The organism is Pseudonocardia lutea (genome assembly GCF_042658055.1).
In the GTDB taxonomy this organism is placed as follows: Bacteria; Actinomycetota; Actinomycetes; order Mycobacteriales; family Pseudonocardiaceae; genus Pseudonocardia; species Pseudonocardia lutea.
This window is the reverse complement of the sequence record NZ_JBHSQK010000011.1, coordinates 1-56602: the sequence shown is the minus strand read 5'-3', so window position 1 is coordinate 56602 and position 56602 is coordinate 1. Positions and strand designations below refer to the sequence as shown.

Sequence of the window (56602 nt, the reverse complement as noted above, 5' to 3'; positions counted from 1 at the left end):
GGCTGGCGACTCACGGACGTCCTCCACGTCGGGCTTGTACGCAGTGCCGAGCACGAGGATCCGCGCTCCGGCAAGGCTGATCCCCCTGCCGGCGAGCACCTCGAGGCAGCGGTCTGCCACCCGGCCGGGCCGACCGGCGATGCCGTTCATCGCCTGCTCGATCACGGGGCTCGTCACACGCTGACGGCGGAGCTGCCACAGCAGGTAGTGCGGGTCGCAGGGGATGCAGTGCCCGCCGACGCCGGGGCCGGGATAGAACGGCATGAACCCGTAGGGCTTCGTGGAGGCCGCCTCGATGACCTCCATGACGTCGAGCTCGAGCGAGCCGCTGATCTCGGCGATCTCGTTGGCGAGCGCGATGTTCACAGCGCGGAAGGTGTTCTCGAGCAGCTTGGTCATCTCGGCCGCACCCGTCGACGAGACGAGGTGGACCTTCTCGGCGTACGCCCCGAGCACCTCCGCGGCACGGGCTGCGCACGAGGGCGTGGTCCCGCCGACGACACGCGGCACCTCCTCGTGTGCATGGCGGCTGTTGCCCGGGTCGATGCGCTCGGGACTGAAGGCGATCGACAGGTCCTCGCCGGCGCGCAGACCGCGCGCGAGCAGCGGCCGGACCAGCAGGTCCTCCGTGGTGCCGACGTAGGTCGTCGAGGTCAGGATGAGGATCTGACCCGGCACGGCGTTCGCGACGACGGCGGCGCAGGCGCTGCGCAGGATGGCCAGGTCCGGGACCAGGTGGACGTCGACTGGGGTGGGCACGCACACGATGACGGCGCGTGCCTCGGCGAGCCGGCCCGAGTCGCCGGTGAGCGCGAACTCGTCCACCGGGCCGGAGAGCGCATCCCGCAGGCGGACGTGGTCGCTGTCCAGGAGGTCGACGCGACCGGCGGTGATGGCGGCGAGCCGGTCCATGGACACGTCGACCCCGAGAATCCGCTGGCCTGCTGTGTGCAGGGCGAGCGCGGTCGGCAGACCGACGTATCCGAGACCGACGATCGCCACGTCGTAGGCGAAGCTCGGCGCGGAGCCGGCGGACCGCATCAACCGGTTGCCGACGAGGTCGAGGCGGTGGTCCTCGACCGGTTCGACGGGCTGCGGGATGAGCTCGGTGAGCTTGCGTGCGGTCAGCGGTGAGCTGGTCATGTTCGGGATCCCCCCGGATTCACGTGATCCGTCAATTCAGTGCGTTCGACAGCACCGTGCGTGTGCAGCGATGACGAATGCTCCGGCGACTCCCCGACAGGGTCGCGCAGATTTCCGGAAGAACACGATGCCACTGCGACGAAGCGTGAGCAACTGTTTCCACTCCGGAAACCCGGGCCGTGTCGGGTGTTCGCCGGACGGCTGTCCACGAAAGACTTCACCGGCGGCCGACCCCTCGGCCCACAGCATCAAGAGCAACACGGGGTAACAGTCGTCCGAAGCCCGCGGAGCGCTACCTCTGCGGCAGAACTTCTACGTTACGTGATCACTCTTACACGATCAGGCGTATCATGCCGCCATCCGTGCACGTCATAGCACTCCAGACAGCACGTTGTCGAGACAGGACGTAGCGACGACGATCTCGGGCGTGTCACAGCCGACACGTCGCGTCTCAATCGGACCGATTAGCCCGAGAGAGTGAAAGTAGCCGAAGATCGACAACTGTGTGTAACAGGATGCGGGAGTGCGACGACTCCATCGGTGCCCCCGCGGAAGCGTTCCCCTCACCGGCGCCGACTCTGCTCTCCGAGCGCCACAGGTACTGCTTCGCGCGCTATTCGTTCTGCTTTGAAGAGGGTGGGATTCTTGCGCACGCTCGTCACCGGAGGAGCCGGATTCATCGGCAGCGCGCTCTGCGAGCACCTGCTCGATTCGGGCGACGAGGTCGTCGTCCTCGACGACCTTTCCACGGGATCGCTCGACAACCTCTCGGGCGTCATCGAGGATCCCCGCCTGTCCTTCGTGCACGGATCCGTCCTCGAACGGGACGTGCTCGACTCCGTCATGGCCCGGGCGGGCCGCGTGTTCCACCTCGCCGCCGTCGTCGGCGTCCGCCTCATCGTGGACCACCCGCTGCACGGCCTGCGCGTGAACATCCACGGCACGGAGAACGTCCTCGAAGCCGCTCGCACGCACGGCGTCCGGGTGCTGCTGGCCTCGACGAGCGAGGTCTACGGCAAGAACACCGCGGACAGGCTGTCCGAGGACTCGGACCGGATCCTCGGGTCGGCCCTGCTCTCCCGCTGGACCTACGCAGGCGCTAAGGGCATTGACGAGGCCTTCGCGCACGCCTACGCCACCGAGTACGGCGTGCCCCTCGTGATCGTCCGGCTGTTCAACACCGTCGGTCCGCGCCAGACGGGCCGCTACGGCATGGTCGTGCCGAACCTGATCGGTCAGGCCCTGGCGGGCGAGCCGCTGACCGTCTTCGGCGACGGGCAGCAGACCAGGTGCTTCTCCTACGTGGCCGACGTGGTGCCCGCCATGGTCGCCCTGGCCGAGTGCCCCGCTGCGGACAAGCTCGCCGTGAACCTCGGCGGGCTCACCGAGATCTCCATCATGGACCTCGCCCGGCGTATCGTGTCCCGCCTGGACAGCCCGAGCGAGATCCGGCTGATCCCGTACTCCGAGGCCTACGGCCCGGGCTACGAGGACATGCGCCGCCGGGTGCCGGACAACACGCTCGCCGGCCGGCTGGTCGGCTTCCACCCGCGGACGACGATCGAGGAGATCATCGACCGCGTGGCCGCCTCGATGGCCGCCCCGGTCACGAGCGGCTCGGCCGGCACCCATCGCTGAGCCCACGGCTCGCCCGGTCCGGCACGCGGTCCCCCCTCCGGCGCCCGGACCGGGCCTCCCCTCGTCCAGGCCGGTACCGTCGACCGTCGTGTGGGAGACAGGGCGCCACCGCGGTCGTCATGTCCAGCGGCAGCGCACCACGCGGCCCTGGCCGCTCGTGCTGGGACTGGTCCTGGTCCTGGTCGCGGTCGGTGCGATCTGGCTCCCCCGGGCCCTGGCCTGGCGGCCGACCGTGATCGCCGCGGTCCCCTACTGGGACCTCGAGCGTGGTCTGGTCAGCGTCGCGCAGCACGGCAGCTTCCTCGACGAGGTGACGCCCTGGTGGTACGGCCTGGCACCGGACGGCTCGATCGTGTCCGACCTGCCGGGGGGCGCCGACGCCGAGAACACCGCGCTGATCCGGGCCGGGGGCGGCGGGATGCGCCTCGTGCCCACGGTCGCGAGCACCAACAAAGGTGTCTGGGCCCCGCACGTCGTCCATGACATCCTGCAGGACACGCAGCGGATGAACGCGCACACGGACGCGCTCGTGTCGCTGGCCGTCTCGCACGGCTTCGCGGGACTGCAGATCGACTACGAGGACCTCGAGGCGGGCGATCGCGACCTGTTCACCAGCTTCGTCACCATCTTGGCTGCACGGATGCACGAGCGCGACAAGGTGCTGTACGTGACGGTGCACCCGAAGACCACCGACGCGGGCTACGACGCCCGCAACATGGCCCAGGACTACGCGGCGCTCGGGCGGACGGCCGACCGGCTGGTGATCATGGCCTACGACTGGCACTGGCAGGCGAGCGAGCCGGGGCCGATCGCGCCGGCCTCATGGGTCGAGGAGGTCGTGCGCTACACCCTGTCGCAGGTTCCGGCGGATCGCGTGGTACTCGGCCTCGGCCTGTACGGGTACGACTGGGTCGGCGCGCGAGGCGAACCAGTGGTCTGGCGGCAGGTCGAGGACCTCGTCGCGCGAACGGGGGCGACGCCCGCGTGGGACGAGGCGAGCGCATCGCCGCACCTCGAGTACACGCTGGACGGCGCGGTCCACGAGGTCTGGTACGAGGACGCCCGCAGCTTCGACATCAAGCTCGCTCTGGCCGAGAAATACGGACTCGCCGGTGTCGAGCTGTGGCGGCTCGGCGACGAGGACCCGGGCACCTGGACCGTCATCCGCGACCGGGCCACCTGACCCGTGCAGTCAGCTCGCCACGACGAGGACCCAACCGGCACCCTTCGGGGCCACCACCAGTACGGCTCCGGCACCGATGGCCGCGGTCACGTCGGCTGTGGTGGCCGACGGCACGACGCGTACTGCCGTGACCGTCCTGGTGGCGCCGACCTCGGTGATCGTGATCGCGGTGCCGGCGGCGATCCCGTCGAGCAGGCCCGGGGCGCCCAGGCGCGCAACGGTTCCGCCCCCGCTGCGGCTCCAGCCCGTCCCCGTCGGCAGGCCACCGGGGCCTGCGGTCGCCTGGCGCAGGGTCACTGCTCCCTTGGGCAGCGCGACACGCAGAGCGGCCGGGGCCACGGTCGTCGTCGGCGGCGTGGTGGCCGTCGGGCGGGTGGTCACCGCGGTGGACGCGGGCAGGGTCGTCGTCGGAAACGTGGTCGTCGGTGCGCTGGTCGCCGGTGGCTTCGTGGTGGTGCTCGCCGATGGAGGCGTGGTCGGGACCGTCGTCCTCGGCGTGCTCGATGTCAGCGGGGGCGGCGCGGACGCAGACGACCGAGTCGGGGCGGGAGTCGTGCCGGGTGGTGCGGCGGCCGCGCCGGTCGACGGGGACGACGGGGACGACGGGGACGACGGGGACGCCGCCTGCGCTGTCTGCGATCCGTCCGGCGACGTCACGACCAGCCCGCTGCCCCCCTCCGGCCCGGTGCCCGCCGGGGCGACCGGATCGCCGGCCGGCGGAGCGGTGGCGGCGAGCGCGGCAGCGGCGGTGTCCGCCTCCGGCGGCTGGGGTTCGAGCGGGTCGGGCAGGACCTCGGGCAGCGGGGCGCGTGGTGCTTCGAACACCTGCGGACCGGGCTCCTGGGGCTCGGGTTGGACGATGACGGGCGGTTCGGGCTCGACCGGTGCCGCATCGACCGCTGCGGGCCGCGTGGCCCCCACGTAGTCGTCGCCGGGCCAGCGGTACCAGGCGGTCTGCACCGGTTCGCCGAAGGTCGGTGCGTTGACCATGCGGCCGGCCCCGATGTACATGCCGACGTGGTGCACCCGCCCGCCCGGCGCACCGTAGAACACGAGGTCACCGGGCTGTAGCGCGGCTCCGGGCGCCACACGCGGCCCGGTGTGGAACTGGGTGTGGGCGGTTCGGGGAAGGTCGACCTCGGCGGCGGCGTACGAGAAGTGCGTCAGACCCGAGCAATCGAAGCCCGCATCGCCGTTCTCGGGCCCGTCCCCGCCCCAGACGTAGGGCAGGCCGATCTGGGCGAGCGCGGTACGGACCGCGATGCGGGCCCGCTCGTCCGGGAGCGCGCCCGTTTCGGTCGGCTCGGACAGCGTGTCCCGCCCGGCGGGCGTGTCCGTGGTGAACGCCTCGCCGGTGAAGTTGGTGGGGATGTCGACGAGTCCCGGCCAGGCAAGGCCGAACGCCGCTCCCTCCTGGCTGGACGGTTCGGAGCCGTGTGGTCCCGGCCCCTGCGCCACGCCGGCTCCGGCCACGAGGCCGAGGGTGACCACTCCGAGAGCTCCACTGACGACACACCGGCGCTTCCTGATCGGGCGCACGATCTGCTCCACTCGATGGCGCCCTGTCACGCCGCGATCACCTCGGTCATGCGGTGTGGCTCGTCCGGGGGCGAAGCGCCGTTAGCCGATGATCCGGCCTCGTCCGGCGCTGATCCGCATCCACCGGTCGACCGGGCCGAGCAGCCCTTCCGCGGCTCGGGCCGGTCGGTGGCGCTGCATCGCCCTTGCTCAACTCGCGGCGTTCCAGATCTCGGCGAGGAGGTCGCCCTCCGGGGACCGCTCCAGGAGGATCGCCTGGATGCGGTACGGCAGGTCCTGGATGTACGGGATGACGCCGGGGTCCCAGCAGGCGAGTTCGTGGACGATGGCGTCGGCGGAAGCGCCGCGATGCCCCTCGACGAACGACTGCGCGCCGGCCGGGTCCTGGCCGAAGATGAACTGGTGGCCCTGCTCCAGGACCATGTCCCGCACGTGGCCCGCCACGGCTCCCATGTTGCCCGGGGTCGCGGGGACGCCGGCCTCGTCGACGATCGAGTACAGGAGGTCCTCGGTGATCTGCGGCGGCGCGAGTTCGACGACACCGGCCTGGAAGGTCCCGAGGGAGCTCAGTGAGCCGAAGGTCGCCGCGTAGTGACCGATGAGCGGGATCGCGAGGCGATCGGGACCTGAGGTGAGCGGGAACAGCCCGATCTCGGTTCGGCCGTCCTCCGCCCACAGGGTCGCGACCACGAACCTGCCCTCGTCGTCGACGAACGTCACCGTCGCGTCCGGCGCCCGCCCGGCGCCCCGCCAGTACGCCCGCGCGGGGAGGAGCTTCGGCACCCCGGGCTGCCGGTCCGGGATCAGCCGCCGCAGGTTGTCGAGGCAGTCCGGCAGCGCGACCCCGGCGCGTAGTCGGAGCCCGGAGTCGAACACCGCGACCGGGCGTCGCCCTGGTTTTCCCGTTCGCCGGTTGAAGGGAGTCTTCATCGTTCTTCCGAGCGACCAGCAGCGTCGTCGACGGATGGGGTCATTCGTGTTCCTCCTGGTCGGGGCGTGCGGCGCAGGCCGCCGTCGCCGGCGCGGACCTCGCCCGCGGGCGCCGGTGGTGAGCGACCACCGTCCCGCGGCGGGGGCAGCTGCAGCGTGCAGGACCACAGGGGAGATCGGCAGCGGGGTCAGGGCCGCCGGCTCCCCACTGTAGACGAGGTTTGTGGTGAACGTCACGACCGTCCTTCTCGGTCCGTGGGCGACGACATCGACGTCCCTTGATCAGGATTAGCCGAAGATCCTCGACCACGCAGTACGCACATCTGCGTACTTGGCGTCACTGGGCACCGCGTCCGAGTGGTACAGGCTTCTTCTCCTGCGGGCAGGGAGCTGTCGCGGCGTTGTTCAGTCGAGCAGCGCGAGCGCCGGCTCCGCGCGCAGGGGCAGCGCGGAGCCGTCCACCCGCCCGATGAGGTCGGCGGTGCAACAGCTCCGGCTGGGTCTGCCTCCTGCCCACCAGGGCGGGTGGAAGACCGGGAGCCCGTTCTCCGTCGTGATCGTCCACTCGCCCTTCGGATCAGGCGGTGGTGCCCGGCCTCCGCTCGCCCGGCAGGTGCTCGCAGCCGGTCTGCTCGCACTCTCCCGGCCCGTGCTCGGGCACCGGCTCCGACAGCGGGGACAGCGCCGTGCGCACGATCGCCGCGGACTCCCGGTCGAACCAGCCGCGCGCCTTGAACCCCTCCCCGCGCGGCGTGAACCGCACCGCGTCCGCGTTGGCGCACCGTCCCACGGGCGCGGCCCGTCCGGGTCCAGCAGCGCCAACGCGTGCTTCCCCGCCCGGCGCAACGCCTCGGAATCGAGCTGCGCGCCAGCTCGGCGAGGTCCCGCTCCAGCGGCTCCCGGTGATCGGCCTCGAGATGCACGGGCGCACGTCCAGCGTCTGCTGGATCACCCGCACGTGCTCGAACGAGATCTCCGCAGCGGACAGCCCCAGCGCCGTCGACGGCAGCTGAGCCGGGAGCTCCTCCCCCAGCAACGACCGCTCCGGCACCACCGCCCGCACAGCGCGCACCCGAGCCTTCGCCACAGCCGCGGGCACCCGCTGCGTCGACTGCAACAGGTCCGCCGTGTCCCGGAACCCGTGCTCCGCAGCCAACCCCCGCGACTCCACCTCGCCGGTCACCGCGAGCATCCGCGCATCGATCGCCTTCCGCGCCGCCTGGACATCGGCGACGACAGCGAGGAGCTCCTCGTGCGCCATCTCCGCCCACCTGGTCACGTCCGAAACAGATGACGAACAGTGCGGGTGAGTCGCGACAGGCAGATCGCGTTCTCGTGCCGCCGGGGACGCCGCAAGCCTGCCCTGTGTCGATACTCGTTCAGATTCTCGCAACTCAGCAAAAACATCAACCTCTTCACGTATCACGGAAAGGGGTAGATCCACAAGTATCTTCGACCGGATACCCGGCCAGTCCGCTCGCCAGAACCGTCAACGCCGTTCGTCACCGCAGCACACGTCGAAGCAAGAGCCGTGTAACGGAGTGCGTACAGTCCGCGAGCACCTTCGGTCGAGATCACCGCATCCGCGATGAGCTCGAACCAGTTCCAGCACTTTCGGTGATCGGTGGCCGTGCAGGTCTTCCGACCATCCGGCCGCCCCAACGACATCGTCACGGCGGCCCACGACAGGAGGAACGATGAAGGTACTGCGGGCGCTGTTGACCAGCGCCGTCTTCGCTACTGCCGGCCTGCTCGCCGTGGCTGGTTCAGCGCAAGCCGCTCCACCACAGGCTGTGGTGGTCGAGGACAGGATCTTGCCTCAGGGCGACTACTGCACGAACTTCGCTGTGCATGTCGTGGTCTACAGCGCGTCGAGCGATGAACACCATCCCGGTTTCGCCACTGGCCCAGGCTACGCCGTGGTGACGAATACGACTTCGAACAAGTCGATCAGGTATAACGTCAGCGGCCCCGGAACGTTCACGGTGAACCCGGACGGGGGATTCAGCGTCAGCGCAAGGGGCACCAACCTGTTCTGGACCACCAAGGCGAACAGCTACCCGGGTGTGCCGCAGATTTCCTACACAAGCGGCCCCGTGAGCTTCACGGTCGCCGGGTCGGGGAAGACAACGGCATACAGCCACAGCGGAGCCACCACGGACGTCTGCGCCGCTCTGAGCTGACGACGAACCGCGCCAGCGCCCGACTTCATTCCTTGGGCTGGCAAGACCGGACCGACATGGCGGTCCGCGCCCATTTCGGTGAGGCCGGCCCGCGCGGTGCCCCTGGCTACCTTCCGAAATCAGGGGCACCGCGCCGGATCGTGATCGATCCCGACCGTGTGCTCCCTGTCCAGGTCCTCGTGCGGGGGCACTTCCTCCCCACCCCACCTCTTGACGAGCGGGTGTGCCGGGTCGACCCCCCGCACCCGTCCCGCACCAGAGCGAGCTGGTGGGCAGCCGCGGAAGGAAGACCGCGGGGCATCAGCACGCCGACCAGGTGCATCCTCGCGACGAGGGTGTCGAGGTGCTCCTCCCCCAGCTCCCGGATCCGCCGCTCGAGGACGTCCCGGGAGATCGTCTCGGCAGCGGGAAGCCGCCCCTGAAAGGGGTAGACCAGCCCCAGGGCGTCGAGGCTCCGCATGGTCTCCACCTCGTGCGGACCGAGGACCTCGGTGTGCAGATCGAGCGCGGCAGCCGAAGCACGCGCAGCCGAGTCGAGCCGGCCGCCGAGTCGCAGCAGCCAGGCGGTCAGCGCCGCGCACCGGAGCTCGTCGGCGCCGACCTCCCCGGGTCAGCGCCTCGAACCGCGGCAGCAGATCGAACGCCTCCATCCACCGACTGGCGAGCCCGAGCACCCAGATCCGCCGGTGAATCGGGGCGAGGGAGTGTGGGTGGTGCTCCCCCAGCACCAGGGCGGTGTCCTGCAGAACCCGTGAACTTTCCGCGAGTGCGGTGGACACGCGCCCCGCCGTTCCCACGACCCACACCAGGTGCTCCCGCGTCGCGAGGGTGTCCGGGTCACCAGGTCCGTACACCCGTTCCCGCACAGCGTGGATCTCCTCCAACGCCGCCTGCGCCGCCGCCAGGCGTCCGGACAGCGCCTCGACGACCGCAGCGCCGTGCCGAATCTCCAGCACCAGCCGGTCCTCGTCGCCAAGCAGCAGGGCGGCGTGCGGGCCAAGCGCGAGAACCGGGCCCGGGCGTCGGCGAGCCGCCCCCGTCGGGTCACGACCCGGGCCAGGTAGTGCCGCGTGGTCAGAGTGGCCAGGTGATCGTCTCCCAGCCCTCGCCGACGATCGGCCAGCAACGTCACCACGCACACCTCTCGTCTCCATCCCGACGGCGGTGCACCCACGCGTCGAGCGATCAGTAGTCCTTGCCGTGCACGGGGCAGAGCCAGCCGTGCTGGTTGCAGTTCTTGCGGCACTGGTCGAAGCGCCCGCCGCCGGTTCCCCGGCAGACCTCGCATCGCGTCATCCGCACCGACTTACGGCAGCGGCCGCAGTACCTGTCCTGGGTCATCACGCAGTCCTCTCCGGAGGTTCAGTTCCAGATCGACGCGAGGAGCTCGCCGTCCGGCGAGCGCTCGAGGAGGATGGCGCGGATCCGGTACAGGAGGTCCTGGACGTACGGGAGCACGTCGGGGTTCCATGTCGCGAGGTCGGTGAGGACGGTGCCGAGATCCGCCTCTCGGTGCTGCTCGATGAAGTGCGGCGCGTAGCCCGGGTCCTGGCTGGTGATGAACTCGCTGCTCTTGAGGAGGACCATGGTCTGCATCTGGTCCGCGAGGACCTGGAGGTTCTCCGGCTGGACCGGATACCCAGCCTCCTCCAGGGTCGAGTTCAGCAGGTGTTCGGTGAGCCGGGGCGGCCCGAGCTCGACTGATCCGGCCTCGAAGGTGCCGATGGAGCTGAGGGAGCCGAAGGTCCCGGCGTAGTGGCCGATCAACGGCAGCATGAGCCGATCCGGGCCCGAGTCGAGGGGGAAGAGCCCGAACTGCGTCGTGTCTCCCTCCGCCCAGAAGGGTGCGACGACGAACCGGCCCTCGTCGTCGAAGAAGGACCCGAAGGCGTCCGGCGGACGCTCGGCCCCGAGCCAGGCCGCGTCGGCCGGCAGGAGCTTCGGAATTCCCTGCCGCGGCTCCGGGAGCAACCGGCACAGGTTGTCCAGGCACTGGTCGAGGTCGACTCCGGCCCGCATCCGCCGCCCGGAGTCGAGGACCAGGACGGGACGGCGGACCGGGATGTCCGCGGCACCCGCCCGTCTGCTGAAGAAGCCCATGGGTCAGCCTTCCGGGATGAGGAGGGAACGATCGAGCCAGATCCGGCCTTCTGCCGCCACGCGGTTGAGATCGGCGAGGTCGGCTCGGATGCCGGTGACAGCGGCCATGCCGGGGACCCGCTTGAGCAGGCCCCCGCCCTTGCGGTGTGCGCGGCTCTCCCGGACCCGCCCGCCGAGGCCGTGGAGGATCTGCCCCAAGCGGAGCGCTTCGGCGGCGAGGTCGGTCACGGATCTTTCCCCGGTGAGGCTCGCACGATCGGTGGTCGCGGTCGTCGACGGGACCCGCGCGTCGAACAGGACCTCCGCGAGGAGCTGTGCCTGTCGGCCGGGACCGACGAGGCCGTACTCACGCGCGATCCCGCAGAGGACCAGTCCCTCGCCTGCCGCGGCGAGAGACTCCTCGACGGGGAGCTTCGAGGCCAACGGGCTCGCGGCCGCGGGTTTGGCGAGCAGGATCGCGGCCCCGCCGATCGTGCGGACCCACCAGTTCGTCCGTTCCTTGAGCGTCCCGTCGGCGGGCCGGGTCACGGACATGACGATCCGGCCGGCCACCCCGGATTCTGGCGCGACGAGAGGTCGTTTCTCCATCGCGTTGAGGACGGGACCCGCGACGACGGCGAACCGGTGGAGGGCGTGGGCGATCGTCGCGTCGTTGGCTGTCCAGGTCACTGGTGGTCCTCTCGGGGGATCTCGTCGGGCAATGGCTCGGTGGTCAGCGACCAGTGGCCCGCTCGGGCGACCGCGGACTCGAGTGCCCGGAGGAAGGGCTCGCCCGCGGAGGCCGGGATGTGGGACCGCGTGCGGTCCGAGAACGCCCCGCGGTCGGCGAGGCCGACGGTAAAGGGCGACGCCTCGCGCACCCGTACCACGAACGACCCGTCGAGGCATCGGGCCAGCTCGGCCGCGCGCACGTGACCGCCGGTGGCCCAGCGGTAGAGCAGGTAGCGGTCCTCGATGGTCATGTCCTTCACCTGTCCTCGAGTCGGCTGAAGCGTCCGGGCCAGGCCCGCCCGGTGATGAACCCGCTTGCGGCCTCGTCGAGGCGGGCGAGCGCGCCGTCCACGGCGGCGACCGAGCACCCGTGCCGCCGCATGATCGTGGCCAGGGTGTCGGGTGAGAGCCTGCGGACGGCATCGACGACGTGGTCGTCGAGGGGTGCGTCGAACACCGCCGGGAGGAACTCCGACCGGAGTCCGTCGCCGGGCCCGTCAGGGAAGGCGAGGCCGTTGTCGATCGCCGCGGGCCGCCCGTCGGACTGGGTCATCACGTTGAGCTCGTGGCGGTCCGTCTGCCCCGTGATGTAGTCCAGGGTGCCGAGCATCTGGCGGTCGAGCGTCGTGTAGTCGTCCGCGAACCGGCCGGGCTCGGGCACGTGGTCCTGGAGGGACCCCGGGCCGTCGGGCCCGTCGATCATGACGGTCGTCGGGACGAGCCCGAATCCGAGCTCCCGGTCCACCTCGTACACCGCGGTGCGCGCTCTCCGTAGGTCCCCGACGGGACATCGGTGCGGACCGGCTCACCGAACAGCTGCTCGCTGCGAAACTCACCCGCGGACGGCTTGTAGATCGCCTGCCTTCCGTTGGCACAGGTGATCTCGGACGACTGGGTCGCACCGCTCTCCACGGTCGGCCGGATGTCGGCGCCGTCCAGGTCGAGGGCCCGCAGTTCGGCCTGTCGCGGGTCGATCTCGGGCGGCTCACGGAAGTCGGTGGCCGCCGGAGGTGCGGCTCCGTCGTCGGCGTGGTCCAGCGCCAGGCCGCCGAGTGTGCGCCGCACTCCCTCGTCCGCCTGTGCTCCGTCGTGGACCGCGGGTGCCTGCAGCTCGGAGTCGACGGCGAGCCGGCCCAGCTCCTGCACCGGGTCCGGGACGTCCCATCCCGGCCCGGTGTCCCGCAGCCCGGCGGGGTATCGCTCGATGTCCGGCCCCTCGGGCCACTCGGCGAACTCATGGCGCATCGGTGCTTGACCTCTCCGTCCTCTCCCGGACAGCCGCGGCGAGCCGGCTGCGGATGTCCTGGCCCCGCACGGTCAGCGCGACCTTGCTCGCCTCGAGATGGGTGCAGGCGCAGTACGCCTCCTGCGGGTCGGGACCGGACCGCAAGGTCAGGTCGACGACCGGGCGCAGCGCGGAGGCCCCGTGGCCGTGCTCGATCCAGGCCCTTCGGGCGGCCTCCTCGACGTCCTGAGCGACCCGTGCCGCACGGCCCCGGACGCCGGGTACACAGCCCCCGGGGCACATCTCCGTTGTGCACAGGGGAAACGGCAGGTGCGTCGCGATCTGCTCCCGGTACGCCCGCATGTGGTCGACGAGCTCCGCGGTGTCGACCGCGCGGCCACTGTCCACCCCCGGGGCCGGCCGCACCCCGAGGAGCTCCACCTCGTCGACCCCCGGCCAGCGCGCGAGCGCCTCACCGGTGCGCAGGCGGGCGGCGAGCCCCCGGTCGAGCTCGGAGGCGTCGACGTCGTCGAGCGCGTGAGCGCGGTCGGCCGCGGACTCCAGACGGTGCGCGATGCGGATCCCGGTGTTCGCGACGGCCGTCGGAGCGAGTGCCGTGGGTAGCTGGCTGCTCAGCACGATCCCCTCCCCCGAGCTGCGGAGCTCGGCGATGGCCTCGCAGAACGCGCGGACCGCCTCGGCGCGCAGGACGTCTCCGCTGCCGTCGGTCCCGCGGGCGGCGTCGCCCGCGGAGAGGAGTCGGTGCGCCTCCTCCACCACGGTGACGTGCCGCAGGGCACCGCCGGACGACCCGCGTCGCCGCGCCGACGCGCGGAGCCGCTGCAGGAGCAGGGCCGACAGGAGCGCCTTGTCCTCCGGGTCCGGGATCTCGTCGAGCTCGACGACGGTCGGCACGGCCAGCAACGCCTCGAGGTCGCTGCTTCGGGCACAGTCGAGCATCCGGCCGCGACCGCCGCGGAGCAGGCGCTGAAGCCGGACGCGGAACGCGACGCCGACGTTCTGCGCCTCGCCGCGGTACCCGTGGCGGTCGAAGATCTCGGCGAAGCTCCCGAGCAGGGCGCGCAAGGTGGGCGGCTCGATCCCGTCCTCGGAGGTTGTGTCGTGCTCCCAGCCGGCATGCAGGTAGGAGAGCCCCAGCGCTTCCTCCAGCAGCCCGGGCAGTGGCGGCGGCAGCGGGAGGGCGAGGGTCAGCGCGGTCATGACCGCCCCGGCGTGCACCTCGCACCTGACGCCCGGTGGCGGCTCGAGCGGGTTGAGCCGCAGGCCGGCGACGTCGTCCCGCCCGAGGGTCAGCACCTGCAGATCGTCGAGTCCGGGCACTGCCAACAGGCCCCGGTACTCCGTCTTCACCGGTTCGATGACCAGGAAGGGAACCCGGTGCTCGGTCCAGAGCCTGCTCAGCAGGGACAACACCGTCGTGGTCTTCCCCGAGCCCGATGAGCCGACGACGAGTGTGTGCCGGGTCAGAGCGGGCAGCGGGAGCCGGACGACACCGCCCTCACGTCCCCGGTCAAGGGCCACGCCCAGTTCGACGCCGTCGTCCTCGGCGCCGTCGCGGACGGCGGCCCGCCGGACGTCCGCCCGTCGGCTCAGCGGGAAGCCCGGGACACCCTGCTCGTCCGGCACCGGAAGGATCGCGAGGCTGCTCAGCTCGTCGGGCCCGTAGAGGTACTGGAACCGGCGCAGCCGGAGCGGCGCGGAGCCGTGGTCCCACATCGCGAGGTCGTCGGTCGGCCAGATCTCCATCGCGGCGACCGCGTTCCGCGCGTACGCCGCCTCGGCCGGGGGCCGGTGCTCCGCCGACACGACCGCCATCGGCGTGGTAGGCCCGGTGCGCGTCCGGGCCAGGGCGGCGGCCAGGTGGGACGCGTACACCGAGACGACAGTCTCCTCCCCCACGAGCGCGACGCGCCCGAGGACCGGTGCGGCACCGAGGCGCTGTTCGCGCGTCTCCCATGCCTCCAGGGCAATGCGGGCGTTGGCGTCCGCCGGGTAGGTGTCCTGCTGACCGAGGAGGTTGTAGTCGGTGCGCTCCCGCGCGTAGAGACCCAGGACCGTCATGGTGTGGCCGAGGGCGTCGCGTTCCTTGGGCTCCAGCACCGTCGGCTTGACCAGGATGCTGAGGGTGAGCGGGGCCGGACTCTGCGCCAAGGTCTCCCAGAAGGACGACCATCCCGACCCGTCGCCGGTCACCTCGTTGAGGTGGTAGTAGTACTCGCTCGCCACGAAGGACCACTGCGGGAAGGTCACCTGCTCGCCGCGCTGGAGCTCGAGGACCCGGTGGTGGGCCGGGATCGCCAGCGGCTCGGCCACGTCGGCCACCACAGCGACCCCGAAGTCCGGCGGGAGGCTTATCGCCGCGGCGGTCAGGGCGGAGTCGACGGCGTGGGCCGCAGCCGGGCCGCGCCCGTACGCCTTGGCCAGCAGGTACATCCGGACGCGGGTCCCGCCCGGTCCCGGCACCGCTCGGTAGCGCAGCTCGAAGGCTCCCAAGCCTGCCGTGGCGACGGCGGCAGCCATCACCTGGCCCGAGACCGCGTGCATGCGGGGGCCCGCCTCGTCGCCGCTGCAGTCGTTCGCGGGCAGGGTGGCGACCTCGAGGCAGCCGATCGTCTGCGCGGACGGCTCGAGGATCCGCGGGTAGCCGGATCCCCAGACGGTGTGGGGCATCCACCGCAGGGACAGCGCCGGTGGCGCTGCCTGTGCAGAGGGCTGGAGGGTCATCTGGTCCTCGTCAGGCCGGGGGGCGGAGGAAGGAGGCGCCGGGGAGGTTCCGCACTACCGCGAAGGCCAGAAGGACCGCGCAGAGCGCCAGAGTCGGCCATTCACGAGTGGTGAAGACGATGTGGATCCGGGTGCGCGGCGGCGGTACCAGGGCGATCGCGGAGCAGGCCGCGAGCATCAGCAGGAGCGCGTTGTCCCGCCCGGCGGCCAGGACATCGCCCCTGGCCAGGGCGAGCACCGCTCTGGTCGCGCCACACGCCGGGCAGAACAGACCGGTCACCTCGTGGAAAGGACACTGCAACCCTAGCCCCACCATGGCGGCCCAGGCCATTCCGCCTCCGGCGATCATGGCGAACGGCGCCATCCTCGCCCGGAGGGCGGTCACAGGAACGGGTTGGTCCGAGGTCCCGCATCCCCCTCGGGCTGCCCCGCCGACCCCGGGTCGGCCTGGCCGCTGAGGAACGGGTTTCCTCCTGAGGCAGGCGGTCCAACCTGCCCACCGCCGGTTCCGCCGCCGAACGGGTTGGCTCCGCCCACGGGAGCGCTCGTCGCGCCGCCTATCCGCTCCCAGGCGTTGCCGGACTTGCGCTGGAGTGCCTTGATCCGGGCGTAGTAGATCGCGAGCGCGATGGCCTGGAAGATCGGCGCGAAGATGGCACAGGGCAACAGACCGATGATGGCCGAGTTTCGACGCAGGTTCTCCATCGGCGTCGACAGCGTGCCACGCCCCGGCATGACGAAAAGGGCGATCACCGCCAAGGGGATTTGGAAGAAGTAGCTGACGATGATCGGGGTCTGGTAATCCACGGTTGGTCCTCGGGATCGGTGGGTGGGTCAGGCGTTGCCGACAAAGCCGGAACCGCCGCGTGAGCCCTGCGCAGCCTCGGCGGCGTCGAGCAGGTCGCGCACGGTCGGGACGTAGACGGCCTGGACGAACGAGTCGACCAGGATCGCGAGCTCGCGCTGGTTCTCCGGCCGGAGGTTGAGGTTGTGCCGCATCGCGTTCTCCGCTGCGTTGCTCGCACTGAGCGCAGCCATGAACCCCGGCATCTCGTCCGTCGCGACGGTGTAGCCCACGTGCAGCATCCCGCCGCGCGGCGTGGAGTGGACCTGCAGCCGGATCGGGTGGCCGCTCCCCAGCAGGGCGCGGAACTTGATGACCGCTTCCAGGTGGAAGTCACCGGACCGCCGGTTCTGCTTGGCCTGGAAATCCAGCCCGATCCCCGCCTCGTCGGTCCGGGACTTCACGACCTGCAGGAAGGTCGTCGCCATGTGCGCCATTCCGGGGATGGCGTTGTTCTCTTGGTAGTTCACTTCGGCCACGTGGGACCTCGCCTTCTGGAGGGATGAGGGGATCGCGCGCACAGCGGTGCCCGTGCGCGGAGTGTGTGGGGAGAGCGCGGCCTACGCGCAGGTGGGGAGCCCGAGGCCGCCGCGCGATCCGGGAGCGACGTACACCTCGGAGAGGTATCCGATGCGGCCGTCCGGCCACGCGACCTGATACCACAGATCGGAGTCGGCCCGGTTCGGGTTGCCCGCAGCCGGTGAGTCGAGGTTGTAGTTCCACATCCGCTCGCCGTGTGCCACGCACATGGCGGGCAGCAGCGCTCCGCTGGTGATCTCGCTGCCCGTCACCTTGCAGCCGTGCGACGCGCAGAAGGCGACGGGCCGGGCCGACAGGTAGGAGGGCGTATTGTCCTCCACGAGGTCCGAGGCTCCGAGCGCCACCTTGTTCTGCACCGTCACCACAGCCGTCGCCGCCGGCGCGAGGGGTGCCACGGCGGCGCCGCCGCCGACCAGCTGCACGATCGCGGTCGCGATGCCCGCACCGACCAGCGCCCCCAGGACCGCGACGACCGCGAGCAGCCGCCGTCCGCCGGGGCGAGGGCCCGGCTCCTCCGGGACGGGCACCGGCTCCACCGCGGCCACCGGGGGCGTCGACCCCATCGACAGCGCAGCGTGCCGAAGGGTCCAGTCCTGTACCCCGGCGGCGCTCACCCCGATCGCGACGAGGACGTCCTCCACGAGTGCCCGGCTGGGGAGACTCGGGCCCGTACAGGCCTTTCCGATCGCGCTCTTGCTCCAGTGCACACGCTCGGCGGCGCTGCGGAGGGAGATGCCGCGACTGCGGAGTTCTTCGGAGAACTCGCGACAGAACACCTCTGCCGAGTCCTGCCGTTCGAGTGACGTGTCGTGCACGACCGGAGTATCGAGATCACGCCACTTCCCTCGCTAGTCACGGTTTGGACACCGGGCCCATGGTGTCCACCTGCGTGGACAGTCCGTGACCACGACAGAATGAGCGCCAGACAATCGTGCGCACCCGCACCTACCTGCAGTTTCGTCGCTGTCCATCGACCGCCTGGACAGGGTGTCCACAGCTGTCCACACCTTTCTGCGAGTGCAGATCATGGACGAGCCGGTCATCAAGTTTGGCGATTCCAGTAACGACCGACAGCCCGCCGACGAGCTGCCACATTCCCGTCGAATCGGTCAAATACCCGGCCGAAGCTGTCGCACCCCTTAAGATCGCCGTGGCGGGACCGAAGGGTGGATCTGATGAACACCGTGTCGATCGTGGCAACGGCACTCGCGACCGGCGCCCTCGCCGGCGCGGAGGGCGTGGGCACCGCGGCGGTCAAGGACGCTTACGAGCAGCTCAAGGCTGCGCTCAAAGCCCGTGTGAAGGACCCGGCGGCGAAGGTGGCGTTGGACAAGCACACCGAGGATCCGGACGCGTGGCTCCCGGCGCTCAAGGCCGAGCTGCTGCGGTCCGGGGTGTGCGGCGATGAGGACATCCTCGCCCTCGCTCAGCAGGTCAGCCGCGCCGCGGAGTCCGCACCAGCCTCGTTCCGGGTCAAGGTCGACAACTCGGAGGCGGTGCAGATCGGCAACGGCAACGTCATGTTCGCGGACCTGAGGACGCGCTCGGATCTCGAGTGAGCCAGCCTGCGGGCTCGTGGCCGCAGGGGCGGCTCGCGTGGCCCGTCTGACATTCCGGACCTGTCTGCTCCTCCTCAGCCCACGGCCTTGCTGATCACCTCGACCATCCGACCGGGCAGCGACGGCGTGAGGTCGATGCGACTGATCCGACGCCCGTACCTTCCCGCCGTCACGAGGGACCGGTCCTCGACGCGCAGGGGACCGGATGGGTACATGTTCTCCAGGGAGGAGAGGTGCGCCGCCTCCTGTGCGTCGCCGCGGACCGCCGATCTCAGGGCGGTGCTCAGGTCCGTGGCGGGCCGCCCGACCCGACAGGAGACGTCCACGATCGCCTCCGCGAGCTGCGGCGCATTCCGGAAGAGCTCGGCGACCTCGACGGTCGGGGTGATCGTGCCCGCGACAGTGGCGTACTGCCGGTTGTCGTTCCCCACCTGGACATTGCGGCAGTCGTGCAGCACCACGACACCGAACTCGGTGGGGACCGTCCCCTCCTGGTGACGTCCCCCGGCCTCCGCCGCGAGGTGTGGCGCGAAGTCGGCCTCCTGCCCCGGCTCGACGGCGAGGAGCGCGTCGATCGCCGCTGCTCGGAGGGTTTCGTCCTCCGGATGGAGCGCGCACTCAGAGAGTGCCTCGCGGACGGCGGCGTTCCGCAGCAGGTCGCCCAGTTCGACCTTCGGCTGGACCCGGTACTGGTAGCTGACGTGCTGGATGTTGCCTTGCCCGACCTGCGCCGTGTCCACGCGGACGAACACCACCGCGATCTCCGCGGGTTCGTCCGCCGTCGTGACGTCCGGACGCTCGACCGCCGCACCGAAGTGCATCCGGCGCTCGGTGACCACCAGGTGGTCGTCGACGCCGGCAGGCGTCGGAACGAGCCGATCGCCGGCCAGAGCCTCCCACGCCGCCACCGAGCGCAGGCGGCGCTGCCCGTCCTCGAGATCGACCCGCAGCCCGGCGGCGTCGCCGATTCGTGCCGTGTCGAACGTCGACAGTCGCTCACCGGGGCCGGATGTCGGCAGATCCCTCGACAGCGCAGCAGCCAGTCCGCGGCCCGCCTTCGAGCCGAGCAGCGTCTCGGCCGCGTCGAGATCACCCTCCGTGAGCGCGGCATCCTCCGACCCGAGTCGCCGGATCGTCGCGATGACCCCCGCCAGAGACGTGATGGTGGCACCTGATCCTGTCGCGTCGAGCAGCTCGCACACCGTGCCCGCGTCCACCAGCCTCATGCCGGGCACGTCGGGAACCGGCCTTCCGAGCAGGAGTTCGTGCGCAACACTCCGAAGCACGTCGTCGACGACCCGGGCAGCGTTGAACACGCCGGCAAGGTGCTGCGAGCACCACAGTTCCTAGACCGAGGTCTCGGGCTCCTCCTCGTCCGGTCCTCGCAGGACTGCGCAAGACGATCGATCGGGTACCGTCCAACCTGCGCACTGCATAGAGCTGGATGTCGACGACCGCGATGATCTCCGCACTCATCCGGCCGGTTCCTCAGTCCCGTAGTGGCGATGCTCCCGCCGGCCGCGTGCTGCCGTGTCCAACTGGTCCGCGACCAGTTCGAGTCGACTCAGCACCTCGTCCTGCCCTTCCGCGATCCTCTTGATGTCGGTGTGCAGCGCCGTGAGCCCGGGCCCGTCATGGGTCACCACCGGCGCCGGAACGACCGGGGATGGCGATGGAGCTTCGGGTGCCCGAGTCGCACGACGGAGCAGCCACGCCAGCCCGATCACCACGATCACGAGAAGTGCGACCACGACCGCAAGGAGCGCGACGACCACCCCCGGGATGCTTACGATCGATGTGCCCTGCGCGGCCTCGGGCAGAGCCGGCAGAGGCGGGGGTTCGGCCGGCGGTGTTCCGGTGACCCGGTCCAGTCCGGCTCTCGCCATTGCCTTGTCCTGGTCGAGCCCGAGAGCGGCCTGGTAAGCCACGCGTGCTCCCTCGGGGTCCTTCTTGTCCTCGGCCTCGCGTCCTTGAGAGACGTCCGCCCAGGCACTCGCGAAGCGGGCGGCGACCGCGTCCATCCCGGCCGAGGCGCAGTCGCCTTCCCCGGCACGCCCTGCCCGGGTGTAGGCATCCGCTGCCGCATCGACCTGGCCCGCGGACAGGCTTTCAGCTGCCTGGGTACAGAGGGGAGTAGCGCGCCCACAACCCGCCATCAGGAGGGCGGACAGCCCGACCACGACGACCCACGACGCTCGACGCACCTGCAGGTCCTCCGTGAGGTCGAGGGCGAGCGATCATTATCTCGACGCGCGACGCTCTCGCACAGCGGCTGACCGGGCTACCTCGCCCTGGATCTTCCGATCGTTCCTGGTGATGACGACGTTCGGGCGGGCGTAGTGCCGGATATGAGAACTCGGCGCATGCCGACGCGGTGTTGTTCCGCGAAGTCGTGCGGCGGCTACCCGAGGAGTGCGTCCAGACTCATCCGCGCGACGGGCGCGCGGGCTTCCGGGATCGTCCGTGATCACAGCCGGGCTCCGGGCACTCCCTTCCCCACCAGCCATCCTCACGCGCCCAGCGACCCCGACGCAGGACACGTTGACAGCCCAGCTCCCGTAGGGAGTTCAGTCGAGCAGCGCGAACGCGCGCGCCCCGTACGAGGGCGACGTGGGCTCGTCCACCCGCCCGATCAGGTCGGGCCGGTGCAGCAGATTTCGACTGGGCCTGCCTCCCGCCCACCACGGTGGGTGGAAGACGGGCAGCCCGTCCTCCATCGTGATCGTCCACTCGCCGCGGTGGATGAGGCGATGATGCCTGGGGCACAGGAGCACCAGGTTCTCCAGGCAGGTGGAGCCGCCCTTCGACCAGTGTTCGATGTGGTGCGCGGCTGTCCACTGTGCTGGGATGCAACAGCCGGGCTGAGCGCAGCCGCCGTCGCGCTGCTCCAACGCCCGCCGCATCGCCGGGGTGACCAGCCGGGAGCGCCGCCCGACGTCGAGCGGCTCACCCCGCGAGCCCAGCACAATGGGCACGACCGCGGCGTCGCAGGCCCAGCGCCGCGCGTCCTCTGCGGTGATCGCCGAGGCCAGCGTGCCGTCCCCGAAGCCCAGCAGGCCGGCGCCCGAGCCTCGCAGCTCCGCCAGCGGGATCGTCACCGTGACCTGCGGCCGCGCGCCGCCGTCGACCGGCAGGGCCCCGGAGTCAAGCATCCGGCGGCACACCTCGACCAGCGCGTCGCCCTCCCGCTCGGCGATCGACCGCGGGTCCGGCCTTCGCTCGCCGGGCACGTGCTCGCAGCCGGCCTCCTCGCACTCCCCCGCCGCGTGCTCGCCCAGCGGCTCCGACAGCGGGGACATCGCGGTACGCACGATCGCCGCGGACTCCCGGTCGAACCAGCCGCGCGCCTCGAACCCCTCGCCCCGCGGCGTGAACCGCAGCCGGGTCCGCGTGGGCGCGCCCTCGCGCGGCCGCGGCCCGTCCGGGTCCAGCAGCGCCAACGCGTGCTTCCCCACCCGCCGCAACGCCTCCGAGTCGAGGGTGCGCGCCAGGTCGGCGAGATCGTGCTCCAGCGGCTCCCGGTGATCGGCCTCGAGATGCGCGGGCAGCGCCGCGAGCGTCTGCTGGATCACCCGCACGTGTTCGAACGAGATCTCCGCAGCGGCCAGCCCGAGCGCCGTCGACGGCAGCTGAGCCGGGAGCTCCTCCCCCAGCAACGTCCGCTCCGGCACCACCGCCCGCGCCGCGCGCACTCGCGCCTTGGCCACAGCCGCGGGTATCCGCTGCGTCGACTGCAACAGGTCCGCCGTGTCCCGGTACCCGTGATCTGCGGCCAACCCTCGCGCCTCCAGCTCGGCCACCACGGCGAGCATCCGCGCATCGATCGCGTTTCGCGCCGCTTGGACATCGGCGGCCGCAGCGAGGAGCTCCTCGTGCGCCATCTCCGCCCAGTCGGTCACGTCCAGAGTGTATCGAACATACGTTCGAAGATCGAGTCTGGCTCGGCCCTCGGCCCTGCGCCACCCACTCCTCCGCCGGCGACCGACGCACTCGAGAAGTCCCGCCCTGAGCGCCGCTGCCGCGAGTGACACGAGCGGGTGGCGCACACTCCTGCTATGGGTTCTGGCGGGGCGGCTGCCTGCAGTTGGCCAGGCCGATGTTGTCGACGAGCTGCTGGTGCGCGAGCGAGGAGACCCCGCTGCCGAAGCCCGGCCCGGCCATGGAGCTCACCGCCGCGCCGGCGCAGTTGTGGTCGCCGGCTGCCGCCGGAACGGCGGCGGCTGCGACCGCAGTCGTACCGATCGTCGACGCGAAGATCGCTCTAAGGACCAGCCCGGCCTGCACACTTCTCCGCATTCGTCACTCCGCATGTGGTTCAACCCTCGGACCGCGCGACCGCGCGACCTGTGCCGCAGCAGCGCGTGCGTCCGAGGCACGGGTCTGTACGTAGATCTCACCCTTGCCCCAGCCCGGCGGCCCGTCATCCGCCGTTCGGCACGACCGCGGTCTGCTCGACTTCCGCGCGTGGCGTGAGTGCAGCGCTCACGACGTGCTCGAACTGGTAGCCCATCAGGACGAGTGCCGGCGCCCGAGGGCTCGGTAGCTCCACCCCGCCGCTTCCCACTTGTCCCGGTCGAGCGCGTTGCGACCGTCGAGCACCCGCTTCTGCCTGACGACCCTGCCGAACGCCACCGGGTCCAGCTCGCGGAACTGCTTCCACTCCGTCAGCAGCAACACCGCGTCGGCACCCTTGGCCGCCTCCTCCGCGGTGTCGGCGTAGTCGATCTGCGGCCACTGCCTCTTGCAGTTCTCGATGGCCGCCGGATCGGTCAGCACGACGTTCGCGCCCTGCAGCTGCAGCTGCGCGGCCACGTTCAGCGCCGGCGAGTCCCGGATGTCGTCGCTCTCCGGCTTGAACGCCGCCCCCAGCACCGCCACCCGCTTACCCAGCAACGACCCGTCGAGCACCTCGCGGGCGAGCTCCACCATCCGGATCCGCCGCCGCATGTTGATGTTGTCGACCTCCCGCAGGAAAGTCAGCGCCTGGTCTGCCCCCAGCTCACCGGCCCGCGCCATGAAGGCCCGGATGTCCTTGGGCAGGCACCCGCCCCCGAAACCGAGGCCGGCGTTCAGGAACTTGCGACCGATCCGGTCGTCGTAGCCGATGGCGTCCGCGAGCTGCTTGACGTCCGCCCCGGTCGCCTCGCACAGCTCAGCCATGGCGTTGATGAACGAGATCTTCATAGCCAAGAACGAGTTTGCCGCCGTCTTCACCATCTCCGCCGTCGCGTAGTCAGTCACGACCTTCGGCGTTCCCGCCGCGACGATCGGCGCATAGACCTCGTCGAGCAACGCCTCAGCAGCGGCCCCGGTCTCGTCCTGCGGGATGCCGTACACGAGTCGGTCGGGGTGAAGGGTGTCCTGAACGGCGAAGCCTTCGCGCAGGAACTCGGGATTCCATGCCAGCGCGGCGCCGGGCACCTTCTCGACCACAAGCTCCGAAAGGCGCGCGGCGGTGCCCACAGGCACCGTCGATTTTCCCACCAGCAGCTCACCCGGCTGAAGCACGCCAAGCAGCGACTCGATCGCGGCCTCCACATACTGCAGGTCTGCCGCGTACTCCCCGCGCTTCTGTGGCGTCCCGACACAGACGAAGTGGATCTGGCACCCCGCGGCCTCCGCCAGGTCGGCACCGAACCGGAGCCGCCCTGAACCGAGCGACGTGGTGAGCAGCTCCTCGAACCCGGGCTCGAAGAACGGCGTGCGGCCCGTCGCCAGCAGCTCGATCTTGGCGGCGTCGACGTCGACGCCGACCACCTCGTGTCCGAGCTCGGCCATGGACGCCGCATGGACGGCCCCCAGGTAACCGCAGCCGATCACCGACAGCTTCATCCAGTTCCCTCTCGCGCGTACTTGCCGGGTCTATCGCTCACCCACGACTGTCAGCGCGCGCAGCGTAGAGCGAGAATTCCCACACCGCGCGTCACAGCTGACGTACCGACTACGTCGAACGCCACTCGCTCGTACTGCATTCGGTCGGAGGCGTCTGTATCGTCCGTCACCTGACAACCTGTTCGTGGCGATGGACGACACGGAGGTGTTCGAAGTGCGGGGCTACTGCCGTGTGATGTTCGCGCACACCTTGTAACGCCCGCGCCCGAGTGGCCGACGGACCCGATGCTCCCCAGCGAAGGTCCGCCGACGACGTCGAGACCTGTCTCTTCAGCACGCTCCCCACCTGCTCCAGGAGTCTCCCCTTGCGTATCGCCATGATCGGCACCCGCGGCGTCCCCGCGCGGTACGGCGGCTTCGAGACCGCGGTCGAGGAGATCGGGCTCCGCCTGGTCAAGGCGGGCCACGAGGTGCGTGTGTACTGCCGAGGGGACGACGACTCGGCCGAGTACCTGGGGATGCACCGCGTCCGGCTCCCGGCGATGAAGCACCCCGTTACCGAGACATTGAGTCACACAGCGCTCTCGGTCGCACACCTGCTGCGCCACCGCACGGACGTAGCCCTGGTCTTCAACGCGGCCAACGCGCCGCTCCTGCCGGTGATCAGAGCCGCGCGGATTCCCGTTGCTGTCCACGTCGACGGCCTGGAATGGAAGCGGGCGAAGTGGGGTCCCAACGGTCGCCGCTACTACCTCGCGAACGAACAACTTTCCGTGGCACTCGCCGACGAACTCATCGCGGACGCCGTCGGGATTCAGGACTACTACCACGAGCGCTATCGGGCGCAGAGCATGTTCATCCCCTACGGCGCTCCCATTCAGGAGCACTGCGATTTCGCGAGGCTGCGCGAGCTCGAGCTCGACGCCCGCGGTTACCACCTGGTCGTCGCGCGCCTCGAGCCCGAGAACCACGTCGACGTCATCATCGAGGGCTATCTGCAGAGCAAGGCCACCAAGCCGCTCGTCGTGGTGGGCTCGGTCCCGTACCCGAGTGACCACCAACGCCACATTCAGGAACTCGCCGCGACGGATGCGCGGGTCAGGCTCATCGGCGGTGTCTGGGACCAGAACCTGCTCGACGCGCTCTACGCCGGCGCCGCAAGCTACCTCCACGGTCACTCCGTAGGCGGCACGAACCCCTCGCTCCTCCGTGCCATGGGCGCCGGCGCCAACGTCATCGCTTGGGACGTCAACTTCAACCGCGAGGTCCTCGGCGCGTATGGCAGCTTCTTCGCCCGTCCCCAGCAGCTGGCCGAGTGCATCGAGGCGACCGAGGCCGATCTTCCGGCGGCCGAGGCCAACGGCGTCGGCGCGCGCGAGCGCGCAGCAGAGGCCTACCGCTGGGAAGACGTCGCACTCGAGTACGAGCAGCTCTGCGTCGATCTCCTGAACCGCACTCGTTCCCGACGTACCCGCACCCGAATCTGAGAGAAGAGGACATGCGGATTTTGGTCACCGGTGGGGCCGGCTTCGTCGGCTCCAACTACGTCCGGCACGCCTTGACCGGCGCCTACTCCGCCGTCGAGTCTGCCGAGATCGTCGTCCTCGACGCGCTGACGTACGCGGGGACGATGACCAACTTGTCCGACGTCGCGGAGTCCCCTCGCCTTCGGTTCGTGGAAGGCGACATCCGCGACGCGGCTCTCGTCTCCGAGACGATGCGCGGCACGGACGTCGTTGTGCATTTCGCCGCGGAGTCCCACGTCGACCGCTCGATCGCCGGCGCCGCGGACTTCGTCTCGACGAACGTCGTCGGCACCCAGGTCCTCCTGCAGGCCGCTCTCGACGCGGGCGTGGGGAAGTTCGTCCACGTGTCGACCGACGAGGTGTACGGCTCGATCGACGAGGGCTCGTGGCCCGAGGAGCACCCCCTCTTGCCGAACTCCCCGTACTCGGCATCGAAGGCGTCGTCCGACCTGCTCGCCCGCGCCTACCACCGGACGCACGGCCTGCCGGTGTGCATCACGCGGTGCTCGAACAACTACGGGCGCCACCAGTTCCCCGAGAAGGTCATCCCGCTGTTCGTGACCAACCTGCTCGACGGCAAGAAGGTCCCGCTCTACGGCGACGGGCTCAACGTCCGCGACTGGCTCCACGTCGACGACCACTGCCGCGGCATCCAGCTCGTCGTCGAGGGCGGCCGCCCCGGCGAGGTCTACAACATCGGCGGCGGCACCGAGATGACCAACAAGGAGCTGACCTCCCGGCTGCTCGCCGCCGTCGGCGCGGACGAGTCCATGATCGAGCCCGTGGCGGACCGCAAGGGCCACGACCGCCGCTACTCCGTCGACTGGTCGAAGATCGCGAACGAGCTCGGCTACTCGCCGCTGGTCGCGATCGACGACGGCCTGGCCGACGTCGTGCAGTGGTACCGGGACCGCCGCGACTGGTGGGAGCCGCTCAAGCAGGGCAGCGCGGTGGCCCGGTGAAGGCCTACGAGCTCGGCATCTCGGGGGCGTGGGGCTTCGAGCCGTCCGTCTTCCCCGACGACCGCGGCCAGTTCGCCGCCCCCTACCAGGCCGCCGCCTTCCGTGAGGCGCTGGGCTTCGACCTCGCGCTCGGCCAGGTCAACCAGAGCATCTCCGCGCGCGATGTGATCCGTGGGGTGCACTTCTCCGACGTCCCCCCGAGCCAGGCCAAGTACGTGTCCTGTGCTTACGGCTCTCTGCTCGACGTCGTCGTCGACATCCGGGTGGGCTCCCCCACCTTCGGCGCCGTCGAGACCATCGAGCTGGACCCCGGCTCCGGCCGCTCGGTCTACCTGTCCGAGGGCCTCGGCCACGCCTTCGTCGCGCTCGAGGACCACACGATGATGACCTACCTCTGCTCGACCGGCTACAACCCCGGCGGCGAGCACGGCATCTCGCCGCTCGACCCCGAGCTCGGCATCCCGTGGCCGTCGGGCATTACACCGATCCTTTCGGACAAGGACACCGCGGCGCCCACGCTCGACCAGGCTCGCAAGGCGGGCCTGCTCCCGACTTGGGACGCCTGCCAGGACTTCTACCGCTCCCTGCGAGAGGCTCGGCGATGAAGGGGATCATCCTCGCGGGCGGCTCGGGCACCCGCCTCTACCCGATCACCCGGGCGGTGTCGAAGCAGCTCCTGCCCGTCTACGACAAGCCGATGATCTACTACCCGCTCTCGACGCTCATGCTCGCCGGCATCCGGGAGATCCTGATCATCAGCACCCCCGACGACCTGCCCGGCTTCCGGCGCCTCCTCGGCGATGGCTCCGACCTCGGCCTCCAGCTCTCCTACGCCGAGCAGCCCTCTCCCGACGGCCTCGCCCAGGCCTTCCTCATCGGCGCGGACCACATCGGCGACGACCTGTCGGCCCTGGTTCTCGGGGACAACATCTTCCACGGGCCCGGGTTCTCCGAGCGGCTCCGGGACAGCGTCGAGGGCCTGCGTAGCGGCGCGGACGGATGCGTGCTGTTCGGGTACCCGGTGAAGGACCCCGAGCGCTACGGCGTCGGGGAAGCCGACGCCGAGGGGCGGCTCATCTCCATCGAGGAGAAGCCGGCCAAGCCGCGCTCCGATCGCGCCATCACCGGCCTCTACTTCTACGACGCCCAGGCCGTCGAGTTCGCCAGGTCGCTGAAGCCGTCGGCGCGCGCCGAGCTGGAGATCACCGACCTCAACAGGCTCTACCTGGACCAGGGCAGGGCCCGCCTCGTCGACCTCGGCCGCGGCTTCGCCTGGCTGGACACTGGACTGCACGAGTCCCTGCTCGAGGCAGGCCAGTACGTGCAGGTGCTGGAGCACCGCCAGGGCATCCGCATCGCCTGTATCGAGGAGATCGCGCTGCGGATGGGCTTCATCGACGCCGACGCCTGCTTCGCTCTCGGGGAGCGTCAGGCCAAGTCGGGCTACGGGGAGTACGTCATGGACGTCGCGCAGAGCCTTCGCGCATAGCAGGGGCAGCGCTCACCTTCAGTCCAGCGTGCAACCGGCACCGGCGTGGTCGACGCAGCCGGCCGCTCCCGCCCGACGAGATCCGGCCGGTGCAGCACGTTGCGCGAGGGTGGTATCCCCGTCCACCACGGTGCGAGGGCGGTCGATAGGAGCGAACTCCTGCACGACGGCAGCGCGGAACACGATAGGCATCCGAAAACCTGGTCGAATCCGGCTCTCGCTTTCGCATTGACGGGCGCCTCCCCGTGGATGTTCGGGGCGTCCAGGGTGCCGGCCACGCCGACCCTCGGCTTGCCGCGCAGTCTCTACATAGTCACCGAAAACCTTGACCCCTCCTACCCCGCGAGAAGGTCTGCGCAGAACTTGGGGCGGCGGACTGTCAAGTAGTCACCGACGTTCACCCCAAGCATGGCGAGGCCTGGGACACGCCGAACATTGCACAAGTGGTGTATATCAAGCACGCTTTGTGCACCCCGCGCTTGGGCATCGCGGACTATGTGGCCAAGGAGCCGCGTCGGCACGCGCTCAGCCGCTCGTCTGGCTATTTGCGTGAGCCCACCTGGGCGTATACATATTGGGGCCGATGTCACCAGTGCGAGATGACGCGGTAGTCTCGACCTCACCGACCCGCGACGCGCACCCGGCCTACTATGTGACGCACCTACGCCACGTCAATCTACAGGCACCACATAGGTACGCGTGACGAGTCATCCGGCCCCACCACCACGGTAGCGAAGAGGTAGAGCCTCGCCCGGCCGTCCATGAGAACCGGGGCCAGCTAGCATTGGCTGGTGGTTAAGCAGCGCCTCAGCACACAGTCCGCGCCCTTCCTGAGCTGTCTGGCGATCGCTGCAGGTGCGCTCGGCATCCTGGCGTCGACCGCGCCCTTAGTGGCGGGGGTCGCTGCGATCGCGTTACTCCTGCTGGTATGGCTCGTTCGACAGCCAGTCGCTCTCGTCCCGATCACAATAGTCCTAGCCACGACGGCATTCCCCGCCGCCGTCCCACGTGCAGTTTCTATCGGCCCGCTCGGCATCTATTTGTACGAGCCGTTCCTCGCACTCGCGCTCTGCTGGTCCATCGCAACAATTCGCGGCCTGGACAAGCGCGACATCCCCGCGATTCTCCTCCTCGTTGGGCTTGCGGCTTCTGTCGTCGCCGGTGCTGTCAGCGGGAACCCGACCGCCCAGGCTCTCAATGATGCTCGGGGACCGCTCGTGATGGTCCTAAGCTACCTCATTGCTGCACGGATTATCGAGCAGCCGACCGCCCGCCGATACGCCCTCATTGCGCTAGGGGTTTCACTTTGGGTGTCGACGATCATGATACTCCTGGCCTCGCTTGGCTGGCTTGAGCTGTCTGGCCGCACTGAGGACGCCTCCCTCGTCGAGGCCGGTTCGAGCGGAAATGTTGCGACTGGAGCAGCGAGGTTCCTCACCTCGGCGACACACAGCGCACTTGCAGTGCTTTGCGTACTTTTCGCTCTACTCGTACTACGCAAGATCACCGCGCAACAGTCGCTGCCCTGCCTCGTTCCGGCTGCGATCATTACGTTCTTGAGCTTCTCGCGCAACAGTCTGCTAGCGCTACTTACTGTTGCAGTGGTGATCTTGATGCTCCGGAGAACAACGCGAACTGCAGTGGCGCTATTTACACGAACCACAGGAGTCGCAATACTCGTTGGCATAGCCCTGATCGCTACCAACGTGTTCTCGGGCCTCAGCGCCTTCGACTTCCTGCATACTCAATTTCAGGCGTACAGCCACCGAGTCCTCGAAGGGCTGGATGGGCAAACCCTGGAGCGGGACACCTCGGTGCTCTATCGAGAAAGCGAGAACAGCTACCTTCGCGAGGCGATTGCCGAGTCTCCAGTTGTCGGGCACGGAATGGGCTACCCTTATCGACCTGCAAGCGGTGAGCCCGGTTCATTCTTCGCAACGTCTGCACGTTATTACGCGCACGACTTCTTTCTTTGGATGCTAGTCAAGACAGGAGTAGTCGGCATTATTCTCCTAGCGGCATTTCTTTACGTGCCGCTGCGGGGAACGGCGGGCGTCAAACGCAATCGTCCCGCTGTGGCGTTCGTTGCGACCTCAATTGCACTATTAGCCGTTAGTTCAGTTGCACCGATGCCGCTCGGCTTCGAATCCGCGGCTGCCCTCGTCATCGGAACGATCCTAGGCGCCACCACAGGTTTGGCCAGCGGCCGCCCGTCCAAGATCCGCGAGTCCCACAGTCAGCCGGTGCGTGCTGTAAGGAATCGGCAACCAGGCCCACGCTCAGGCGGCAACAATCATAACGGCCGGCCTTGCGATGCCCGCCACGTCGGAGCAGAGATAAGCAACTAATTGATAGGCACCCGGACCTCGTCGAGGGCGGCGCCTGGTCAACTGCAGTGTGTTCGCGACCGCATCAGCAGAAGGCTGTACGACAGACTCGTGGGGTGTTGATCGGCGAGGCGTAGGAACCCGCATCATCACGAGCGCATGATAGCCAGGCCGCAGTTGGCATGTCGGTGCGCTGATACGACCAACGGGAAGTCTGTGTCGCTCCCCAGTTCGCGATCGAGACCTTGGTCGCGGGCCCGCTTGGCCGACCGGCGGTGGCATCATCTGAGAACTAAGGTCGCGCTCATAGTCTCCGAGGCAGCCTAACAGCCGACCTACTAATGAAGACGCATCAAAGCGTGGAACATCGCCCTCGACCTAGTATCCTGCGTTGGAGTTTGGCCAAGATATGCGGCGAGTGGTTCCACGATATCGTCGGCGGTGTTCGCCCGAGCGAACGGGCATGAGTCGTCGTTCCAGCCTGACATTCACGCGCGGATGTCGCATTCAAGGGCGTGCGGGTTCTTGTGCACTCCACGACCGGAGCTGCTGGTCGATGAGCAGCGCGAACCGGCGTTCGACCTGGTTGAGCCAGAACGAGTAGGTCGGGGTCAATTGCATGTGGGATCGCGGGTGAGCCTAGAGCCAGCGCTGGATCGTCGGAGCCTTGTGGGTGCTGGAATTGTCGCAGATTAGGTGCACTCGAGCCCGACCGCGACCTGTTTGTCGAGCTTGACGAGGAACTCGCGAACTCCGCGGCGCGGTGGCGGCGGTGAATTGAGCCGATCACCCGCCCGGTGGCCACGTCGAGCGCGGCGAACAGCGTGGTGATGCGTGGCGGGTGTAGCCGTGGGTGCGCCGCTCGGGCATCCCTGGCAGCACCGGCGCGGAGCGGTCCAGGGCCTGGGTCTGGGACTTCTCGTCCACGCACAGCACCAGCGCCCGCTCCGACGGGTCAAGATGGAGCCCGACGATGTCGCGGACCTCGTCCACGAACTGCGGGTCGGTGGAGAGCTTGAACATCTCGACCTGGCGGGGTTGAGCCCGAAGGCCATCCAAATCCGGCTCCCGTGGAACGCGACAGGCCGCTTTCGGCGGCATCGACGCCCGTAACCAATGCGTCGCATACGCTGGGGTGCATTCCAGCGTGTCCACGACGACCTATTCGATCTGATCCTCGGTGATCGTGTGGGCAGCACTCGGGCGCGTCTCGTCCACCAACCCGTCGAGCCCCGCCCTGACGAAACGCGACCGCCACTTCCCGACCGTCACCGCATGACATCCCAGCTTCGCGGCGATTGCGGTCTTCGACTCACCGTCCACGGCGGCCACCGCGATCTTGCTGCGCGGAGCGAGGGCCTGCGAGGACTTCGCTCGCCTTGACCACCGCACCATCGTCTCGCGCTGCTCGTCGGTCAGGTTCACCTCGGCCACCGGCCTGCCCCTACTCGGCGCGACCGCAGCCTACCGACATTTAGCGAACTTCAGGCGCAGGAAACTAGTCGTGCCCAACTCCGCCACGCTAGTGACCTTCAACGATCCGATAAACAGGGCTCTCAACCTCAAACTCCGAGAATGATCCAGACCTTCTCCTTACGGTCACTTACTACCTCGACAGCAGATCCCCCCATCGCCTAACGCTCCCAAAGCACGCGTCGACGTGAGACACGAATACTGCACCGAGCCCTCCTCTGCCGCTAGCACCTAGATGAGAAGCGCGACACCTACAGCCCCTCCCAGCAGTACAGTACTGATTGCTGCTAAGCCAAACTTGCCGAGCACGATAGCGAAGACAACGCCGGACAGGAGATCAAGTACTACATATAGGGCCAGGACGACAAGCAGCTGCAGAGACCCCGAAAGCGTCAACCCCAGACCTACGAGCGGGACCAAGGAGCTAACCACCACCGTGATTACAGACAGAGACGCTCTATGGAACCGCATCGCGACACGATGGGTGGTTGAGTTCAAGGCGACTGCACCAAACCAGATCATGCACATAGCTGCCAGGTGCGCGTACGGTATCGCAAAGAGCCGCCCAACGAGGACAGTTAAGAAGGACGCCCCAAATGCTAAATACACAACTATGGTTGCATATAAGTAGGCGCGGTCGGGCGAATCAGTCCGACGGTGAATCAATCGCGGAAGGACAACGTTAGTTACGAAGCTCGAAGCCCCGGAGACCATCTTCGCAGCCATACCCAACTGCGACAACGTCGAACTCGGAAGAGTGGCAGCCATTGTCTGGATCGACACCCCAGCACCGTAGCCGGCAACTGCTTGGCCAAGGAACCAACCTGAGGCCCGCTCGTCCGGCGCACCGTCAGCCTCACGCGCTCGAAGCGAGTCGAGTATAGTCCCCCCGAACTTGACAACAACCAACACCAAGAATATCAACACACCAAGAATTTGCATGGCGAGAAGCAACGTAATTCGGTGCGTCATATCGGAAAGAGATGCCAAGGTCAACGATAAGCAGGACAAGAAGTTTGCCGCGAGAGTTACGCTTGATAGCCAGATCGGATTACCGTGTGCAGATAGCCATAAGGCCGCCCACCAGGCCGCCATCAGTATTGTGGCGAGAACTAAGGCAAGTACTGCGTGCAGGATGAAGCCGGCATAATTGCCTGCCGTCGCCGAGAATACAGCAACTGCTACTGCTGTAGCAGCGAGCGGACTTACAGCTGACGCAATCAGCCAGCGTCGAACAGACCGCCGAGTTGGGGAAGCATTTCTCAGCCAAAGCGGATATAGCGTCCCGACTAAGAGTATCTGTATGGGTAACTGTGACCAGTTGATAAGGAAGAAGTACGCGTCCGACGCGGTGGACGCCTCCGCACCTAGAAGGACTAAGAGAATCTGTATGACGCCCAAAAGCTGGGATACCGCTGCTAAGGTGGAGGATCTAGCATGGCGCAGCAGAGCCCAGAGTCGGGAAGTTGCCCTGCGAAGTGTCCAGGCCACACCTGCGCTACCCCTCGAGTCCACTAGGCCAAGCTTCGTAAGGACGGATTCCTCGGCCTCGCTACCGCGCATCAGCCCGCGGGCTTTGGTCACTGCCAACAAGATCTCTCAACCATGAGGCGCACTCGGCGTGCGCAGCCGACCAAGCCTCATCGAACGAACGCTCATCCGTCAGCCGGGCAAGGGCTTCATCGACATCTGCACTCTGGACGAGGAGCTCGTCCAGCCGCAACTTCTTGAGAGTCGGACGAACCTTCCCACAGTACGGGATAGAGAGAGTCGGTCGGCCGATCATCGAGGCTATCAAGGCGGGGTGCATACGCACGCTTATGACGCCTGAAGCAGATGCGAGGACGGAGATCATCTCCGTAACCGTCTTGGGCTTGATCACATCGACCGGCGGCAGTGACAACAAAAACTTCTCGTCACCGTCCCCGACCGTCATCACGATGCACTTCGACCCCAATCTCGAGATCAACTGCGAGGCGAAGTCATTCCATCTATCGACAGGAAACAGCGACTCGGTTGAGTCAGGCCTACGAGAGATATCAAGTAGGTTTAGGACTACCCGTCCCGTTACATAGGAGATGTGTCCAGCGAATTTGTTGACGGCGGGGTACAGAAGGGAGATCGCATCCGGGAGCACATCAACGTTATGTCCTATGCGAGACAACGCGTCTGCCGACTGCTCGTCGCGAACAGAAATCCGCGCTTCCTCACTCAGTAGTCGTGCAAGTTTCCTCCGGAACCGGGGATCCTCCACACCTCGTACCTCGATCGAATGCCCAACAAGTGGGCGCGATCTTCGGTCGGCTATCAATCGCTTCAGCTTCCGGTGGATTTCGGGAATCCAACTCGCATTTAGGTATCCGCCACCGCCGAGGATCATGGAGCCCGTGGAGTGACCGGTCAGAGCACTACCCTCTACGCCGAGGTCGTGTCTGGGAACACCAATCGCTGATGCTGTACGCTCTGGGTTGGCTGACGTTACTAATGCGTCAATCCGCTGCGAGGCAAAGAAGTCACGATAGCCGGTCAGTATTGCCTCGTCTCCGAGGTTCGGATATCCCCATCCGCCAGCCAAGATGTGCAACACAAACCTTCCTAACCGATGTTTCCGCCAGATCTCTGCTCAGTTACCGAGAATCGGCAAAACCTGCCCGTCTCGAGTTATCTTGCAGGGACGGTGGACCTCCAATGGAATGCGCACTCCGGTTTTCAGTACGAGCTCTTCCACCGCAAGCGTGCTGACAGTTGTTGGTTCTCGTACTACACATCCTTCATCTATTTCAATTCGTGCCACTCCGCTGAGCTCCAGCCTCCCAAGAATGTGTACGTTGAAACTGAATGACGTGTTCGAGTTGCGTAGAACACATGGTGCCTTCAACTCGACGCTAGATGGTACGTGCAAACCAAGCCACCTCGCGACCTGACCTCTAACTCGGGATTCAAGCAATTTGCTAGACGCAGCGGAGTGAAGGAATGGGCTTATGAAGTTTCGTTTGACGAATCGAAGGTGACTTCGGATACGGCTCCTGCAAGCAAGAAGAACCCAGCTCATTCCACCACTCGCCTTTCTAGTGCTACCCGCGCAAATTGGGAGTATCGAGCTGAAGCCGCCTGGGATAATTCCTCGGCGATACGTGTAATCTCGCCACCGGCCTCTTCGGATAATGCAAAGGTCACTGCCCGAGACCAATCATTTTTCGAGTATAGGAATTTGCTCTGTTCCGGCAGCAACTCCGCTAAGCCGCCTGTGCACGGCGCGATGAAGGGCGTCCGACTTTCTATGCACCTGAGCGCGATTCCGCTCTGATAGTAGCGCCGATACGGAACAATTACGAGTCGCGCTGATTGTATTAGAACTGTCAGCTCGTCCTCCGGCACGAACTCCGGTCGCACCCTCCAGCCACGCACTTGGGGCCATCCTCGGCCGATAATTTCGAGTGAATAGCCTGCGGATGCCAACTGTTCACCAATCAACTCCAGTGTCTCGACGTCCCGGTCGGGTTTGAATTGTCCAACTACTCGGATCGCGCGATCCCTACTGGAGGTTCCTGCCGTGCGTTCGCCTGACATCGTGGGGTGCGGCAAATGGTATGTTTGCAGAGTGGGTAAGTCGACCTTCAAATCGAACTCCGCCGCAAGGCTATGCACGATAGCGATCGGCATGCGTTTTGCTGGAAGCAGTCCTGCTACCTTCCGACTGACCCTGCCATAGCCGATCGAGCGAACAAGAGGACGAGGGTCGTGATAGACGATGTAGCGTTTTGCCTGACCAGGAAGCAGGGCCAGTATGACTGCATCTATTGCCCCTAGCACCGGCCATGCAACTATGACGACGTCTGCCGTGCGCGCCTTCCACAGCGCCTCAACATAATCGAGAATCCAGCCGATTCGCCCGCCCTTCCGCTGCGAGGGCTCTACAAAAGAACTCACTTTAACGACTGAGCATGGCGCTGCGGCTGCGAGGGTCTCTGCTGCAGCGTTCACGTAGTGCTCAAGCGCGAACCGCAGTGGATTCACTAGAACAAACTTAGTCATCGCGACCTAAACACCACTTGTACTCCGTCCCAAATCCCTCTAAGAACTGCTATCGGTGCTTTAGGTATCGTACGACCCAGTATGGCCTTAGCGGATTCCTTCGCAAGTATATGACATACGGCGGCGGCTGTTGTCCACCATCCGAAGTGCCTACTATGCAGTATCACCATATTGCGGCCTAGATAGTACGGAGGAACTCCATTCGTAGCCTGCCAAGCACGCGCCAAAGGGACGTGAGCAACTGTCCATCCATCCATCCTCATTCTGTATTGCTGTTCGAGTTCTTCCATATACATGAAAAAGCTCTCGTCGAGTTTGTGCTTCTGCAGGACTTCAGTACGGTACAGAATGCATGCGCCGTCGATCCATTCCACACCGTGACATTCACTGGTCCTCAGAGGCTTACTGCAGACCGTGTTATGGCGGGGGAGCTTCAAACGCTTAGTCAAGTAACCGCCAACCGACCAGACCTGCTCGGATGAAGTGCCATGAAGGAGTAACTTCGGGCCAACGGCTGCCACCTTGCCACCGCGATCCAACGCCGCTGCCAGGGCGCGCAGAGATTCGGGTGCGAGAACAAGTTCGTGTGTAGTAACAAGGGTGTACGGTGTAAGGGGTCCCGATTCTGCGAGGTGTTCGACTCCTCGGTTGACGGCTGCTCCATATCCGCGATTTTGTATGAAAATAATCTCAACATCAAGCAAGCTCCTGAGAACTTCTTGCTGCGGTGGCTCGTCCTCACTGTTGTCCACGACTAGAATGTCGCCCAGAGCGATGCCAGAGTCGCGCAGCGAGCGAACCGTTGCCTCGATGGTCGCGTAGCTCTTGTGATGCACTACGATAGCTTTCGTCATCGTCAAGTTCCGGACTCACTCGCAGAAGTCGCCATTGCGGCTCGGAAATACTGCCCTGTCGTTCTGAACATGCCGATAGTCGGGCTGCGTTAGTTGTGATTGGTTCACGGGGTCCGCAGCAGGGGCTGTCTCTACGAAGTACGCAATGCGGGTGCTTTCCCGAATTTTACGAACCAGCATATTCGTCCCGTATCTAGCGATGACCGTTGCCCGCTTCCAACCAGGCGAAGCCCGACCACGGTGGACCGGCTGAGGGCATCCTTGATGCATTTATGCCAGGCTGAAATGTGCATTGCTGCCAGCCTGATGTCTGCATCCTAGATGGCGTCTCCAGACGTGATTGTTCGAACATCCGGTTATGCGCAACGGTAGACCGAGGGTTCGGTGGTACGAGAGCGCGTGAGGAGGTCCGAGGAGGCCTTCGAGACGGAGTAGGGCTAGTTCGCTGCAAAGCTCTGCCTCCGATCACGCGCATATCGGGCCCATATGCTGCGACGGCAGAGATGTGGACGAACTTGTCGACCTCCCGCTCGAATGTGACCTGCAACAGCACTCGAGCGCCCAGGACGGGGGTTGAGACAACTCTGCCGTGCTGGAGATCCGGCGATGCACGTGCGACTCCGGCGAAGTCTCCGGTCACGAGTACGCGCATGAGCTGCCTTTCGGGTTCCAGGGGCGTCCATTGCGCGCGAGCTACTGCCTTAGGTCCGGCCGAACGCGCCGGGCACCGGGCTGCGCAACAGCACGAGGAGACGCAGGAGGCTGCGGCCGGTGGGGGTGGTCGTCGGTCGGGGTCCTGGGGACCGACCCATTGCTGTAGTAGGCCCCGTAGTAGCTGTAGGCCCGCGGCCCACTGCTGGGAGCCATCGACATGACGGAGCCGAGGAGTGGCACGCCGATTCCGTTCAGCGTCTCCGCGGCCGTGCCGACCTGCTGGCGGGTGGTCTTGTTGAAGCGGACCACGAGGATCACACCGTCGGTGGCTGGGGCGAGCGCGGCGGCGTCGGTGACGGGCAGGAGCGGCGGGGTGTCGAGCAGGACGACGTCGTAATGGTTGCGCATGTCCTCGATCAGCTTCTGCATCTGCTGCGAGCCGAGGAGCTCGCTCGGGTTGGGCGGGAGGGATCCGCTGCCCAGGATGTCGAAGCGGCCGGCCCAGTTCTGGATGGCGTGGTTGAGCGGTACCTGGCCGGTGAGCACGCTCGTCAGGCCGATCGAGCCGTCGAGGCCGAACAGTGAGGAGACCTTGGGCTTGCGAAGGTCGGCCTCGACCAGGAGGACACGCTGACCGGTGGCCGAGAGGGCGATGGCGAGGTTCGCCGTCGTCGTCGTCTTGCCCTCCCCGGGTAGGGAGCTGGTGACGGTGAGGACGCGCCGGGGGTTGTCGATGTCGACGAACTGCAGGTTCGTGCGGAGCTGACGATAGGCCTCGGCGCGGGGCGACATCGGATCGTCGTGCACGGTCAGTGGCCGCTTCGGCACCTCTGGGTCGTAGACGACCGCGCCGAGACTGGGCACGCCGGCCGCCTCACGGAGTTGCTCCGGCGATTTCACGGAGGTGTCGAGGGCGTTGCGCGCGAGCGCCGCGGCGACGCCCACGGCGAGACCCGCCAGCAGGCCCAGGGCGAGCGTCGTCGAGAGGCCGGTCGAGGACGGCGTGGTCGGAGGTGTGGACGGCTGGACGACCCGGATCTGGACCGGCGGAACGCCGTTCGGGGCGGCGGGCCGCTCCAGCTCCGTGACGAGTTCCGTCATGACCGTGCCGATCGAGTTGGCGATCTCCGCGGCGCGGGCCGGGCTCGGGTCGGTCACGTTGACGTCGATCAGGACCGAGTCGAGGGCGCTCGACGCCGTGATCTTCTTGGCCAGCTGGTCGGGAGTGTCGGCAAGACCGAGACGCTGGACGACCGTGCTCGTGACACGGGGGCTCGTCACCAGCTCCACGTAGGAGGTCACGCGCTGCTGGGAGAGCTGCGCGCCCTGGTACGCCTGCTGCGGGTTGTCGCCGGTCTGCGCGCTGACGTACATCGTGAGCCTCGCGGTGTACTCGACCGGCCGGACGAAGAAGACCGCGCCGGCGGCCACCAGCCCGAGGACGACGGCGACAACCACGACGAGCCATCGCTCACGCAGAACGCGGAGATAGTCCTGGACCGTCATGCAGTCCCCTCGAACCTTCGCGTGTGCCGGATCGCACACGCGTCAGTAGAGGACACGGCTGGCAGTTCCCGTCGGTTCAGTGACGGTTCGCACATCAATGGTGCGGCCGCATTACGAGGCATGAGGCTTCTCCCCCGAAAAATACGTTCGTGCCCCCGTTTGGCTACAGCACTGTAAGCCGAACGGCCTCGTCGTGCTGACTGGGGGAGCGGAGGCCGGCGCACGCTTGTCGCGAGAGGTGGCGTCTGCGTTACAGCCAGCAGGAGGTCGGCAGAGGTTCGTCATCAAGTCTGATGATGCATCGCCCGAGGGTCCGCCGATGCGGCGAGCACGGCCGAAGCGCTGTCGCGCGATGTCGTCGGACGCTGGTCAAGATCGCGGCAGCGGTGCCGGGCGAGCACGCACCTCATCACCATGGTTCGGTGCCGCACCGCTCGGCTACACGCAGTCAAGGGAGCCCACGCCGCAGGGCCGCTCGGGAACGGAATAGTGGGGTCTCACTCTCGTCATCCGGCAAATCTGCTGGATACGTCCCCGCACGTTTCTGCGGCATATTTAGCGATGCACGACCGTGCGCCGGATCCGATGTGTGCAGAGCTTCTTGGCGAAGCGGTCGTCCGCGGCGAGTCCTTGGGCGCCGCACCAGGCGTTCGCTTCGGCTGCGATGGAAGAGGGCCCTGTTGCCTGCGCCCCCAGCAGGTCGTGATGTGTGCGGTCATGACCAGTGACGATCGACGACCCGTCCGGTAACAGGACCGTCGGCGGACTCGATGGGTGGTCGTGCGCACCGTGCTTCGGGTCGGCCTGGCCGTCCTGGTGATCGCCGTGGTCGGCGGCGGGCTGTGGTTCCTCCTCCGGCCGGCACCGACGCCCCAGACGCCCGTCAGGGTGAGCGGACTGCCGGCGTTCGGGCAGGCGGAGGCGGACGGACTGGCATCGACCCTGCGCTCGGGCGACCCGGCGCGGCTGGTGCCCGTCCTCCCGTTGCGGGCGGGCGAGAGCGTGGATCCGGCGTTCGCCTCCCAGCTCGCCGCGATGCCGTCGGACATCGATCCGGCGACGTTCACCGGGCAGGACCCGCAGACCGCCACCGTCCGCGCCACCAGTGGGGACAAGGTCTGGATGCTGGTCCTGCGCCGCCGGTGACCTGGGGTACTCGAACACATGTCCGCGCCGATCGGTGTCGAGGCTTCTCGGCCTCGGTCGTGGGCGGCGCTCGAGCTCGAGTCGCTCCACGAGGTCGTTGAGGCGCTCGGCCGGGATAAAAACGCGCTCTCGGAGCTGGTCCAGGAAATCGGCCCCCACGGCCAGGCTGGACGATGGGCGCTGATCGAGCGGATCGTCGAGGAGGAGCGTCTCCGTCGCCACCCTCGTCAACGGAGAGACGGGGCGCACTGACCTCGTCGGCGACGGAGGTCGACGATCACGCGGCCCTACGCCGCCCGCTGCGCCAGCCCCAGCGCGTAGTCCGGGTACCACTGCCCCGCTGGCGGCTCCCCCGGCCGGCACGCCCCGTCCGACTCCCCCGGCCGCTTGACCCACAGTAGGTCGTCGGCCAGCGCGTTGCCCGTCTCGGTGGTGGGCGGCGTGCCCAGAGCCCGGCCAGGCGGGTTGCAGAAGCTCGGGCCCCCGTCGACCTGATCCGACTCCACCCGCCCAGCTCCGTTGCGGCTGGTGTCGATCACGAGGTGGGCGCCGCGGAGGGCCTGCGAGATCTTCGTGCCGTAGGCGATGTTGTCCTGGGTGGTCCAGAAGTTGGCGACATTGAGCGCGAAGCCGTCGGCCCGCTTCACCCCGGAGCGGTCCAGCGCCGAGGCGAGGGCGCCGGTGTCGGTGATGAAGCCGGGATTGCCGGCGTCGAGGTACACCCGCGCGCCCGCACCCTTGAGCTGGTCGATCGCCTCGCCGAGGAGCTCGTAGCGCTCGTCGCGCAGGTTGCCGTCCACGCAGCCGGAGATCTCGTGGGGCACCGCGTCGGGCTCGAGGATCACCGTGGCGCCGGCGCCGTCGAGCGCCGCGGCCAGGCCCTTGACCCACTGGCGGTACTGGGCGCCGTCGCCGGAGAAGCTGCCGCAGTCGCGGTGCGGGATGTTGTAGCCCACCACCAGCGGCTTCTGCCCGGCCTGCGCGGCGCGCCCCACGTACGCGCGGGTCTCGGGCTCGACGGCCGCCGGGTCGGCCGAAACCCACAGCGGGACCGGCTGCTCGGCGATCTTCCGGAGCTCCTCGGCGTCCGCCGTGCGTCCCTCCTGCTCCCATGCCGCGACCTGCGCGGCGGCGGGGGTGGTCGGGTCGACGAAGAAACCGGTCGGCGAGGCGGTCACCGACGCCGGGGCGGTGGGCGCTGTCGTCGACTCCTGGCCGGCCGGGGAGCAGCCGAGCGCGGCGGCGGCGAGCACACCACCGGACAGGAGGCTGCCCAGCCAGCGGGAGAGACGATGTCGGGTCACGGCGTCGAATTCTCGCAGAGCGGTCTCCGGGCTCACGTGACGTGCACCCAATGGGCCTTCGACGGCGTGCCCGCGCCGTCGACCAGGAAGAGCATGTAGTAGCCGGGCGGGACCAGGGTCGGCTCCTCGGGGATTGCCAGGCTCAGCGTGCCGTCGGGGTTCTTGCTGACGTTCAGGGCCACGCTGCGCTGCTCGACGTCCGTGGCGTGCGTGGCCGCGGACGACCGGATCAGCCCCTTGAACAGCGAATTTCCGCCGAGGGTCATCACCTGGCCGGTGGGCAGCAGGATGCCCTCGGAGTGGTAGTCGCGGCCGACGAACGGTCCGCGGCGGCCGAGAGCGAGTTCGTGTCCGGGCGGTAGAGGCTCGCGACCAGGTTGTCGCTCGCGCCCTTGCCGCGGTAGTCGCGCGAGCCGTTCACGATCAGTAGCGAGTCGTCGGGCAGCTGCACGACGTTCGGGTAGCGGGTCGGCACCGGCAGGTCCGGGCCGGGCGTGTACGCCGCCTTCGGGCCCTGCTCGAGGTCGATGACGTCGATCCGCTTGCTGGTCAGCGGGGACTCGCCGACGCCGCCGCCCCAGACCACGATCATCTTCTGGTCCTGCACGGGGCCGGCCCAGGCCGAGCCGCTCGTCTCCATCTGGTCGGCGTCGCGCAGGCCGGCGACGGGCCGGAAGGAGTTGTCCCCGAGGTTCCAGAAGCCGGGGACGCGGCCCTGGTCGGCAGGGCCGTAGCCGGCGTTGGAGCCGGTGTAGAAGAGCGTCCCCTCCTTCGCGGTCTGGAAGATCGCGGGGTAGGTCGGGAAGTAACGGAACAGGTCCGGACGCTCGGTCCAGGTCTTGCTCTTCGGGTCGTAGATCTCGTTCTGGCCGGGCAGGATCACGCCGCTGCCGTCGAGCCCCGAGGTGGTGAGCACGGTGCCGTCGGGCAGCCCGGTCAGCGTGGGGTACCAGCGCTTGTGGTTCATGTCCCCCACCCGCACGTACTCCTCGGCGAAGGGATCGAACTCGTAGGCCTGCTCGATGCCCTGGTAGTCCTGCTTGTCCATGGTCATCTTCTGGCCGAGGCCGTAGACGTTGTCCGCGTCGGCGCCAATCAGGCCGGTGATCGTGTACTGCGTCGGGACGTCGGTGACGCCGGCGGTGCCGGTGTCCTCGGACTCGACCCACACCTGCGTCTCGCTCGCGGTGACCGTCACGTTGCCGCGTTTGCCCATCTGGGTCTTGGTCGCGGGCTTCACCGTGAAGGCGTTGGTGGCGAGGTACTTCCGGCCGTCGGGCGCGACGAACTCGGTGCCCTTCAGGAAGTCGCGGCCGGCGTCGGGGTTCTCGTTCTTGACCACGAGTTGCCCGGCGGCCTTGGTCACGGCGCCGTCGAGGATCTCGTAGCGCTGGGTGCCGCCGGCGACGAGCAGGTTGCCGTCGGAGAGGAAGGCGTGCCCGCCGCAGAACATGTCGTCGGGCGTGAGCACGATCCGGCCCTGCCCGGTGGCGGGGTCGTAGACGAGGGACGTGAAGGTGCCGGCGTCGAACTGGGTCTGGTCGTTGCCCGAGCCGGCGATGATCAGCAGCTTGCCGGTGGGCAGCAGCGCGGCGTGGACGGCGTTGACGCGCAGGTCGGAGGGGAGGTCGATGACGTCCCACTTGCCGTACCGCGCCTTATACTCGGCGCTGTTGATCAGCTTGTCGTGCTGGTAGTCGCTCACGAACGCCACCGCGGGCGGCACGTTCACGGCGAGCAGGACGCCGGGGACCGTCACGAGGGTGGCCAGCTTGCGGTGCCGGACCAGCCGTCCCAGGACGGCGCGCAGGGCGCGCTTCACGCGATGGCTCCGATCTCGTCGTCGTTCGTCTCACGGGGTGCGGGGACCGCACCGGGGCGCAGCAGGCCGGGCTGGGCCGGGATGCGCGGCTGCGGGCGCAGCGGGCGGACGGGGGCGGTGGCGCCCACGAGCTCGCTCGGGGACCGGGTCTGCCCGGCTTCCTCCCGCTCGAGCTGCCAGAGGGCCATCGGGGCGAGGCTCACCAGCAGGGCGATCGCCGGCCACATCATCACGTCGACGTTGGCGTAGCCGAGGACCACCGACGCGGTGAGGGCGGCGGCCAGCAGGGCGGACCACTGCAGGTGCCGACGGAAGGTGCGCAGCCGGTCCGGCGACGACGCGTCGGCCTTCGGGGTCACCACGAACTTCGCGGGCCGGCGCAGGACCGTGGCGGTCAGCGCGCTCGCGTAGATCGGCGCGGAGAGCACCGACATCGCCATGCCGCGCAGCCCGGCGCTGCCCGTCTCCTCGTAGGGGCTGACGTTGTAGCGGCGGTTGCGGATGTAGACCCACGCCTGGAAGAGCGTGGCGTCGACGTAGAGGGCGAGCCACAGCTCGGGCGGCACCACGATGCCGGCGACGCCGAAGGCCAGGTACAGCGTGGCGTTGACGGCGCCGAGGATCCAGCCGACCGCCATCGACGGGTAGAAGGTCGTGATCAGCAGGTAGTGCAGCATCCGGCCGGGCGACAGGCGCAGGAACCGCCGCCAGAAGGTGCCGGAGAGGATCTCGAAGGTGCCGCGGGACCAGCGCAGCTGCTGGCTGAAGTAGTCGGTCCAGGAGGAGGGGCCCTCCCCCACCGCGACGACGTCGGGCGTGTAGACCGAGCGCCACCGCCGGCCGGTCGCCGGGTTGCGGCGGGTGTGCAACGCCAGGCCGGTGGCCATGTCCTCGGTGATCGAGTCCGCGAGGCCGCCGATGCACATCAGCGCGTCGATGCGGACGGCGTTGTTCGTGCCGACCAGCATCGGGATGCCGTAGGCGTTGGCCGCCCGCTGGATCACGCTGTGGAAGGGGAACTGCTGGGACTCGGCGGCCTTGGTCACGAAGTTGTCGACGTTGGCGTAGCACTGCGGGCCGACCACGAACGCGACGTCCGGGTCGCGGAAGTAGCCGAGCATCCGCTCGGCGTAGTTCGGCAGCGGGACGTGGTCGGGGTCGACGGAGAGGAAGACGTCGTAGCGGTAGCCGTGGGCGTCGACCCAGGCGTTGTAGTTGCCGTGCTTGGTCTTGGCCTTGAAGAAGCCGCGGGGCTGGTTGTAGGCCTCGACGCCCTTGCGGGAGAAGTGGTGCACGCCTGTTTCGCGGCACATCTGCTTCACCTGCGGGTCGTCGCCCTCGTCGAGGAGCCAGACGTCGAACCGGCCGTCGTGACGGATGCGGCGGGCCGCCTCGAGCGTGGTCCGGACCATCTCGATCGGCTCCTTGCCGGGGACGATCGTGGTCAGGAAGGCGACGCGCAGGTTGCGGTCGGGGCGGACCGGGACGGGGTCGCGGGCGAGGATCGAGGCCAGCGACAGCGAGACGACGTTGACCAGGCGCAGGGCCTCGACGAGCGCGATCGAGGCGATGACGAACGCGTTGGCCGCGTGGGCGAAGGTGTTGCCGTCGACCTCGGGGCGGTGGCCGGGGTGCAGCAGCCACAGCACGAAGCCGATCTCGACGACGACGTTGAGGACGACGATCGCGAGCGACCCCGCGTAGCGGCGGGGGCCGCCGGACTTGTGCACGCCCTTGAACTCGACCCGGTAGGGCCGGTCGGCGGGCGGCTCGGTGATCGGGCCGGAGATCTCGCTGAAGGCGCGGACGCGTTGCTGTTCCCCGACTGGACTCGTCACTACTTCTGATCCCATCTGACTGTCAGGAGACGACGGGATCGTTCGTGCAGACACTCACCCGGCACGGAGAGTGCTGGGGCGCTGTCCGTGCATCACCCTGTCGAGGGCGCAGTGGTGGTGTTACGCGAGAGTAAGGTCCTGTTTTTGCGATTCAGGCTCCGGCCCGCGGCGCTCTTGCTCTCCTTGGGTGAGCCTTCGCTGCTTCTGGGTCACTCCCAGTGCTCCAGATAGAACACTCCCGGTCTCAGGGAAGGTCTTTCGGATCACAGGACCAAAGCCCCTGGCTCCTCCGCTCCTGGCCTCGGGTTCCTCGATCCTCACTTGAGGATTCGTGATCGACCGGACCAACAGGACGGACTACCTCCTCGACGACGAGCGCATCACGTCGTCCACCGTGCGAACCACGGTGCCGCGGTCGCGCCGCTGCTGCAGCCAGTCGAGGAATGCGGTGAAGATCTGCGGAGCCAGCGAGTTGTCCCCGGTGCACTTCGTGGCGCAGATGCCGTGGAACACCATCGGGACCCACCCGCCGCCGTGTTCCTCGGCGCCGACCACGCTCGCCTGCAGATCGGCCAGCGTCGTACCGCTGCTCACACCGGGAGCGGTACGGATGTTGAACGGGTCGTGCGGGGGAATCGACTCGGCGTACGGGCACTGCCGGCAGGCCGGGTTGTTCAGGCCCCCGACGGCGCGAGCGTCGATGTACCCGCAGTCCGCCACGATCTTCGCCACTTCCGGTGACGTTCCTCCCTCGGGATAGGCGAACGACCCGATGTTCTGACCTTGTTCGTCGTCCCCGAACCGCAGTGCGGTGAGCGCCGCCCGGTCCTGACACACCTCTGACCTCGCCGTAGCGAGGTCGACCTTGACGAGGTTCTCGTGATGGACGGTGTGACCGCCTATGTCGTGCCCCTCGAGCGCAGCCTCGAAGGTCTGCGGCCACATCAGGTAGTAGGCACTCGTGCCGACGAGCCCCGAGCTGACGTACAACGTCCCGGCCATGCCGCGCGACCGCAGCATCTCCAGCGCCGTCGCTTGGCTCGCGGAAGCGTCGTCGAAGGTGAGGCTGACGACGGTCTTGCCGGTGAGGTCCTCGCCGCCTGCCGCACCCGGCCGTGATGGCGTTGCATCGGGAACGCCCGCGGGGGTCGGAGGTTCCACACCTCGCCGACCCGTGGCGTCGAAGCGAGGAGACGGCGACGCGCAGGCAACCACTATGACCAGCGCGGCCAGGACTCCTCCGAAGGCCCGGAGCAACCTCGGACGACGCGTCACGGCAATGCCCACCATACGGCCCTCGGTCGAGCAGTATGTGAGGACCGCCTGCCAGTGTGCTCGACCGAGCCACGAGCCATCATCGCCTGACGGGTCCGTACTCCAGATGTGGCCCAACGGGTCCGTACTCCCGGTGTGAGTCGAAGGCGCGATGCCGGTGGCGCAGCCGGCTCAACGGCTACGGAGCGCGCGAGCGGCTCGTACGGCTCGGCGGGCGCCGGGGACCCGACGAGCAACTCGTCGGAGTCGCCCCGTCGGGCCCGGGCAGTGGTCGAGATCAGGGCCACGATGCTCCCCCACGTCGAGCGCCGTGAGGACGTGCATGTCGGCGTCGTCGAGAGCGAAGTCGACAACGCTGATGTTCTGCCGCATCCGCTCCGGCCTGGTCGATTTCGCACACACGATGTTCCCCAGCTGTACGTGCCACCGCAGGACGATCTGGGCGGGTGACCTCCCGTACTCGTGCGCGAGCCGGACGACTTCCGCTTCCGCGAGAAGCGGTCCGCCCTGCCCGAGCGGACCCCACGCCTCCGTCTCGATCCCCTGTAGGCGGTGGAACTCCCGCAACCGCGTCCGGGCGAAGAGCGGGTGGCACTCCACCTGGTTGACGGCAGGGATCGTCGTCGACTCGGCGGCGAGCCGCTGCAGGTGAGCGCGGGTGAAGTTGGAGACACCGATCGCTCGCGCGCGGCCGTCGGCGAGCACCTCCTCGAAGCCCGTCCACGTCTCCACGTACCGGTCGGCGCCCGGCTCAGGCCAGTGGATCAGATAGAGGTCGACGTGATCGGTCCCGAGCCGCCCCAGGCTCTTCTCGAGCTCACGGATCGCTTCCCTCCGCCCGTGCCGGTCGACGTCGAGCTTCGTGGTCAGGAACACCGCGTCCCGCGACAGGCCGGAGCGGGCAAGGGCCCGACCGACCTGCTTCTCGTTGCCATACCTCTGCGCAGTGTCGATGTGCCGGTAACCGGCCTCGAACGCCGCCAGCACCGCCTGCTCCGTCTGCCCAGGGGCGATCCGGTACACGCCGAAGCCGAGCTGCGGGATCGTGACGCCGTTGTTCAGCGGGATGAACGGCACGTCACCCATTCCGGACGACTCCCCGCCAAGCCCCCCGGCTCGTCAACGGGTGTCCACGCACCACCCACGTCGTGTTCCCTAACCGTCCTGCGATACCACCTGTGGGCTCGTCCCGGTGCATGCCCACCGTCCCCTCCACGCCTGCCACACCCCGCAGGTCGCCCATCTGTGCGGTCGGCGCTCGATCGGCAGACGGCCGGCAGCGGTGTCTGGGGCTCGCGCGCTGTGGGACTCGCGTTACCGGACGGCGAGTGTCGCGTTCCCCGTGCCCCTCCTGATGCCAGCGTTCACCGTGCTCCTGTCTCAGCGAACCGAGAGGGGCGCCCGGCGGCCCGGCCGCGGCTCAGCGCGAAGGGACGATCTTCTCGACGATCCGGTACACCGCGTCCGTAATCAGCACGACGGCCTCGTGGTGGGCCTGCTGGGGCTTGCCGATCGGGTCGGGGACCGACAGCTCCTCGCGGTCGAGCGGCACGAGCCCGCGCTTCATCCGGGCCTGCTCCACCAGCTCCTGGGCCCGCTTCACCGGATCCCCCTCGGGGAGCATGCACTCGTCGACGGCGTCGACCAGGGCGGCGAACTCGCGCAGCGCGAAGGTATTCTTCAGGCCGGCCGGCTCGCGCTCGACGACCGCGCTGCGGTGCCGCAGGCTCGCGCCCAGGACCAGGTCGGACCTGCGGACCATGGAGCTGCGCAGCTGGCGGGCGCGGAAGGCACCGGCCTGCACGCCGTCGAGCCCCCACGGGGCAAGCTCGTCGCGGGTGTCGGGGTGCATCATCTCCCCCACCACCGCGTTCATCCCGGCGCTGGAGATGTCGAAGCGGGCCGCCTCACGTCCGCCCAGCTTCCCGACGAGCAGGTGGCGGGTCATGATCTCGGCCGCGGGCGAGCGGCAGAGGTTGCCGGTGCAGACGAAGAGCAGCCGGAACGTGTCGGCCCGCGCGGGGTCAAGATCCGGCCGCGAGTGTCTGCCCACGTCCTCCAGTGTGACGGCTCCGCCGCCGTTGCGCCTCCCTGCGTCCACCGCCCGAGTGGTCTCCGCCACCGGCGCGGACGCCGCGCGCCGGAACCGTCGGGAGGGCCCCTGAGCGTCTGATCAGCGGCTTCTCGGCTGCTCCTCCCGGCCTTCCCGACCAAGGTCATCAGTTGTGACGATGCGTCATCGGACGGGGTAACAGGGTGACGGAGGGCGGCGACAGTCGGGACAGATGTGGATCGAGGGGGTCCACGTCGTCACCCGGAGGAGTAGCCCGCCATGACCGCCGCGTTCGACGAGCTCACCGTCGACCTCAGCAGCGTTCCCGTCCAGCGTTCGGTTGCGGCGGCGCACGCGGTCCGTCCGCCGGCTCGACGGCCCGGGACGGCCTGGGCGGTGCTCAACGCCGTCGTGGCGGTGCTGATCGTGCTGGTCGTCCTGCCCGTCCTGCTCGCCGTCGCGCTCGCGGTCATACTCGACCGCGGCCCCGTGTTCTTCCGCCAGACCCGCGTCGGCCAGGACGGGCGCCATTTCCAGATGATCAAGTTCCGGTCGATGGTGATCGACGCCGAGGCCCGGCTCGCCACCCTCCAAGCCCACAACGAGGCCGCCGGGCCCCTGTTCAAGGTCGCTCACGACCCCCGCATCACCACCGTCGGCGCCGTCCTGCGCAAGTACTCCCTCGACGAACTGCCCCAGCTGTTCAACGTCATCACCGGCACCATGGCCCTCGTCGGCCCCCGCCCCGCCCTACAGCGCGAGGTCGACCACTACTGCCCCAGCGCCCGCCGCCGACTGCTCGTCAAGCCCGGCATGACCGGGCTTTGGCAGGTCTCCGGACGCAGCAACCTGTCCTGGGACGAATCCATCGCCCTCGACACTCGCTACGTCGACACCTGGTCCCCCACCCTCGACCTGACGATCCTCGCCCGCACCGTCCGCACCGTCGTCAGAGGCGACGGGGCCTACTGAACTCCGCTCGTGGCGCCGGCCCGCCTCGAACAGGGCAGGCCGCTCGCGATTCCCCACGCGGCGCTCGTCGCTTGGTCCCGCCGGCCGCGGCAGAGGGATTGGATGGCGCGAGCAGCCGTACTCCCGGTCACGCCGGCTGCGTCCGCGGACAGCCGAACCACGGTGGGTCGTGCGACGAGCGGTGGTCGAATGTGAGGGGCGGCTCCAGGTAGCCCGCTCGGGCGAGGACGTGGAGATAGGCGGGATCCGTCAGCGCCACCGGTCGGTCCAGGCCGAGGGCGAGGGCGCGCGCGAGGGCGGACTTCAGCCGGTCCTGGAGCCCCGAGATGCTCAGCCGCAGGCGGGAGGCGGCCTGCTTGAGCAGCACCGGCTCCGTGTGCTCGTGCGGGGGCCACTGCAGCTGCCGGGGGAAGACGGCCTCGAGTGCCTCGCGCTCGGCCCTCGTCAGCCCTCGCGGAGTGAAGGCGGTCGCCGTGACCGGCCCCCGGTGCTGCCCGACCTCCGGTGGGTCCTCGTCCTCACCCACCCGCACCAGGGTCGACGGGTCGTCGAACTCGAGCAGCAGCCAGTGCTGCGAGGTCCTGGACCCCGGCAGCAAACGGACGCCGACGAGGGGCCAGTCGACCGTCGTCGAACACTTCCGGATCAGATGCGACGGCAGGCACCACGGGTGCAGCACGGCGCCGTTCCGGTTCGTCGCCCTGATGGTCCACCCGTCCTCGGTCGCCGTCACCGTCATCGCGCGGCGGGACACGAGCACGTCGGGCACGTGGACGCCGAGGGGCAGCTCGCCCTCGCGGCCGGCGACGATCTCCTCCCCGACCCCGATCCGACGGGTGGCCGTCACCCGCCACACCGATCCGTCGTACTCGTACGCCATCACCCAGCGCTCGTCAGGCACGGCAGACTCCTCGCGAACAGTCGACGTGCACCGCCACCCAGCAGGACAACGTGGAGCCTCGCCCGCGCGTGCCCCTGAGACCCAGGGGGCGCATCCTCAGCGGCCACGGTGACAGCGCCGGACAAGGATGCCGCCCCCGCCCGCGCACCACATTGGGGGCCGCCCCCGCCTGTTCAGGGCTCTCCCTACAGTTGCCGGGTGGTAGCCCCAGCCGTCCGCGACCCTCCTACGGTGTCGTCGCCGCGCTGTCCGGCCAGGTCCAGGTCACCTGGTAGCTGCGGTCCGGCATCGGGTTGTCGACGGTCCAGGTGATCTCCTCGACAGGCGCGGGGCCAGGGGCCGGGCTCACGGTGAGGCCGCCGGGATCGAGGTAGACCGTCTGATTGGCCGTGACGTCCTTGTAGCGGAATTTCACGTCGCCCGCCGGTAGGCCGGGAGGAAAGATGATCCGGTAGGACGCCTTCTCGGTGGCGTGCAGGATGCGGAACCCTCCCCACCAGTCGGACTTGTTCTGGAATCCGTTCCAGAAGGTCACGAGAAGGTCGACCGTGAAGGGCTGGTCGTCCGGCTCCTTCGAGATGTCGACCAGTACGTTCCATTGGCGAACGCCCGAGGACGGCTGTGTCTCGGCCTGTATCACGCGGAAAGGATGGGAATCGCACCAGATCGAAGGGTCCGCCGCACTACCGCTGGAGACGGTGTGGACGAAGTACTTCGCGCCGGGCTCGGTCTTGCGCAGGACGAAGGAGGTCATCGACAACCCCCTGGACACCCGTTCCCCGCTCGCCAGCTCCTCCGCAGTAGTCCTCTTCCATCCGGTGAGATCGAGGGTCGACGTGCGTTCCACCACCCGGACCCCGGACTTGTAGGTCAGGTCCTCCGGGAGACTCCTGTCCGAGGCGCCGGGTACCTGCCAGTTGAACAAGAACTGTTCGGCCTCGTTCCTCAGAGAAGGCACAGCGGCGACCACGACCACGAAGGCCACCAGCAGGGCGAGGAACTCGAGTCCGATCCTCCGCCAGCGCAGTCTGGCGAACGGATGGAATCCGATGTGGGTGGGTGCCGAAGTACCCCTGCCGGCGCCCCGGATCAGTGCGACGGACGGCTCCTCGGTCTTCTCCTTCTCCGTCTCCGTCTGCGTCTGCGGGATGTCCTCGGGAGGGTCGCAGGTCCGGGCGTGTCGGACAGACGGACCAGATCCCCCACCGGAGCCGTGCCCGCCGGCTGACAGCGCATCCTGTGCGGCGCGAGCCAGTTCGCCGGCGGTCGAGAAGCGATCATCCGGATCCTTCGCCATGGCTCGACGGATGACGGGGTCCAGCCCGACGGGAAGACCCTTCCGCTCCGCCGATGCCCGCGGCGGATCCACGTAGAGGTGATCGTGCATCAGCACGTGGCCCTCACCGACGAACGGCGGTCGCCCGACCAACGCCTCGAAGAGCAGGCAACCGAGCGCGTAGACGTCCACTCGCCGATCGACCGCTTCGCACCTGAACAACTCCGGCGCCATGTAGGCCAGCGTCCCGACCGCGGATCCGGTCGCCGTCAGGGTCGACGCGGCACCCGTGTCACGGCGCGCGACGCCGAAGTCGATCAGATAGACGAAGCCGCGCTCGCCCAGCAGAACGTTCGACGGCTTGATGTCCCGATGGATCAGGCCCGCTTCGTGAGCGCAGTCGAGCGCCTCGGCCACCTGACGTACGACGTCGACCGCTGCGCCGGGATCCAGCGGCCCGTGATCGGCGATGAACGTGTGGAGATCGGCTCCGTCGACGAGGCGCATGTCGATGTACAGACGCCCGTCGATCTCCCCGAAATTGTGAATGGGGATCACGTGCGGCGAGGACAACCGACCGGCCCGGCGTGATTCGCGCCGGAACCGGCTCTGGTACTCGTCGTCGGCCGCGAGGCCCGGACGGAGGCGTTTCAACGCCACCGGGCGGTCCCGGGTGGTGTCGAATGCTCGATAGACCTCGCCCATACCGCCGACACTGATCAACGCATCCAACCGGTACGGCCCGAACATCTCCGGTTCCATGGTCACCCCCAGTGCGGCGCCCGCCCACGCAAAGTACCGGAAAGTCTCCCCCTCCCGGTCGCCGCGGAATTGATCGACAGATCACCGACGGAATCGCTCTCCACGCGTACATCCCTGCGAGATCGACATGCCGGGCAGTGCCGATCACCACCTGCCGCGGTCGCTCCGTCACGGCCGGTGAGCAGGGAAGATCCTCGTCCCGATTGCACGTCGTCACGTTTCCGCGTCAACCCCGCCACGTGGCGGGTATTCACCTGACGATCCCCTTCCGCCCCCATTCTCGTCGCAGTCCGTCCGGTACCGGTCGACCTTCGGTGGAGCATTCACCCCGCCACGCAGCGGGATTCCGGAAGACGCGGACGCCGCGCTACACATATGTCGCTCGGATTCCGCAGACGAGAGGTTCGGTGAGAGCGATGGTGGTGACTGTGCCGTTGATGCTGAGCGACCGGGATTACGCGATCCTCGGCGCTGTTGCCGCCGGTCGGTGCGCGGTCGGCCAGTCGGACGGCGGCATCCTGACCATTGACGGGATGGCCTGTTGCGATCAGTTCGCAGCCCGGCGCCTCCTGCGCTCGGGAGTCGTCTCCTCGGAGTTCGAGAAGGAGCACGCCGCGCTCACCGAATTCGGCCGCGAGCTCATTTCGGAGAAGAAGTCGGCGGGGAAGGAACCACGATGAGGAAGCAGAGGGAGCGGACCACCACGGGCGACTGCCGGCGCGCACGGCGACGCAGGCGCGCGAGGGGCTGGGTCACCGGCGGGCTCGTCACGCTGGCGCTCCTCGGCGCGGGGCAGTCCGCGTCGACGGCGTGGGCCGACACCCCGACGGACGCCGGCCCCCGTGATGCGCGGGTCGAGACGAGCAACGACTCGGACGTCACCTTCGTGGCGGTCGTCCGGCAGCGTCCGGCGTTCGCCGGTGTCTCCGAGGCGGACCTGGTTCAGCTCGGTCACCTGACCTGCCAGGCGTTGGACCGGGGCGCCACGGACGACGACCTCGTCGCGGCCGGGCGGCCGACGTTCTCGCCGGCGGACATGGGGTGGCTGATGGGCGCGTCGATCGTCACCTACTGCCCGAGCCACATGGACCGGATCCAGGCCCAGCCGCAAGGCGGGCAGGGTGCGGGTTCCTCTTCCGCGCAGGCGTCGCCCCGCTCGACCGGCCCGGGGAGCACCGACTCGATTCTTCGCGAGTCGGAGCGCCGGATGTGGGAGTCGTACCGGAACCGCATCAACCCGTGAGGACCGGTCGGACGCCGGCCTCAGCCAGACGCGACGACGAGCCCGATCGGGGGGCAGACCGAGATCGGGCCGTCGTGGCACACCACTCGAATCACCACGGAAGAATCAGAAGGAGAACATCATGAGCTACAGGTCGACATTTGCCCGCCTCGCCGTCGGATCGGCCCTGGTGGGTGGCCTCGCGCTGTCGGGTGCCGGAGCCGCATTCGCCGACGCGCCGCTGGCCACCGCGTCCGGCCCCGCCTCGCTCGTCCAGCTCGAGAAGAGCGACGACTACAAGCGTGGCTACAACGAGGGGTACCGCAAGGGGTTCGAGGACGGCAAGAAGGACTGCAACGCCCCCAAGAAGCAGGAGAACCAGCCGAACCAGCTGCGGGAACCGAGCGACTACACGAAGGGCTTCGCCGAAGGCTACTCCGCAGGCTACGACAAGGCCTGTAAGAAGCAGGAGCAGAAGGACGACAGGCAGTTCCAGAAGGGCTACCAGGAGGGCTACGCGGCGGGTTACCGGGCCGGCAAGCAGGACTGCAACGCCCCGAAGAAGCAGGAGAACCAGCTCCAGGCGCCGGACGCCTACACGCAGGGCTACACCCAGGGCTTCTCGGCGGGCTTCGACAAGGCCTGCAAGAAGTAGGTCTGAGCGCAGCCGCTCACCGGCTCCGGTCGGTGGGCGGCTGCCGCATGACCGCGGCCCCGGACGAGCCGACTCATCAATGCTGGGTATGTCCGGCACGGAGGGTTAACGAACGAGCACCGTAGGGCGAACATCGGGACGTAGGACCCCCGCCGCGCCATGCGGCGGGTCGTACTGATNGGCCCGCCTCCGCGCTCGGAGGCGGCCCGTTTCGCTGTCAGGCGGCCTGGGCCAGCCAGGGCTCCCAGGCCGGATGCGGCTCGACGGCCAGCACCAGCACCCCACCGGCCGCACGGGTCGGTGGCTTGGGCGTGACCCGCAAGGTCCAGCCGATCTCCTCGACGAGGCGGTCGGCCTTCTTCGAGTTGCAGGCGCGGCAGGCGGCGACGCAGTTCTCCCAGCTGTGCGCACCACCGCGGCTGCGCGGAACCACGTGATCGATCGTGTCCGCCTTCTTGCCGCAGTAGGCGCAGCGGCGCAGGTCGCGGCGGAGGACACCCGCGCGGGTCATCGGCACCGCCCGGCGGTAGGGCACCCGGACGTAGCGGGAGAGTCGCATGACCGACGGAGCGGGGACGGTCAGGTTCTCCGAATGGAAGGCCGCCCCTTCGAGGGCGGCCTGCACACACTCGGCTTTACCGGTGAGCATCAGGACGATCGCGCGTTTGGCCGTGACGACGGCGAGAGGCTCGAAGCTCGCGTTGAGCAGCAGCACCCGTGAACCCGGCGGGAGCGCCGTCACCCCGGCACTCCCTGCCCCCGTCTCTCCCTCCCCGGGCTCGGGGACGGCGACGAGGGGTTGGGGTTGTCGATCCGGCACGCGACCACCTCCGCTCGGATGAGGTAAGTCGACCATACGAGAGCGGGGTTACGCACGTGTGATATTGGGGCGGACACGCGGTGCTGGTCGACGGCCCGACTGAGGCGGCGAACGGGCCGCTCGTCAATCCTGCTGAAGAGTTGTCACGCCGGGGGCGACTACGGCGATAGGCCGGTTGATCGCGTCGTTCGTCCGCCAGGAGTTCCCGTGTCCAGCCCCCGCCGCCCGCTCGCCCTGCCCGAGATCGAGCCCGCCACCCAGCTGCTGCCCGTGGTGCCGCCGCACGCAGTGCCGGAGCCCCGGACCGAGGTCGACGACTACCTCGCCGAGCTGCCCGAGCCCGTCGCGGTGCGCCGACGTCGGGACCCGCTGGTCTGGGTCGCCGCGGCGGTACCGGTGCTCGCGCTGCTGGCAGTGCTGCTCGTCCTCTTCCTCTGACTTCTGGAGCGATCGCTCAAGTAGTCTGGCGGGCATGTGGTTCTGGCTCGCCGGCGCGATCCTCGCCGAGGTGACCGGCACGGTCGCCCTCCGCTTCTCCCAGGGCTTCTCGCGGCTCTGGCCGTCCGTGATCGTGGTGCTGGGGTACGGCATCGCCTTCTACTCGCTCTCGCAGGCGCTGAAAGGCGGGATCGCGATCGGGGTGGCGTACGGGATCTGGTCGGCCGTCGGCGTCGCGTTGATCGCGATCATCGGGGCCGTGGTCCTCAAGGAGTCCCTGACCTGGGTCCAGATCGGCGGGATCGTGCTCGTCATCGCCGGGGTGCTCGCACTGGAGCTCGGCCGGACGTCGCATGCCGCCTGAGATCGCCGACGGCCGGCTGCGCAAGGGAGCCTTACGCCGCCGGGCGCTTCTCGACGCGACTCTCCGGCTGGTCGGCCGGTCCGGGGTCGCTGCCGTGACGCAGCGGGCGGTCGCGGCGGAGGCGGAGCTGCCGCCGAGCGCGGTGCTGTACTACTTCGCGAGCGTCGACGAGCTGCTGGTCACCGCCCTGCGGGAGGTCAACGACCGGTACGTCGCCGACCTCGCCGAGATCACCACAGTCGGGCAGCTGGCGGAGCTGATCGCGGCCTACTCGGCCCAGGACCGGCGGCTGACCATCGCGGAGTACGACCTCTACCTTCTCGCCGCGCGCCGCCCTGACCTACGCGAGGAGCTGGATCGCTGGGACCGGGCGGTGGACGAGATGGCCCGACGACTGTGCCCTGAGCGCGCGGAACTCCTGGCCGCGGCGGTCAACGGCCTCTACCTCCGCGCCGCGACGACTGGGATCGACCGGGCGACGACCGTCCGTGTCCTCGGGGGATGAGCCTCTGACGCTCAGATCTCTACCTGAAGAGTGGGGAACGTGCGGCCACGCTGTGGCGGGGGGATCCCACAGCGTGGCCGCACCAGCGACGGGTGCCGTGTGAGGGGGGCACCCGCCGCCGTCCGTGACGTTGCGGGGTGATTCGTATGGCGGCGGGGGCCCGTTATCAGTACGTGATGCGGTGTACAGGTTCGGCCGTTCGCTTCGCTCGACGCGCTCATGTAAGGAGCTCCGGGACTTGATCGGCCCGG

Annotated in this window: 52 protein-coding genes and 2 pseudogenes (1 of these 54 cut by a window edge); 18 read left to right on the top strand and 36 right to left on the bottom strand. The window is 68.3% G+C overall.

Features of this window, described 5'->3' with window-relative positions; translation table 11 throughout:
* Positions 1-1143, bottom strand: partial view of a nucleotide sugar dehydrogenase gene (locus ACFQH9_RS06605; RefSeq protein ID WP_379565002.1) — the 5' portion only. Its footprint begins 249 nt before the window's first position; the window shows 1143 of its 1392 coding nt (coding positions 1-1143); the start codon lies at positions 1141-1143; the stop codon falls past the left edge of the window.
* A 645-nt stretch (positions 1144-1788) separates the two neighbouring features.
* Here ACFQH9_RS06605 and ACFQH9_RS06600 point away from each other — a divergent pair.
* Positions 1789-2781 carry an NAD-dependent epimerase/dehydratase family protein gene (locus ACFQH9_RS06600; RefSeq protein ID WP_379565001.1) on the top strand — a complete coding sequence of 331 codons (993 nt, stop codon included), beginning with the start codon at positions 1789-1791 and terminating at the stop codon, positions 2779-2781.
* 88 nt (positions 2782-2869) lie between these two features.
* Complete coding sequence (locus ACFQH9_RS06595) at positions 2870-3964, top strand: glycosyl hydrolase family 18 protein (protein ID WP_379565000.1); 1095 nt, start codon at positions 2870-2872, stop codon at positions 3962-3964.
* A gap of 900 nt (positions 3965-4864) precedes the next feature.
* Here ACFQH9_RS06595 and ACFQH9_RS32190 read toward each other — a convergent pair.
* The 3 genes and pseudogenes from ACFQH9_RS32190 to ACFQH9_RS06580 all read right to left on the bottom strand — a co-directional run.
* A pseudogene (locus tag ACFQH9_RS32190) lies at positions 4865-5206 on the bottom strand (C40 family peptidase); the annotation flags it as partial.
* Between the two features lie 486 nt (positions 5207-5692).
* Positions 5693-6433 carry a hypothetical protein gene (locus ACFQH9_RS06585; protein ID WP_379564998.1) on the bottom strand — a complete coding sequence of 247 codons (741 nt, stop codon included), beginning with the start codon at positions 6431-6433 and terminating at the stop codon, positions 5693-5695.
* A 577-nt stretch (positions 6434-7010) separates the two neighbouring features.
* Positions 7011-7712 (bottom strand): DUF222 domain-containing protein, encoded by a 702-nt coding sequence (locus ACFQH9_RS06580; protein ID WP_379564997.1) that lies wholly within the window; start codon positions 7710-7712, stop codon positions 7011-7013.
* 418 nt (positions 7713-8130) lie between these two features.
* On the opposite strand from ACFQH9_RS06580, the gene ACFQH9_RS06575 reads away from it, so the two are divergent.
* Positions 8131-8616, top strand: a complete 486-nt coding sequence (locus tag ACFQH9_RS06575) for a hypothetical protein (RefSeq protein ID WP_379564996.1) — start codon at positions 8131-8133, stop codon at positions 8614-8616.
* A gap of 106 nt (positions 8617-8722) precedes the next feature.
* Here ACFQH9_RS06575 and ACFQH9_RS06570 read toward each other — a convergent pair whose 3' ends face one another.
* A complete protein-coding gene (locus ACFQH9_RS06570) occupies positions 8723-9172 on the bottom strand; it encodes a tetratricopeptide repeat protein (protein ID WP_379565202.1) in 450 nt (149 codons plus the stop codon).
* A gap of 313 nt (positions 9173-9485) precedes the next feature.
* Between ACFQH9_RS06570 and ACFQH9_RS06565 the strand changes: the two genes are divergently transcribed.
* Entirely contained in the window at positions 9486-9680 is a 195-nt protein-coding gene (locus ACFQH9_RS06565; protein ID WP_379564995.1) for a hypothetical protein, read from the top strand.
* Positions 9681-9801: 121 nt separating this feature from the next.
* Here the strand turns inward: ACFQH9_RS06565 and ACFQH9_RS06560 are convergent, their stop codons facing one another.
* The 11 genes from ACFQH9_RS06560 to ACFQH9_RS06510 form a co-directional block, all read right to left on the bottom strand.
* A complete protein-coding gene (locus ACFQH9_RS06560) occupies positions 9802-9957 on the bottom strand; it encodes a hypothetical protein (protein ID WP_379564994.1) in 156 nt (51 codons plus the stop codon).
* A 21-nt stretch (positions 9958-9978) separates the two neighbouring features.
* Positions 9979-10716: a hypothetical protein gene (locus tag ACFQH9_RS06555; RefSeq protein ID WP_379564993.1), complete on the bottom strand. Its 738-nt coding sequence runs from the start codon at positions 10714-10716 to the stop codon at positions 9979-9981.
* A 3-nt stretch (positions 10717-10719) separates the two neighbouring features.
* Complete coding sequence (locus tag ACFQH9_RS06550) at positions 10720-11385, bottom strand: hypothetical protein (protein ID WP_379564992.1); 666 nt, start codon at positions 11383-11385, stop codon at positions 10720-10722.
* A complete protein-coding gene (locus ACFQH9_RS06545; protein ID WP_379564991.1) occupies positions 11382-11678 on the bottom strand; it encodes a hypothetical protein in 297 nt (98 codons plus the stop codon). The genes ACFQH9_RS06550 and ACFQH9_RS06545 overlap by 4 nt, the downstream gene beginning before the upstream one ends.
* Before the next feature lie 5 nt (positions 11679-11683).
* Entirely contained in the window at positions 11684-12130 is a 447-nt protein-coding gene (locus ACFQH9_RS06540) for a protein kinase family protein (RefSeq protein ID WP_379564990.1), read from the bottom strand.
* Positions 12127-12672, bottom strand: a complete 546-nt coding sequence (locus tag ACFQH9_RS06535) for a hypothetical protein (RefSeq protein ID WP_379564989.1) — start codon at positions 12670-12672, stop codon at positions 12127-12129. Before ACFQH9_RS06535 ends, ACFQH9_RS06540 begins: the two co-directional genes overlap by 4 nt.
* Positions 12662-15343 carry an ATP-binding protein gene (locus ACFQH9_RS06530; RefSeq protein WP_379564988.1) on the bottom strand — a complete coding sequence of 894 codons (2682 nt, stop codon included), beginning with the start codon at positions 15341-15343 and terminating at the stop codon, positions 12662-12664. Before ACFQH9_RS06530 ends, ACFQH9_RS06535 begins: the two co-directional genes overlap by 11 nt.
* A 64-nt stretch (positions 15344-15407) precedes the next feature.
* Positions 15408-15713: a DUF2752 domain-containing protein gene (locus tag ACFQH9_RS06525; protein ID WP_379565201.1), complete on the bottom strand. Its 306-nt coding sequence runs from the start codon at positions 15711-15713 to the stop codon at positions 15408-15410.
* A gap of 65 nt (positions 15714-15778) precedes the next feature.
* The gene (locus ACFQH9_RS06520) at positions 15779-16204 is read right to left on the bottom strand and encodes a hypothetical protein (protein ID WP_379564987.1); all 426 of its coding nucleotides are present in this window, start codon (positions 16202-16204) and stop codon (positions 15779-15781) included.
* Positions 16205-16231: 27 nt separating this feature from the next.
* Entirely contained in the window at positions 16232-16720 is a 489-nt protein-coding gene (locus ACFQH9_RS06515) for a hypothetical protein (protein WP_379564986.1), read from the bottom strand.
* An 81-nt stretch (positions 16721-16801) separates the two neighbouring features.
* Complete coding sequence (locus ACFQH9_RS06510; RefSeq protein WP_379564985.1) at positions 16802-17596, bottom strand: helix-turn-helix domain-containing protein; 795 nt, start codon at positions 17594-17596, stop codon at positions 16802-16804.
* 360 nt (positions 17597-17956) lie between these two features.
* Between ACFQH9_RS06510 and ACFQH9_RS06505 the strand changes: the two genes are divergently transcribed.
* Positions 17957-18340 (top strand): RIP homotypic interaction motif-containing protein, encoded by a 384-nt coding sequence (locus ACFQH9_RS06505; RefSeq protein WP_379564984.1) that lies wholly within the window; start codon positions 17957-17959, stop codon positions 18338-18340.
* A gap of 74 nt (positions 18341-18414) precedes the next feature.
* Here ACFQH9_RS06505 and ACFQH9_RS06500 read toward each other — a convergent pair whose 3' ends face one another.
* The 5 genes from ACFQH9_RS06500 to ACFQH9_RS06480 form a co-directional block, all read right to left on the bottom strand.
* Positions 18415-19566, bottom strand: a complete 1152-nt coding sequence (locus tag ACFQH9_RS06500; protein WP_379564983.1) for a hypothetical protein — start codon at positions 19564-19566, stop codon at positions 18415-18417.
* 246 nt (positions 19567-19812) lie between these two features.
* Positions 19813-20361, bottom strand: coding sequence for a hypothetical protein (locus ACFQH9_RS06495; protein ID WP_379564982.1), 549 nt, complete (start codon positions 20359-20361; stop codon positions 19813-19815).
* Between the two features lie 546 nt (positions 20362-20907).
* Positions 20908-22239, bottom strand: a complete 1332-nt coding sequence (locus ACFQH9_RS06490; protein WP_379564981.1) for an HNH endonuclease signature motif containing protein — start codon at positions 22237-22239, stop codon at positions 20908-20910.
* A 154-nt stretch (positions 22240-22393) separates the two neighbouring features.
* A complete protein-coding gene (locus ACFQH9_RS06485) occupies positions 22394-22636 on the bottom strand; it encodes a hypothetical protein (protein ID WP_379564980.1) in 243 nt (80 codons plus the stop codon).
* A 213-nt stretch (positions 22637-22849) separates the two neighbouring features.
* Positions 22850-24172: a UDP-glucose dehydrogenase family protein gene (locus tag ACFQH9_RS06480; RefSeq protein ID WP_379564979.1), complete on the bottom strand. Its 1323-nt coding sequence runs from the start codon at positions 24170-24172 to the stop codon at positions 22850-22852.
* Positions 24173-24549: 377 nt separating this feature from the next.
* Between ACFQH9_RS06480 and ACFQH9_RS06475 the strand changes: the two genes are divergently transcribed.
* The 5 genes from ACFQH9_RS06475 (at position 24550) to ACFQH9_RS06455 (ending at position 30497) form a co-directional block, all read left to right on the top strand.
* Entirely contained in the window at positions 24550-25659 is a 1110-nt protein-coding gene (locus ACFQH9_RS06475; RefSeq protein ID WP_379564978.1) for a DUF1972 domain-containing protein, read from the top strand.
* A gap of 11 nt (positions 25660-25670) precedes the next feature.
* Positions 25671-26660 carry a dTDP-glucose 4,6-dehydratase gene (rfbB, locus tag ACFQH9_RS06470; protein ID WP_379564977.1) on the top strand — a complete coding sequence of 330 codons (990 nt, stop codon included), beginning with the start codon at positions 25671-25673 and terminating at the stop codon, positions 26658-26660.
* Positions 26657-27265, top strand: a complete 609-nt coding sequence (locus ACFQH9_RS06465) for a dTDP-4-dehydrorhamnose 3,5-epimerase family protein (RefSeq protein ID WP_379564976.1) — start codon at positions 26657-26659, stop codon at positions 27263-27265. The genes rfbB and ACFQH9_RS06465 overlap by 4 nt, the downstream gene beginning before the upstream one ends.
* Complete coding sequence (gene rfbA / locus ACFQH9_RS06460) at positions 27262-28149, top strand: glucose-1-phosphate thymidylyltransferase RfbA (protein ID WP_379564975.1); 888 nt, start codon at positions 27262-27264, stop codon at positions 28147-28149. Before ACFQH9_RS06465 ends, rfbA begins: the two co-directional genes overlap by 4 nt.
* Positions 28150-28940: 791 nt before the next feature.
* Positions 28941-30497, top strand: coding sequence for an O-antigen ligase family protein (locus tag ACFQH9_RS06455; RefSeq protein WP_379564974.1), 1557 nt, complete (start codon positions 28941-28943; stop codon positions 30495-30497).
* Positions 30498-30814: 317 nt separating this feature from the next.
* On the opposite strand, the pseudogene ACFQH9_RS06450 reads toward ACFQH9_RS06455, so the two are convergent.
* The 5 genes and pseudogenes from ACFQH9_RS06450 to ACFQH9_RS06430 form a co-directional block, all read right to left on the bottom strand.
* Positions 30815-31871, bottom strand: a pseudogene (locus ACFQH9_RS06450) (IS630 family transposase).
* A gap of 1630 nt (positions 31872-33501) precedes the next feature.
* A complete protein-coding gene (locus ACFQH9_RS06445; protein ID WP_379564973.1) occupies positions 33502-34536 on the bottom strand; it encodes a polysaccharide pyruvyl transferase family protein in 1035 nt (344 codons plus the stop codon).
* A 461-nt stretch (positions 34537-34997) separates the two neighbouring features.
* On the bottom strand, positions 34998-35966 hold the full coding sequence (locus tag ACFQH9_RS06440; protein ID WP_379564972.1) for a hypothetical protein: 969 nt from the start codon (positions 35964-35966) through the stop codon (positions 34998-35000).
* A gap of 14 nt (positions 35967-35980) precedes the next feature.
* The gene (locus ACFQH9_RS06435; RefSeq protein WP_379564971.1) at positions 35981-36838 is read right to left on the bottom strand and encodes a glycosyltransferase; all 858 of its coding nucleotides are present in this window, start codon (positions 36836-36838) and stop codon (positions 35981-35983) included.
* A 693-nt stretch (positions 36839-37531) separates the two neighbouring features.
* Complete coding sequence (locus tag ACFQH9_RS06430; protein ID WP_379564970.1) at positions 37532-38998, bottom strand: tyrosine-protein kinase domain-containing protein; 1467 nt, start codon at positions 38996-38998, stop codon at positions 37532-37534.
* Between the two features lie 780 nt (positions 38999-39778).
* On the opposite strand from ACFQH9_RS06430, the gene ACFQH9_RS06425 reads away from it, so the two are divergent.
* Positions 39779-40144, top strand: coding sequence for a hypothetical protein (locus ACFQH9_RS06425; RefSeq protein ID WP_379564969.1), 366 nt, complete (start codon positions 39779-39781; stop codon positions 40142-40144).
* Between the two features lie 287 nt (positions 40145-40431).
* Here ACFQH9_RS06425 and ACFQH9_RS06420 read toward each other — a convergent pair whose 3' ends face one another.
* The 7 genes from ACFQH9_RS06420 to ACFQH9_RS06390 form a co-directional block, all read right to left on the bottom strand.
* Positions 40432-41448: a glycoside hydrolase family 6 protein gene (locus tag ACFQH9_RS06420; protein WP_379564968.1), complete on the bottom strand. Its 1017-nt coding sequence runs from the start codon at positions 41446-41448 to the stop codon at positions 40432-40434.
* A gap of 32 nt (positions 41449-41480) precedes the next feature.
* Positions 41481-41714 carry a galactose oxidase early set domain-containing protein gene (locus ACFQH9_RS06415; protein ID WP_379564967.1) on the bottom strand — a complete coding sequence of 78 codons (234 nt, stop codon included), beginning with the start codon at positions 41712-41714 and terminating at the stop codon, positions 41481-41483.
* The gene (locus ACFQH9_RS06410) at positions 41714-43270 is read right to left on the bottom strand and encodes a galactose oxidase (RefSeq protein WP_379564966.1); all 1557 of its coding nucleotides are present in this window, start codon (positions 43268-43270) and stop codon (positions 41714-41716) included. The genes ACFQH9_RS06415 and ACFQH9_RS06410 overlap by 1 nt, the downstream gene beginning before the upstream one ends.
* The gene (locus ACFQH9_RS06405) at positions 43267-45108 is read right to left on the bottom strand and encodes a glycosyltransferase family 2 protein (RefSeq protein ID WP_379564965.1); all 1842 of its coding nucleotides are present in this window, start codon (positions 45106-45108) and stop codon (positions 43267-43269) included. The genes ACFQH9_RS06410 and ACFQH9_RS06405 overlap by 4 nt, the downstream gene beginning before the upstream one ends.
* Before the next feature lie 357 nt (positions 45109-45465).
* On the bottom strand, positions 45466-46383 hold the full coding sequence (locus tag ACFQH9_RS06400; RefSeq protein ID WP_379564964.1) for a polysaccharide deacetylase family protein: 918 nt from the start codon (positions 46381-46383) through the stop codon (positions 45466-45468).
* Between the two features lie 171 nt (positions 46384-46554).
* On the bottom strand, positions 46555-47469 hold the full coding sequence (locus ACFQH9_RS06395) for an aldo/keto reductase (RefSeq protein WP_379564963.1): 915 nt from the start codon (positions 47467-47469) through the stop codon (positions 46555-46557).
* Positions 47470-47803: 334 nt separating this feature from the next.
* Positions 47804-48436, bottom strand: coding sequence for an arsenate reductase/protein-tyrosine-phosphatase family protein (locus ACFQH9_RS06390; protein WP_379564962.1), 633 nt, complete (start codon positions 48434-48436; stop codon positions 47804-47806).
* Between the two features lie 279 nt (positions 48437-48715).
* Between ACFQH9_RS06390 and ACFQH9_RS06385 the strand changes: the two genes are divergently transcribed.
* Complete coding sequence (locus ACFQH9_RS06385; RefSeq protein WP_379564961.1) at positions 48716-49408, top strand: sugar transferase; 693 nt, start codon at positions 48716-48718, stop codon at positions 49406-49408.
* Between the two features lie 127 nt (positions 49409-49535).
* Here the strand turns inward: ACFQH9_RS06385 and ACFQH9_RS06380 are convergent, their stop codons facing one another.
* Together ACFQH9_RS06380 and ACFQH9_RS06375 are read right to left on the bottom strand one after the other, a co-directional pair.
* Positions 49536-50309, bottom strand: coding sequence for a hypothetical protein (locus ACFQH9_RS06380; RefSeq protein ID WP_379564960.1), 774 nt, complete (start codon positions 50307-50309; stop codon positions 49536-49538).
* A gap of 226 nt (positions 50310-50535) precedes the next feature.
* Positions 50536-52347 (bottom strand): serine/threonine-protein kinase, encoded by a 1812-nt coding sequence (locus ACFQH9_RS06375; RefSeq protein WP_379564959.1) that lies wholly within the window; start codon positions 52345-52347, stop codon positions 50536-50538.
* A 416-nt stretch (positions 52348-52763) separates the two neighbouring features.
* Here ACFQH9_RS06375 and ACFQH9_RS06370 point away from each other — a divergent pair, with 416 nt between their 5' ends.
* The 3 genes from ACFQH9_RS06370 to ACFQH9_RS06360 all read left to right on the top strand — a co-directional run bounded on the left by ACFQH9_RS06370 (position 52764) and on the right by ACFQH9_RS06360 (position 54224).
* Positions 52764-53027, top strand: a complete 264-nt coding sequence (locus ACFQH9_RS06370) for a hypothetical protein (protein ID WP_379564958.1) — start codon at positions 52764-52766, stop codon at positions 53025-53027.
* Positions 53024-53590, top strand: a complete 567-nt coding sequence (locus ACFQH9_RS06365; RefSeq protein ID WP_379564957.1) for a DUF732 domain-containing protein — start codon at positions 53024-53026, stop codon at positions 53588-53590. Before ACFQH9_RS06370 ends, ACFQH9_RS06365 begins: the two co-directional genes overlap by 4 nt.
* Before the next feature lie 121 nt (positions 53591-53711).
* Positions 53712-54224 carry a hypothetical protein gene (locus tag ACFQH9_RS06360; RefSeq protein ID WP_379564956.1) on the top strand — a complete coding sequence of 171 codons (513 nt, stop codon included), beginning with the start codon at positions 53712-53714 and terminating at the stop codon, positions 54222-54224.
* Between the two features lie 217 nt (positions 54225-54441).
* On the opposite strand, the gene ACFQH9_RS06355 is transcribed toward ACFQH9_RS06360, so the two are convergent.
* Positions 54442-54939, bottom strand: coding sequence for an HNH endonuclease (locus ACFQH9_RS06355; protein ID WP_379565200.1), 498 nt, complete (start codon positions 54937-54939; stop codon positions 54442-54444).
* Positions 54940-55251: 312 nt separating this feature from the next.
* Here ACFQH9_RS06355 and ACFQH9_RS06350 point away from each other — a divergent pair, with 312 nt between their 5' ends.
* From ACFQH9_RS06350 to ACFQH9_RS06340, 3 genes are read left to right on the top strand one after another with little or no spacing between them, the layout of a single operon-like run.
* Positions 55252-55482 carry a hypothetical protein gene (locus ACFQH9_RS06350; RefSeq protein WP_379564955.1) on the top strand — a complete coding sequence of 77 codons (231 nt, stop codon included), beginning with the start codon at positions 55252-55254 and terminating at the stop codon, positions 55480-55482.
* 34 nt (positions 55483-55516) lie between these two features.
* A complete protein-coding gene (locus tag ACFQH9_RS06345) occupies positions 55517-55846 on the top strand; it encodes a DMT family transporter (protein WP_379564954.1) in 330 nt (109 codons plus the stop codon).
* Positions 55836-56351 (top strand): TetR/AcrR family transcriptional regulator, encoded by a 516-nt coding sequence (locus ACFQH9_RS06340; RefSeq protein WP_379564953.1) that lies wholly within the window; start codon positions 55836-55838, stop codon positions 56349-56351. The genes ACFQH9_RS06345 and ACFQH9_RS06340 overlap by 11 nt, the downstream gene beginning before the upstream one ends.
* Positions 56352-56602 lie beyond the last annotated feature (251 nt).

Excerpts from the sequence above, each read along its gene's own strand:
- ACFQH9_RS06370 (WP_379564958.1), top strand. The coding sequence starts at position 52,764 with ATGGTGGTGACTGTGCCGTTGATGCTGAGCGACCGGGATTACGCGATC.
- ACFQH9_RS06395 (WP_379564963.1), bottom strand. The coding sequence starts at position 47,469 with ATGGGTGACGTGCCGTTCATCCCGCTGAACAACGGCGTCACGATCCCG.
- ACFQH9_RS06365 (WP_379564957.1), top strand. The coding sequence starts at position 53,024 with ATGAGGAAGCAGAGGGAGCGGACCACCACGGGCGACTGCCGGCGCGCA.
- ACFQH9_RS06560 (WP_379564994.1), bottom strand. The coding sequence starts at position 9,957 with ATGACCCAGGACAGGTACTGCGGCCGCTGCCGTAAGTCGGTGCGGATG.
- ACFQH9_RS06360 (WP_379564956.1), top strand. The coding sequence starts at position 53,712 with ATGAGCTACAGGTCGACATTTGCCCGCCTCGCCGTCGGATCGGCCCTG.
- ACFQH9_RS06345 (WP_379564954.1), top strand. The coding sequence starts at position 55,517 with ATGTGGTTCTGGCTCGCCGGCGCGATCCTCGCCGAGGTGACCGGCACG.
- ACFQH9_RS06525 (WP_379565201.1), bottom strand. The coding sequence starts at position 15,713 with ATGGTGGGGCTAGGGTTGCAGTGTCCTTTCCACGAGGTGACCGGTCTG.
- ACFQH9_RS06585 (WP_379564998.1), bottom strand. The coding sequence starts at position 6,433 with ATGAAGACTCCCTTCAACCGGCGAACGGGAAAACCAGGGCGACGCCCG.
- ACFQH9_RS06415 (WP_379564967.1), bottom strand. The coding sequence starts at position 41,714 with ATGACCCTCGGCGGAAATTCGCTGTTCAAGGGGCTGATCCGGTCGTCC.
- ACFQH9_RS06505 (WP_379564984.1), top strand. The coding sequence starts at position 17,957 with ATGAACACCGTGTCGATCGTGGCAACGGCACTCGCGACCGGCGCCCTC.
- ACFQH9_RS06495 (WP_379564982.1), bottom strand. The coding sequence starts at position 20,361 with ATGGACGCGGTCGCCGCCCGCTTCGCGAGTGCCTGGGCGGACGTCTCT.
- ACFQH9_RS06545 (WP_379564991.1), bottom strand. The coding sequence starts at position 11,678 with ATGACCATCGAGGACCGCTACCTGCTCTACCGCTGGGCCACCGGCGGT.
- ACFQH9_RS06555 (WP_379564993.1), bottom strand. The coding sequence starts at position 10,716 with ATGGGCTTCTTCAGCAGACGGGCGGGTGCCGCGGACATCCCGGTCCGC.
- ACFQH9_RS06485 (WP_379564980.1), bottom strand. The coding sequence starts at position 22,636 with ATGCGGAGAAGTGTGCAGGCCGGGCTGGTCCTTAGAGCGATCTTCGCG.
- ACFQH9_RS06540 (WP_379564990.1), bottom strand. The coding sequence starts at position 12,130 with ATGATCGACGGGCCCGACGGCCCGGGGTCCCTCCAGGACCACGTGCCC.
- ACFQH9_RS06375 (WP_379564959.1), bottom strand. The coding sequence starts at position 52,347 with ATGGAACCGGAGATGTTCGGGCCGTACCGGTTGGATGCGTTGATCAGT.
- ACFQH9_RS06475 (WP_379564978.1), top strand. The coding sequence starts at position 24,550 with ATGATCGGCACCCGCGGCGTCCCCGCGCGGTACGGCGGCTTCGAGACC.
- ACFQH9_RS06535 (WP_379564989.1), bottom strand. The coding sequence starts at position 12,672 with ATGCGCCATGAGTTCGCCGAGTGGCCCGAGGGGCCGGACATCGAGCGA.
- ACFQH9_RS06500 (WP_379564983.1), bottom strand. The coding sequence starts at position 19,566 with ATGAGGCTGGTGGACGCGGGCACGGTGTGCGAGCTGCTCGACGCGACA.
- ACFQH9_RS06340 (WP_379564953.1), top strand. The coding sequence starts at position 55,836 with ATGCCGCCTGAGATCGCCGACGGCCGGCTGCGCAAGGGAGCCTTACGC.
- ACFQH9_RS06575 (WP_379564996.1), top strand. The coding sequence starts at position 8,131 with ATGAAGGTACTGCGGGCGCTGTTGACCAGCGCCGTCTTCGCTACTGCC.
- rfbA (WP_379564975.1), top strand. The coding sequence starts at position 27,262 with ATGAAGGGGATCATCCTCGCGGGCGGCTCGGGCACCCGCCTCTACCCG.
- ACFQH9_RS06530 (WP_379564988.1), bottom strand. The coding sequence starts at position 15,343 with ATGCCCCACACCGTCTGGGGATCCGGCTACCCGCGGATCCTCGAGCCG.
- ACFQH9_RS06385 (WP_379564961.1), top strand. The coding sequence starts at position 48,716 with ATGACCGCCGCGTTCGACGAGCTCACCGTCGACCTCAGCAGCGTTCCC.
- ACFQH9_RS06430 (WP_379564970.1), bottom strand. The coding sequence starts at position 38,998 with ATGACGGTCCAGGACTATCTCCGCGTTCTGCGTGAGCGATGGCTCGTC.
- ACFQH9_RS06480 (WP_379564979.1), bottom strand. The coding sequence starts at position 24,172 with ATGAAGCTGTCGGTGATCGGCTGCGGTTACCTGGGGGCCGTCCATGCG.
- rfbB (WP_379564977.1), top strand. The coding sequence starts at position 25,671 with ATGCGGATTTTGGTCACCGGTGGGGCCGGCTTCGTCGGCTCCAACTAC.
- ACFQH9_RS06435 (WP_379564971.1), bottom strand. The coding sequence starts at position 36,838 with ATGACGAAAGCTATCGTAGTGCATCACAAGAGCTACGCGACCATCGAG.